49 protein-coding genes (2 of these 49 running past the window's edge) are annotated in these 57,671 nt (G+C 63.1%); 21 read left to right on the forward strand and 28 right to left on the reverse strand.

Annotated elements, in window-relative coordinates; genetic code table 11:
* Both B5527_RS35465 and B5527_RS35470 read left to right on the forward strand, forming a co-directional pair.
* Positions 1–397, forward strand: the 3' portion of a protein-coding gene (locus B5527_RS35465; RefSeq protein WP_079605635.1) for a leucyl aminopeptidase family protein. Its footprint begins 986 nt before the window's first position; the window shows 397 of its 1,383 coding nt (coding positions 987–1,383); its start codon lies beyond the left edge, outside the window; the stop codon is at positions 395–397.
* A complete protein-coding gene (locus B5527_RS35470) occupies positions 390–1,235 on the forward strand; it encodes an NlpC/P60 family protein (protein ID WP_079605636.1) in 846 nt (281 codons plus the stop codon). The genes B5527_RS35465 and B5527_RS35470 overlap by 8 nt, the downstream gene beginning before the upstream one ends.
* Positions 1,236–1,394: 159 nt before the next feature.
* Here B5527_RS35470 and B5527_RS35475 read toward each other — a convergent pair whose 3' ends face one another.
* From B5527_RS35475 to B5527_RS35510, 8 genes are all read right to left on the reverse strand, one after another.
* Positions 1,395–3,032: an ABC transporter ATP-binding protein gene (locus B5527_RS35475; protein WP_079605637.1), complete on the reverse strand. Its 1,638-nt coding sequence runs from the start codon at positions 3,030–3,032 to the stop codon at positions 1,395–1,397.
* Positions 3,032–3,514, reverse strand: a complete 483-nt coding sequence (locus B5527_RS35480; RefSeq protein ID WP_172842760.1) for a type II toxin-antitoxin system VapC family toxin — start codon at positions 3,512–3,514, stop codon at positions 3,032–3,034. Before B5527_RS35480 ends, B5527_RS35475 begins: the two co-directional genes overlap by 1 nt.
* On the reverse strand, positions 3,507–3,734 hold the full coding sequence (locus tag B5527_RS35485; protein WP_079605639.1) for a hypothetical protein: 228 nt from the start codon (positions 3,732–3,734) through the stop codon (positions 3,507–3,509). Before B5527_RS35485 ends, B5527_RS35480 begins: the two co-directional genes overlap by 8 nt.
* Positions 3,735–3,770: 36 nt before the next feature.
* Positions 3,771–4,949 (reverse strand): ABC transporter permease, encoded by a 1,179-nt coding sequence (locus tag B5527_RS35490; protein WP_079605640.1) that lies wholly within the window; start codon positions 4,947–4,949, stop codon positions 3,771–3,773.
* Complete coding sequence (locus B5527_RS35495; RefSeq protein ID WP_079605641.1) at positions 4,949–6,055, reverse strand: microcin C ABC transporter permease YejB; 1,107 nt, start codon at positions 6,053–6,055, stop codon at positions 4,949–4,951. The genes B5527_RS35490 and B5527_RS35495 overlap by 1 nt, the downstream gene beginning before the upstream one ends.
* Before the next feature lie 3 nt (positions 6,056–6,058).
* Positions 6,059–7,927: an extracellular solute-binding protein gene (locus B5527_RS35500; RefSeq protein WP_210199319.1), complete on the reverse strand. Its 1,869-nt coding sequence runs from the start codon at positions 7,925–7,927 to the stop codon at positions 6,059–6,061.
* Positions 7,928–7,941: 14 nt separating this feature from the next.
* A complete protein-coding gene (locus B5527_RS35505; protein ID WP_172842761.1) occupies positions 7,942–9,834 on the reverse strand; it encodes an extracellular solute-binding protein in 1,893 nt (630 codons plus the stop codon).
* 214 nt (positions 9,835–10,048) lie between these two features.
* Complete coding sequence (locus B5527_RS35510) at positions 10,049–10,600, reverse strand: c-type cytochrome (RefSeq protein ID WP_079605643.1); 552 nt, start codon at positions 10,598–10,600, stop codon at positions 10,049–10,051.
* Between the two features lie 210 nt (positions 10,601–10,810).
* On the opposite strand from B5527_RS35510, the gene B5527_RS35515 reads away from it, so the two are divergent.
* Both B5527_RS35515 and B5527_RS35520 read left to right on the forward strand, forming a co-directional pair.
* Positions 10,811–11,551, forward strand: coding sequence for a 3-deoxy-manno-octulosonate cytidylyltransferase (locus tag B5527_RS35515; protein ID WP_079605644.1), 741 nt, complete (start codon positions 10,811–10,813; stop codon positions 11,549–11,551).
* 19 nt (positions 11,552–11,570) lie between these two features.
* Positions 11,571–12,431 (forward strand): prephenate dehydratase, encoded by an 861-nt coding sequence (locus tag B5527_RS35520; RefSeq protein ID WP_079605645.1) that lies wholly within the window; start codon positions 11,571–11,573, stop codon positions 12,429–12,431.
* A 100-nt stretch (positions 12,432–12,531) separates the two neighbouring features.
* Here B5527_RS35520 and B5527_RS35525 read toward each other — a convergent pair whose 3' ends face one another.
* On the reverse strand, positions 12,532–13,551 hold the full coding sequence (locus B5527_RS35525) for an LLM class flavin-dependent oxidoreductase (RefSeq protein WP_079605646.1): 1,020 nt from the start codon (positions 13,549–13,551) through the stop codon (positions 12,532–12,534).
* Positions 13,552–13,962: 411 nt separating this feature from the next.
* Here B5527_RS35525 and metF point away from each other — a divergent pair, with 411 nt between their 5' ends.
* Entirely contained in the window at positions 13,963–14,877 is a 915-nt protein-coding gene (gene metF, locus B5527_RS35530; RefSeq protein ID WP_079605647.1) for a methylenetetrahydrofolate reductase [NAD(P)H], read from the forward strand.
* Positions 14,878–14,881: 4 nt separating this feature from the next.
* On the forward strand, positions 14,882–18,775 hold the full coding sequence (gene metH, locus B5527_RS35535) for a methionine synthase (protein WP_079607762.1): 3,894 nt from the start codon (positions 14,882–14,884) through the stop codon (positions 18,773–18,775).
* Between the two features lie 1,285 nt (positions 18,776–20,060).
* On the opposite strand, the gene B5527_RS35540 is transcribed toward metH, so the two are convergent.
* Positions 20,061–20,399 carry a hypothetical protein gene (locus B5527_RS35540; RefSeq protein WP_079605648.1) on the reverse strand — a complete coding sequence of 113 codons (339 nt, stop codon included), beginning with the start codon at positions 20,397–20,399 and terminating at the stop codon, positions 20,061–20,063.
* 180 nt (positions 20,400–20,579) lie between these two features.
* Here B5527_RS35540 and B5527_RS35545 point away from each other — a divergent pair, with 180 nt between their 5' ends.
* Together B5527_RS35545 and B5527_RS47225 are read left to right on the forward strand one after the other, a co-directional pair.
* A complete protein-coding gene (locus B5527_RS35545; RefSeq protein WP_079605649.1) occupies positions 20,580–20,933 on the forward strand; it encodes a hypothetical protein in 354 nt (117 codons plus the stop codon).
* 725 nt (positions 20,934–21,658) lie between these two features.
* Entirely contained in the window at positions 21,659–21,784 is a 126-nt protein-coding gene (locus B5527_RS47225) for a hypothetical protein (protein WP_276329293.1), read from the forward strand.
* Positions 21,785–21,919: 135 nt separating this feature from the next.
* Here B5527_RS47225 and glpK read toward each other — a convergent pair whose 3' ends face one another.
* The 7 genes from glpK to B5527_RS35580 form a co-directional block, all read right to left on the reverse strand.
* On the reverse strand, positions 21,920–23,428 hold the full coding sequence (gene glpK, locus B5527_RS35550; protein WP_079605650.1) for a glycerol kinase GlpK: 1,509 nt from the start codon (positions 23,426–23,428) through the stop codon (positions 21,920–21,922).
* A gap of 319 nt (positions 23,429–23,747) precedes the next feature.
* A complete protein-coding gene (locus B5527_RS35555; RefSeq protein ID WP_079605651.1) occupies positions 23,748–24,521 on the reverse strand; it encodes an SDR family NAD(P)-dependent oxidoreductase in 774 nt (257 codons plus the stop codon).
* A 243-nt stretch (positions 24,522–24,764) separates the two neighbouring features.
* Positions 24,765–25,907: a pimeloyl-CoA dehydrogenase small subunit gene (gene pimD, locus B5527_RS35560; RefSeq protein ID WP_079605652.1), complete on the reverse strand. Its 1,143-nt coding sequence runs from the start codon at positions 25,905–25,907 to the stop codon at positions 24,765–24,767.
* Between the two features lie 147 nt (positions 25,908–26,054).
* A complete protein-coding gene (pimC, locus tag B5527_RS35565; RefSeq protein ID WP_079605653.1) occupies positions 26,055–27,245 on the reverse strand; it encodes a pimeloyl-CoA dehydrogenase large subunit in 1,191 nt (396 codons plus the stop codon).
* Positions 27,246–27,436: 191 nt separating this feature from the next.
* The gene (locus B5527_RS35570) at positions 27,437–28,624 is read right to left on the reverse strand and encodes an acetyl-CoA C-acyltransferase (RefSeq protein WP_079605654.1); all 1,188 of its coding nucleotides are present in this window, start codon (positions 28,622–28,624) and stop codon (positions 27,437–27,439) included.
* A complete protein-coding gene (gene pimA, locus B5527_RS35575; RefSeq protein ID WP_079605655.1) occupies positions 28,621–30,312 on the reverse strand; it encodes a dicarboxylate--CoA ligase PimA in 1,692 nt (563 codons plus the stop codon). Before pimA ends, B5527_RS35570 begins: the two co-directional genes overlap by 4 nt.
* A gap of 175 nt (positions 30,313–30,487) precedes the next feature.
* On the reverse strand, positions 30,488–32,584 hold the full coding sequence (locus B5527_RS35580) for a 3-hydroxyacyl-CoA dehydrogenase NAD-binding domain-containing protein (RefSeq protein ID WP_079605656.1): 2,097 nt from the start codon (positions 32,582–32,584) through the stop codon (positions 30,488–30,490).
* Positions 32,585–32,708: 124 nt separating this feature from the next.
* Between B5527_RS35580 and B5527_RS35585 the strand changes: the two genes are divergently transcribed.
* From B5527_RS35585 to B5527_RS35620, 8 genes are all read left to right on the forward strand, one after another.
* Complete coding sequence (locus B5527_RS35585) at positions 32,709–33,575, forward strand: IclR family transcriptional regulator (RefSeq protein ID WP_079605657.1); 867 nt, start codon at positions 32,709–32,711, stop codon at positions 33,573–33,575.
* 69 nt (positions 33,576–33,644) lie between these two features.
* Positions 33,645–34,442 carry an ABC transporter ATP-binding protein gene (locus B5527_RS35590; protein WP_079605658.1) on the forward strand — a complete coding sequence of 266 codons (798 nt, stop codon included), beginning with the start codon at positions 33,645–33,647 and terminating at the stop codon, positions 34,440–34,442.
* The gene (locus B5527_RS35595) at positions 34,439–35,152 is read left to right on the forward strand and encodes an ABC transporter ATP-binding protein (protein WP_079605659.1); all 714 of its coding nucleotides are present in this window, start codon (positions 34,439–34,441) and stop codon (positions 35,150–35,152) included. The genes B5527_RS35590 and B5527_RS35595 overlap by 4 nt, the downstream gene beginning before the upstream one ends.
* An 11-nt stretch (positions 35,153–35,163) precedes the next feature.
* Entirely contained in the window at positions 35,164–36,042 is an 879-nt protein-coding gene (locus B5527_RS35600; protein WP_079605660.1) for a branched-chain amino acid ABC transporter permease, read from the forward strand.
* Between the two features lie 2 nt (positions 36,043–36,044).
* On the forward strand, positions 36,045–37,079 hold the full coding sequence (locus B5527_RS35605; protein ID WP_079605661.1) for a branched-chain amino acid ABC transporter permease: 1,035 nt from the start codon (positions 36,045–36,047) through the stop codon (positions 37,077–37,079).
* A gap of 9 nt (positions 37,080–37,088) precedes the next feature.
* The gene (locus B5527_RS35610; protein ID WP_079605662.1) at positions 37,089–38,321 is read left to right on the forward strand and encodes an ABC transporter substrate-binding protein; all 1,233 of its coding nucleotides are present in this window, start codon (positions 37,089–37,091) and stop codon (positions 38,319–38,321) included.
* A 306-nt stretch (positions 38,322–38,627) separates the two neighbouring features.
* A complete protein-coding gene (locus B5527_RS35615; RefSeq protein ID WP_079605663.1) occupies positions 38,628–39,857 on the forward strand; it encodes an ABC transporter substrate-binding protein in 1,230 nt (409 codons plus the stop codon).
* 111 nt (positions 39,858–39,968) lie between these two features.
* Complete coding sequence (locus B5527_RS35620) at positions 39,969–41,261, forward strand: glycerate kinase type-2 family protein (protein ID WP_079605664.1); 1,293 nt, start codon at positions 39,969–39,971, stop codon at positions 41,259–41,261.
* 91 nt (positions 41,262–41,352) lie between these two features.
* Here B5527_RS35620 and B5527_RS35625 read toward each other — a convergent pair whose 3' ends face one another.
* Positions 41,353–41,871 carry a MarR family winged helix-turn-helix transcriptional regulator gene (locus B5527_RS35625; RefSeq protein ID WP_079605665.1) on the reverse strand — a complete coding sequence of 173 codons (519 nt, stop codon included), beginning with the start codon at positions 41,869–41,871 and terminating at the stop codon, positions 41,353–41,355.
* 187 nt (positions 41,872–42,058) lie between these two features.
* On the opposite strand from B5527_RS35625, the gene B5527_RS35630 reads away from it, so the two are divergent.
* Genes B5527_RS35630 through B5527_RS35640 form a run of 3 tightly spaced genes read left to right on the forward strand, consistent with a single transcriptional unit; the run spans position 42,059 to position 45,602 of the window.
* Positions 42,059–43,099: a branched-chain amino acid ABC transporter permease gene (locus tag B5527_RS35630; RefSeq protein WP_079605666.1), complete on the forward strand. Its 1,041-nt coding sequence runs from the start codon at positions 42,059–42,061 to the stop codon at positions 43,097–43,099.
* Between the two features lie 5 nt (positions 43,100–43,104).
* Entirely contained in the window at positions 43,105–44,874 is a 1,770-nt protein-coding gene (locus B5527_RS35635; RefSeq protein WP_079605667.1) for an ABC transporter permease subunit, read from the forward strand.
* On the forward strand, positions 44,871–45,602 hold the full coding sequence (locus B5527_RS35640) for an ABC transporter ATP-binding protein (protein ID WP_079605668.1): 732 nt from the start codon (positions 44,871–44,873) through the stop codon (positions 45,600–45,602). The genes B5527_RS35635 and B5527_RS35640 overlap by 4 nt, the downstream gene beginning before the upstream one ends.
* A gap of 130 nt (positions 45,603–45,732) precedes the next feature.
* On the opposite strand, the gene B5527_RS35645 is transcribed toward B5527_RS35640, so the two are convergent.
* From B5527_RS35645 to B5527_RS35685, 9 genes are all read right to left on the reverse strand, one after another.
* Complete coding sequence (locus B5527_RS35645; RefSeq protein WP_079605669.1) at positions 45,733–46,884, reverse strand: ABC transporter substrate-binding protein; 1,152 nt, start codon at positions 46,882–46,884, stop codon at positions 45,733–45,735.
* Between the two features lie 103 nt (positions 46,885–46,987).
* Positions 46,988–47,407 carry an acyl-CoA thioesterase gene (locus tag B5527_RS35650; RefSeq protein ID WP_079605670.1) on the reverse strand — a complete coding sequence of 140 codons (420 nt, stop codon included), beginning with the start codon at positions 47,405–47,407 and terminating at the stop codon, positions 46,988–46,990.
* A gap of 196 nt (positions 47,408–47,603) precedes the next feature.
* Positions 47,604–48,365, reverse strand: coding sequence for an SDR family NAD(P)-dependent oxidoreductase (locus tag B5527_RS35655; protein ID WP_079605671.1), 762 nt, complete (start codon positions 48,363–48,365; stop codon positions 47,604–47,606).
* 34 nt (positions 48,366–48,399) lie between these two features.
* Positions 48,400–50,277: a feruloyl-CoA synthase gene (locus B5527_RS35660; protein WP_079605672.1), complete on the reverse strand. Its 1,878-nt coding sequence runs from the start codon at positions 50,275–50,277 to the stop codon at positions 48,400–48,402.
* 1 nt (position 50,278) lies between these two features.
* Positions 50,279–51,082 carry a crotonase/enoyl-CoA hydratase family protein gene (locus B5527_RS35665; RefSeq protein WP_079605673.1) on the reverse strand — a complete coding sequence of 268 codons (804 nt, stop codon included), beginning with the start codon at positions 51,080–51,082 and terminating at the stop codon, positions 50,279–50,281.
* A 288-nt stretch (positions 51,083–51,370) separates the two neighbouring features.
* Entirely contained in the window at positions 51,371–51,832 is a 462-nt protein-coding gene (locus tag B5527_RS35670) for a DUF3237 domain-containing protein (protein WP_079605674.1), read from the reverse strand.
* Between the two features lie 11 nt (positions 51,833–51,843).
* On the reverse strand, positions 51,844–53,160 hold the full coding sequence (locus B5527_RS35675) for a TRAP transporter large permease (protein ID WP_079605675.1): 1,317 nt from the start codon (positions 53,158–53,160) through the stop codon (positions 51,844–51,846).
* A gap of 1 nt (position 53,161) precedes the next feature.
* On the reverse strand, positions 53,162–53,671 hold the full coding sequence (locus B5527_RS35680; RefSeq protein WP_079605676.1) for a TRAP transporter small permease: 510 nt from the start codon (positions 53,669–53,671) through the stop codon (positions 53,162–53,164).
* Between the two features lie 80 nt (positions 53,672–53,751).
* On the reverse strand, positions 53,752–54,768 hold the full coding sequence (locus tag B5527_RS35685) for a TRAP transporter substrate-binding protein (RefSeq protein WP_079607763.1): 1,017 nt from the start codon (positions 54,766–54,768) through the stop codon (positions 53,752–53,754).
* Between the two features lie 138 nt (positions 54,769–54,906).
* Here B5527_RS35685 and pobA point away from each other — a divergent pair, with 138 nt between their 5' ends.
* A complete protein-coding gene (gene pobA, locus B5527_RS35690; protein WP_079605677.1) occupies positions 54,907–56,076 on the forward strand; it encodes a 4-hydroxybenzoate 3-monooxygenase in 1,170 nt (389 codons plus the stop codon).
* Between the two features lie 254 nt (positions 56,077–56,330).
* Complete coding sequence (locus B5527_RS35695; RefSeq protein ID WP_079605678.1) at positions 56,331–56,750, forward strand: PaaI family thioesterase; 420 nt, start codon at positions 56,331–56,333, stop codon at positions 56,748–56,750.
* Positions 56,751–56,864: 114 nt separating this feature from the next.
* Here the strand turns inward: B5527_RS35695 and B5527_RS35700 are convergent, their stop codons facing one another.
* On the reverse strand, positions 56,865–57,671 hold the 3' portion of the coding sequence (locus B5527_RS35700; RefSeq protein WP_079605679.1) for a LysR family transcriptional regulator. It continues 90 nt past the right edge of the window; 807 of the gene's 897 nt are visible here — the last part of the coding sequence; its start codon lies beyond the right edge, outside the window; the stop codon is at positions 56,865–56,867.

Here is a 57,671-nt window from a genome sequence, read left to right on the forward strand (position 1 = left end):
CGACCTGCTGATCGATCTGGGCACCCTGACCGGCGCGGCGCGGGTGGCGCTGGGGCCGGATTTGCCGCCCTTTTACACCAATGATGAAACGCTGGCGCTGGACGTCGCACGCTGCGCCAATGAGGAGAACGATCCGTTGTGGCGGTTGCCGCTGTGGCCGCCCTACGATTCGTGGCTGGACTCGAAAGTCGCCAACCTCAACAACGCGCCGTCGGGCGGCTTTGCCGGCTCCATCACCTGTGCACTGTTCCTGCAGCGTTTCGTCGAGGACACCACACGCTGGCTGCATGTCGATATCTACGGCTGGACGCCGTCGGCGAAACCGGCGCGTCCGGAAGGCGGCGAATGCCAGGCCGCGCGTGCGATCTACAAGCTGTTGAGCGAACGCTATGGATGACCCGCGCCTGACGCCGGCCCGGCCCGACCTCGCCGCGCAATATCTCGAAGGCAGAATCAAGGCCGAGCGCTTCGTCACCGGCGAGCGGTTCGAGATATCGGATGCGATCGCGCCATTGCGTGGCGAGCCGTCCTCCGATGCGACGCTGTTGACGCAGGCGCTGAAAGGCGAGCGCGTCACCATCTATGACCGCAATGGCGAAGGATTTGCCTGGGGTCAATTGAATAGCGACGGCTATGTCGGCTGGCTTCCCGATCGCGCGCTTGCCAAGCCTGCAACCCTGCCGACGCACAAGGTCACCGCGCTCAGAACGTTCGCGTTTCCGGGTCCCTCCATCAAACTGCCGCCCGTCGACACGCTGCCGATGGCGGCAACGGTTACGGTGGTGCGCGACGAAGGCCCCTTCGCCGTGACGCGCGAGGGCTGGTACCTGCCGCTTCAGCACCTCAGCAGCATTGACTTCTATGAGAAGGATTTCGTCGCGGTGGCCGAGCGGTTCGCCGGCACCCCCTATCTGTGGGGCGGCAAGACCAGCCTCGGCATCGACTGTTCCGGCCTCGTCCAGCTATCCCTGAATGCCGCCGGCACCGGCTGCCCGCGCGATAGCGATATGCAGCAGGACAGCCTCGGCGGGGCCCTGGGTCCGGCGGAAACCAAAACATTGCAGCGCGGCGATCTGATCTTCTGGAACGGCCACGTGGCGATCGTGCGGGATGCACAAACCATCGTACACGCCAATGCGCATCACATGGCGACGGCGATCGAAAACACCCGCGACGCCATCGCGCGCATCAAGGCCGCGGGCAGCGAGATCACCGCGATCAAGCGGCTGGACTAATAGGTCATTCTCAGGTCGGTGGCTTCATCCTTCGAGACGCGCGCAACAGCGCGCTCCTCAGGATGAGGTCCCAGACCCTCATGGTGAGAAGCGCGGTGCGCGCGTCTCGAACCACGAGGCCACGATGGGCAATCATGATTCGGATCATGCCTTGACGCGCTAATCCGCGACAGCCCCGCCCGGCGCGGTTTCCAGCCGGAACGCCGCGGCGAACAGCGCGCGGGTGTAGTCGGTCTTCGGATTCTTGAACAGTTCCGACGCCGGGCCCTCCTCGACCACCTTGCCGAGACGCATCACGATCAGATGGCTCGCGAGTGAGGCGACGACCCGCAGATCATGCGAAATGAACATATAGGTCAGGTCGCGCTTGCGCTGCAGTTCGCGCAACAGATCGACCATCTGCGCCTGGAACAGCATATCGAGCGCGCTGGTCGGCTCGTCCAGCACGACGAAATTCGGCTCCAGCACCACCGCGCGGGCGATGCTGATGCGCTGGCGCTGGCCGCCGGAGAATTCATGCGGATAGCGGAATCGCGTCGCCGGATCCATGCCGACGTCCCGCAACGCCTTGATCACGCGTGCCTCGCGCTCAGTTTGCGACAGCGAGCTCTGGTGCACGCTGAGGCCTTCGGCGATGATGTCGCCGACCGACATGCGCGGGCTCAGCGCGCCGAACGGATCCTGAAACACGATCTGCATGTCGCGTCGGAACGGCCGCATCGCCTTGAACCGCAGGCCCTGGATGTTGCTGCCGAGAAACACGATCGGGCCATCCGACGAAATCAGCCGCAGCAGCGCGAGTCCAAGCGTGGTCTTGCCGGAGCCGGACTCGCCGACGACGCCGAGCGTCTCGCCCTTGCGCACCGCCAGGCTGACGCCGTCGACCGCCTTGATATGCCCGACGGTCGAGCGCAGCAGACCGCGCTTGACCGGAAACCAGACCTTCAGATCGTCGGCCGAGATCACCACCGGCGACTCCGGCCGCGGCGGCGCGGGATCCGGCTTCGGCTCGGCGGCAAGCAATGCGCGGGTATACGGATGTTTCGGCGCGGTGAAGACCTGCTCCACCAGGCCCTGCTCGACGATCTTGCCGCCGTTCATGACGCAGACCACGTCGGCGATGCGGCGAACGATGCCGAGATCGTGGGTGATGAACAAAAGGCTCATGCCGAGCCGCGCACGGATTTCCGCCAGCAGGGTCAGGATCTGCGCCTGCACGGTGACATCGAGCGCGGTGGTCGGCTCGTCCGCGATCAACAGATCGGGCTCGTTGGCGAGCGCCATCGCGATCATCACGCGCTGGCGCTGGCCGCCCGACAGCTGATGCGGATAGCTCGCGAGCCGGGTTTCCGGTTCGGGAATGCCGACCTGCATAAGCAGTTCCAGCGTCCGCGCCAGTGCCACCGACCCGCTGACACCGCTGTGCAGCTGCATAATCTCGACGATCTGTGACTCGATGGTGTGCAGCGGATTGAGCGAGGTCATCGGCTCCTGGAAGATGATCGAAATGTCGTTGCCGCGAATGCCGCGTATCTCGCGCTCCGACAGATCGAGCAATTCCCGGCCCTTGAAGCGAATGCTGCCGGAGGGATGGGAAGCGGTCGGGTACGGCAGCAGTTTCAGGATCGACAGCGCGCTGACGGATTTTCCCGAACCGGATTCGCCGACCAGCGCCACGCATTCGCCGCGCTTGATCTCATAGGAAATGTGGTCGACCGCAACCGACGCACCGCTCGGCTGGTGAAACGCCACCGACAGATCGCGGACATCGAGCAGAGGCTGGTTGATGGCATCCATTACGACATTTCTTCGATCAACCGAGGCAGCCCATCGCGAGTCACGCGGTGCAAGCCTTCCGGCAATTTTAGCGCCCGATCGAACGACAACATCCTCCTGCACCCGGCGCGAACTGCCGTCACCACATGAATGGCATCGGGAAGTTTAGGCATAGAGGCATGGGGTTTGGAGATATCTGGCTCAAGCGCGCTAACGATTCGCCGATAGTTGGCGGTTTCCATCAAGATGTCGCGCGTCACCGGGTGAAGATCGAACAAGCCACTATGCAATATCAGCTCCAAATAGTTTCGACGCCGTATGGGATTCGCCTTTGGCAGCACTTCCGCGAGCGTTAACTCACTCGTGACAGCCAAATTGACGGCTCTGTTCAGCAACTCGAATAGTGTTCGAAGGCGACCCGCTATGTCGTCGCTACCCTCGACGGCATAGATAAATACATTGGCATCAAAATACAGTTTGGACGAAGCGCTTGCGTCAGTCATCCCACTCATCCCGCTGACGGCGCAAATCTTCGTCAATCTCTTCCGCAGTTCGGAAGGGAGGGCGACGAAGAGCAAAAATCTCCTCTAGGCTCATCACCTTTTCCGGTCTTTTTTCCTCTTCGACAATCGTAACCGTGACAGTCGAAGAAGGATCGACGCCTGCCCTGAGATCCTCAGGAAGCCTCGACGCCGGATAGTGCTCGCGAATGATCCTGTTCATGTGTCACCTCTGTATCGGGGGCAAACTACCACAAATTCACCTGAACGTCTTGCGCGGATCGAACGCGTCGCGCACGGCTTCCCCGATGAAGATCAACAACGACAGCATGATCGCGACCGCAAAAAAGCCGGTGAAGCCGAGCCACGGCGCCTGCACGTTGGCCTTGCCCTGCGACAGCAGTTCGCCGAGCGAGGGCGAGCCCGGCGGCAACCCGAAGCCGAGAAAGTCGAGCGCGGTCAGCGTCATCACCGACGACGACACGATGAAGGGCAGGAAGGTCATGGTCGCGACCATGGCGTTGGGCAACAGGTGCCGAAACATGATCTTGGCATTGGACACGCCGAGCGCGCGGGCCGCCATGATGTATTCGAAATTGCGTCCGCGCAGAAATTCCGCGCGCACCAGGCCGACCAGCGACACCCATGAGAACAGCAGGAGAATGCCGAGCAGCACAAAGAAGCCGGGCACCAGCACCGACGACAGGATCAAGAGCAGATAGAGCGAGGGAATGGCGCTCCAGATTTCGATGAACCGCTGAAATCCGAGATCGAGCCAGCCGCCGAAATAGCCCTGCACGCCGCCGGCGGCGACCCCGATGATCGAGGAGATGATGGTCAGGGCAAGGCCGAACAGCACCGAGATGCGAAAGCCGTAGATCAGGCGCGCCACCACGTCGCGGCCCTGGTCGTCGGTGCCGAGCCAGTTGTATTCGAGGTCGCGGCAGCTCTTGAGGCCTTTCCGCTGCACCACGTCCTTGCATTCGGCTTCCGTCAGCATCCAGGTCGGCTTCGACGGCGCCGGCGTCGGCAAATCGAGATTATGGGTGTCGTAGGAATAGCGGATCAGCGGCCAGACGATGGTGCCGCCCTTGTCCTTGATCAGCTTCTGCAGGTAAGGATCGCGATAGTCGGCCGCGGTCTCGAAGTCGCCGCCGAAGGTGGTCTCGGAATAGCTGACGAAGGCAGGAAAATACAGATGGCCGTCGAACTTGATCAGGAACGGACGGTCGTTGGCGATCAGTTCGGCGAACAGGGAGACGAAGAACAGGATCAGAAAGATCCAAAACGACCAGTAACCCCGGCGGTTCGATTTGAAATTCTGCCAGCGGCGGCGATTGAGCGGCGACGGGCTGAACCGATGCCGCGTCATCGGCACGGCGTCACCGAGCGGCGCCTGCGTGGTGGTCTCGATCGGCGGCGGCGCGATGATCGTCATCAGACCTCCCGCGCCTCGAAATCGATCCGCGGATCAATCCACATGTAAGCGAGGTCGGAAATCAGATTGACCACCAGGCCGACCAGCGAGAAGATGAACAGCGTTCCGAACACCACGGGATAGTCACGGTTCAGCACGCTCTCGAAGCCGAGCAGGCCGAGCCCGTCCAGCGAAAAGATGGTTTCGATCAAGAGCGAGCCCGAGAAGAAGGCGTGAATGAAGGCGCCCGGGAAACCGGCAATCACGATCAGCATGGCGTTGCGGAAGACGTGATTGTAGAGCACCTGGCGTTCGCTGCAGCCCTTGGCGCGCGCGGTCATCACATATTGCTTGCGGATCTCATCGAGGAACGAATTCTTGGTCAGCAGCGTCATGGTGGCGAAGGCGCCAAGCACCATCGAGATCAGCGGCAAGGTGATGTGCCAGAAATAGTCGAGGATCTTCCAGTACCAGGGAAATTGCGACCAGCCGTCCGAGGTGAGGCCTCGCAGCGGGAAGATGTTGAAGAACGAGCCGCCGGCGAACAGGATGATCAGGAGGATCGCGAACAGAAATCCCGGGATCGCAAATCCGACGATGATGACCGCCGAAGTCCATGTGTCGAACTTCGAGCCGTCCTGCACCGCCTTGCGAATGCCGAGCGGGATCGAGATCAGATAGGTCAGCAGCGTCATCCAGATCCCGAGCGACATCGAGACCGGCAGCTTTTCCTTGATCAGCTGCAGCACGCTGACATCGCGGAAATAGCTCTTGCCGAAATCGAACCGCGAGAAATTCCACACCATCAGCGCGAAGCGTTCCGGCGCCGGCTTGTCGAAGCCGAACTGCTTTTCCAGGCTCTTGATGAAATCGGGATCGAGCCCCTGTGCGCCGCGATATTTCGATCCGACCGCGTCGCCGGAGGCGCCGACCTGGCCACGCGGGCCGAAATCACCCCCGCCACCCGAAATCCGCGACGTGCCGCCGGTGTCGGCGCCACTGAGCTGTGCGATGACGCGCTCCACCGGCCCACCCGGCGCGAATTGCACCACGACAAACGACACGAACAGGATCCCCAATAGCGTGGGGATCATCAGGAGAATGCGGCGGGCGATGTAGGCGCTCATGAATTACTTCGCCTGCTCGGCCTTGGCCGCCTTGTTTTGGTCGGTCCACCAGTTTTCCGGCGCGCCGACGCCTTGCGCATAACGCGGCGGCTTTTCGGGGTGTGCGAACTGATCCCAATAGGCGATCGGGTGCGTCGTCCGGTACCATTGCGGCACCCAATAACGGCCGGCGCGAAACACCCGGTCGAAGGCGCGGCACGCCACCGTCAGGTCGGTGCGATTGTCGGCGCCGATGATCTTTTCGATCAGCACGTCGATCGCCGGACTGGCTATCCCTGCGAGGTTGTACGACCCCTTGGTCGCGGCCGCCTGCGAGGAGAAGAACGGCCGCATGGCGTCACCGGGGGTCGCCGACATGCTGAAACGCTCGATGGTCATGTCGAAGTCGAAATCCTCCACCCGGGCGCGGTACTGCACGGGGTCGACCAGCCGCAGGCTTGCCTCGATCCCGAGCGTGCCGAGATTCTTGATATAGGGCGCATGATGCGGTTCCAGCGATGGCTCGTCGACCAGGAATTCGATTTTGAAGACTTCGCCGTTCGGCAGCACCCGCTTGCCATCCTTGATGGCGAGGCCGGCATCCAGCAACAGTTGCGACGCCTTGCGCAGCAGCGTCCGGTCCTGCCCCGACCCATCCGACACCGGCGGCACGAACGGCGAACCGAACACCTCGTCGGGTACCTGACCGCGAAACGGTTCGAGCAGCTTGAGTTCTTCCGGCGACGGCGGTCCCTTCGCCATCATGTCCGAATTCTGGAACGGCGAATGGGTGCGCGCATACGCGCCATACATGATGGTCTTGTTGGTCCATTCGAAATCGAACGCCTGGATCAGCGCCTCGCGAACCCGCGGATCCCCAAACTTTTCGCGACGGGTATTGATGAACCAGCCCTGCGCGCCCGACGGCGTTTCGTCCGGCAGGGTTTCCAGCTTGACCCGGCCATCCTTCACCGCCGGGAAGTCATAGCGCGTCGCCCAGACCCGCGCGGTGAACTCCTCGCGGAACAGATAGTTCTTGGCGGTGAACCCCTCGAACGCGACGTCGCGGTCGCGGTAGAATTCGTAGCGCACAATGTCGAAATTGTAGCTGCCGCGCGCGACCGCAAGATCCGCGGCCCACCAATCCTTCACCCGTTCGAACTCGATGTAGCGATTGACCTCGAATTTTCCGACCTTATACGGTCCCGACCCCAGGGGTCTATCGAGCGTGGATTCATCGAAGGCGCGCGCCGCGTAATAGGCTTTCGAAAAGATCGGCAGGCCCGCGACGTAGAGCGGCACGTCGCGCGCGCGCTTTTCCGCGAAAGTGACGACCAGCGTCGCGTCGTCGGGCGCTTCCGCCTTCACCATGTCGCGCATCTGCTGCACGATCAGCGGGTGGCCTTTGGTCTTGAGCGCGGTCAGCGAGAACGCGGCATCCTGGGCCGTCAGTTTCGAGCCGTCGTGAAACCGCGCCTCGGGGCGCAGCGTGAAACGGTAAATCAATTTATTGGGCGAAATCTGCACCGATTTCGCCACGAGCCCGTACATCGCATCGGGCTCGTCATTGGCGCGCACCATCAGCGGCGCAAAGGTCATGTCCATGCCCTGCGCGCCTTCACCCTTGAGGATGTAGGCATTGAGCGAGTTGAAGGTCTGGAACGACTGATTATAGGCGCGCACCGAGGGGATCAGCGAAAACACACCACCCTTCGGCGCGGAGGGATTGACGTAGTCGAAATGCGGGAAGTCGGCCGGATATTTGAGGTCGCCGAACACCGAAATCCCATGGGCCTCGCGGCCCGCATCCGTTGCGCGCGCAGCCCCCATCAATGGTGCGCTCAGCACACCGACGCCGAGACCGAGCAGATGCCGGCGGGAGAGCAGTGTGATGCGGGGAAAATCCCTCAAGACCGCTTGCCGATCCTGGCGGCCTTGTCGGCATCGTACCACCACAATGACGGCAGACCGGAATGGCCGTATTTCGGCAGCGGCTCGGCATGGCTGAAGCGGTCCCAGCGCGCATAGCGCGAAAAGCCATAGGTGAATTGCGGCACGACATAAAAATTCCACAGCAGCACGCGATCGAGCGCCTTGGTAGCGGCCACCAGGCCAGCGCGATCCTTGGCGAAGATCACCTTGTCGATCAGTGTGTCGACCGCCGGATTCTTGATGCCGATGGTGTTTCTCGAGCCAGGCTGGTCGGCGGTCTGCGACCCCCAGAATTCGCGCTGCTCGTTGCCGGGCGACAGCGACTCCGGAAAGACATCGATGATCATATCGAAATCGAAGCTGCGCAGCCGGTTCTGGTATTGCGCATCATCGACGATGCGGATCGAGGCGTTGACGCCGATGCGTTCCAGCGACGGCTTGTAAAACAGCGCGATGCGCTCCCCGGAGGGATCCTGCACCAGAATCTCGAGGCTAACCGGCTTGCCGGCGGCGTCCGTGAGCTTGCGGTCGCGTACGTCGTATCCGGCCTCCTTCAGGAGCCTCATGCTCTCGCGCAAATTGGCGCGCACGGCTTCCGGATTGCCGCCGACCGGATTGGTATAGGGCGTGGTGAAGACTTCCGCCGGCACCTTGTCGCGCACGGTTTCGAGAAGCTGCAGTTCCTGCCCCTCCGGCAGACCGGAAGAGGCCAACTCGGTTCCGTCGAAATAGCTGTCGATGCGCTTGTACTGCCCATAGAACAGCTGCTTGTTCATCTCCTCGAAATCGTAGGCGAAATTGAAGGCGCGGCGCAGCCGGGCGTCCTTGAACTGGTCGCGGCGAAGGTTGAACACGAAGCCCTGCATCCGGCCGGAATCGTTGATCGGGAATTCTTCCTTGACCACGCGCTTTTCGGCGACCGCCGGAAAATCATACTGGGTGGCCCATTGCTTGGCCGAATTCTCGCTGATCCAGTCGGCCTGATCGGCCTTGAACGCTTCGAGCGCAACCGTATTGTCGCGAAAAAACTCGAAGCGCATTTCGTCGAAATTATTCTGGCCGATCTGCGCCGGCAGGTTGGCGCCCCAATAATCCTTCACCCGCTCCAGCCTGACCGATCGCGCGGCGACGAATTCCTTGATGCGGTAGGGGCCGGAACCGAGCGGCGGTTCCAGCGTCGTTGCCGAGATGTCGCGCGGGTGGCCCTGGCTGTCGGTGCCTTCCCAGTAATGTTTCGGCAGCACCTGCAATTCACCGACAATGGTCGGCAGTTCGCGATTGCCGGGAGCGTCGAAGCTGAATTTGATGTCGCGCTCGCCGGTCTTTTCGGTCTTCACGACGTGACGATAGTAGGAGGCGTACATCGGGCTGTATTTCTTCAGCACCTCGAGCGAGAAAATAACGTCCTCCGGCGTCACCGGTTTGCCGTCATGCCAGCGGGCTTCCTTGCGAAGCCGATAGGTCACCCAGGCAAAATCGTCGGGATGGGAGGCTGATTCCGCCAGCAAGCCATATTCCGTGACGACCTCGTCCTGCGACCGCGTCATCAGCGTTTCGTTGATCAGCGCGGCGGCTGGCGCGATCGTGCCTTTGACGCCGGCAACCGCGATGTTGAAATTGTCGAAGGTGCCGATCGCTATCATGCGGGCGACGCCGCCTTTGGGGGCATCCGGATTGACGTAGTCGAAGCGCTTGAAGTCGGCGGGGTATTTGATGTCGCCGAACAGCGACAGAGCGTGCCGCCAGACCGGCTCGCCGGCTGCCGTTTGCGCTTGCGCCGGGCTGACTGCCGGCAGGCCGGATGCGAGAGCCGGGGCGACTGCGGCGAAGGCGCCGCTTTGCAGCAGATGTCGTCGGGTAATTGCCAAATGAACCATTCCTGTAGCTTTACGGAAACACCAACTAGGGACGCAATATAAGGCAAGGTTTCGACCGATTATGTTGCTTTTTCCTCATGATACTAGCTTGTGAATGACCCGGCTGCGGCGAAACGTCCCGATCAGGCGTCGGGGACCGCCACAGCAAAACGGCCGGGCAATGGCCCGGCCGTTTGTGACGAAATTCATTGGGGGCCGAGGGCCGTTACTTCGCCGCCGTCGGCAGCGGAACCGGATTATCCGACAGCGTGTGCAGATAATCGATCACGTCAGCGCGCTCGCTGTCCTTCGGAATGCCGGCAAAACCCATCGCCGTGCCTGGGATAAAACCCTTGGGATTGGCGATGAACTTGTTGAGGTCGTCATAGGTCCAGTTGCCGCCCTTGGCCTTCATGGCCGCCGAGAAATTGAACCCGCCGCGATCCACGCCTCTGGCGTCGCCGACGATCCCGTAAAGATTCGGACCGACGCGGTTGGGGCCGCCCTTCTCGAAGGTGTGGCAGGCGGCGCATTTCTTGGCCGCGGCAGCGCCCTTCTCGACGGAAGCGGTCTGCAACAGCTTCTCGATCGGCTCCGACGGCGGGGCAGCGGCTTCCTTGGCGCCGCCTTCGGGTGCTTCCTTGACGGCGATTTCAAAACCCGGCTTTTCCGGCATCTTCGGTGCGAAAAGCGCGTTGGCGGTGAAGCTCGTCACGAGCAGAACAAGGCAGGTGCCGAGGATGGCACCGAGAATTTTATTGAGTTCGAAGGAGTCCATTTTTGGATCAGGCTCCAGGCCGGAAGGTCGACGTTCAGGCCGGAGAGAAACGGCCGCGGATAAGCATCAGGAATCAGGCTTTCGCACCGCACCCGAGCCAGGATGAGATATCGGTTTGCCCGTGCTCTGGCAACCCGTATAAATGCGCCAACTATCCGCCGATCCCCGTCATTTCCGGCTCGTCGGCTGCCGGGTCCAGACCTCATTCCGATGACCGAAACCCGCACTCTTGTGCTGATTCCCGCCCGCATGGCGGCGACCCGCCTGCCCGGCAAACCGCTGCTGGATATTGCCGGGCTGCCGATGATCGTCCATGTGCTGCGCCGGGCCGAGGCCGCGCAAATCGGCCGCGTGGCGGTCGCCACCGACACGCCGGAGATCGCCGCGGCGGTGACCGCCCATGGCGGGGAAGCCGTCATGACCTGCTCCGACCATCCGTCCGGGTCGGACCGGGTTTACGAGGCACTCGGCAAGCTCGATCCAGGGGGCGACGCCGAATTCGTGGTCAATCTGCAGGGCGATTTTCCGACCATCCTGCCCGACAATATCCGCAGCGTGCTCGGCCCGCTGGCCGACCCCACGGTCGATATCGCAACGCTGGCCGCCGAAATCCACAGCGCGGAGGAGGACACCAATCCGAATGTGGTGAAGATGGTCGGCTCGATTGTGAGCGCGCAGCGGCTGCGGGCACTTTACTTCACCCGCGCCACCGCCCCCTGGGGCGACGGGCCGCGCTACCATCATATCGGGCTCTATGCCTATCGCCGCGCGGCGCTGGAGCGTTTCGTGGCGCTGCCCCCCTCGCCGCTGGAACGGCAGGAAAAGCTCGAACAGTTGCGGGCGCTCGAGGCCGGGATGCGGATCGATGTGACCATCGTGGACACCGTGCCGCGCGGCGTCGATACGCCGGCCGATCTTGAGACCGCCCGGCGCATACTGGCCAAAACCTGAGCGGCTGATACAAGGCGCCATGACAAAAGCCATGAAAATCGCATTCCAGGGCGAGCCGGGCGCGAATTCCCACATCGCCATTGCCGAAGCCTATCCCGACGCCGAGCCGCTGCCCTGCCCGACCTTCGAGGACGCGCTGGCCGCGATCGCTTCGGGCGAGGCGGATCTCGGCATGATCCCGATCGAAAACTCGGTCGCCGGCCGCGTCGCCGACATCCATCATCTCTTGCCGCAATCCGGCCTGTTCATCGTCGGCGAATGGTTCTTGCCGATCCGCCATCAGCTGATGGCGCCGCGCGGCGCCAAGCTGGCCGATATCAAGACGGTGGAGAGCCACGTCCATGCGCTCGGGCAGTGCCGCCGCATCATCCGCAAGCTCGGCATCCACCCGGTCGTCGCCGCCGATACCGCGGGATCCGCGCGCGTCGTCGCCGAGCGCGGCGACAAGAGCCGCGCCGCGATCGCCTCGCGGCTCGCCGCCGATATCTACGGCCTCGATATCCTGGCCGAGGACGTCGAGGACGAGGCCCACAACACCACGCGTTTCGTGGTGCTGGCGCGCCAGGCGAAATGGGCGGTCCAGGGATCCGGGCCGCTGGTCACCACTTTTGTCTTCCGGGTGCGCAATCTGCCGGCCGCGCTCTACAAGGCGATGGGCGGCTTTGCCACCAACGGCGTCAACATGACCAAGCTCGAAAGCTACATGGTCGACGGCAATTTCTTCGCCACCCAATTCTACGCCGACGTCGATGGTCATCCCGAGGACAGGAACCTCGCCTTTGCGCTGGAGGAGCTGAAATTCTTCTCGCGCGAGTTTCGGATTGTGGGCGTGTATCCCGGGCATCCGTTCCGCGCGACGTTCAGCGAGAAGCAGGAGTAATTTCGAAACCGTCATTCCGGGGCGACGCATAGCGTCGAACCCGGAATCTCGAGATTCCGGGTTCAGCCCTGCGGGCTGCCCCGGAATGACGGCGTATAATTTACGCCGCCGCTTTCTTCCCCAGCCCGAACGCATCCGCCAGCAATTGATAGGATTTCTTCCGCGCCTCGTGATCGTAGACCGCGGTGATGATCATCAGTTCGTCGGCTTGGCTTGCCGTGATCATCGGCTGCAGCTTCGCCATCACCGTCGCGGGGCTGCCGACGAACAGCCGCGAGCGGTTGCGGGCGATCGAGGCGCGCTCGCTGTCGGTGTAGGGATAGGCCAGCGCCTCCTCGACGCTGGGCAGCGGCAGGTACTGGCCGCGGTCCCGGCGCAGGCGGTTGAGGTCCATCGAGGATGCCAGACGCTCGGCTTCCGCGTCGGTCTCGGCGGCAATTGCGGCGACGGCGAGAATGCCGTGCGGCGTCGCGCGCCAGCCCGATGGCGTGAAATGCGCGCGGTAATTGGTCAACGCCGCGATCGCATCATACGAAGCAAAATGATGCGCGAAGGCGAAACCCATCCCGACCTGGGCCGCCAGTTCCGAGCTGTAGTCGCTGGAGCCGAGCAGCCAGATCGGCGGCAGCGGCACGTCGTCGGGCATCGCCACCACGTTGTTGTAGGGATGGCCGGGCGGAAAGCCGCGGGTCTCCCACAGGATCAACTCCTGCAGCCGCTCGAGAAAGTCATCGCCCTCGCGGCGATCGAGCCGGCTGCGCAGCGCGTGCGCGGTGGCGCCGTCCGTGCCCGGCGCGCGGCCGAGGCCGAGATCGATCCGGCCGGGGAATAGCGCCTCCAGCATCTTGAAGCGTTCCGCCACCATCAGCGGCGCATGGTTCGGCAGCATCACGCCGCCGGAGCCGACCCGGATCCGGCTCGTCACCGCGGCGATCTGCCCGATCATGAGATCGGGCGCCGGGCTCGCCACGGAAGCTAGGTTGTGATGTTCGGCCAGCCAGTAGCGGACATAGCCCAGCGCGTCGGCGTGGCGCGCCAGATCGATGCTGTTGCGCAGTGCCGCGGCGGGCTTGGTGCCGGTGGTGACCACCGAGAGGTCGAGGATGGAGAGAGGAATCATGGGTTTAACCTAATGCCCCATGGCCGGCCCACAAAGGCCCGGCCGCGCACATCACCCGCCCTGGCTGGGCGAGGCGCCGCCGGTTCAGCGACCGAAGGGTGGGTGGGACGGAAACAGCATTTTCCCGGGTATAAGTATGCTACCCACAGCCGCATTCGGAGGCGCCCGGTCCAACCGTCATCTGCATAAAATTCAACATTTATTGGGTTATCTCTCGACATCGACACCTGAAACAAGCCCTTCAAACCGCTGCCCACCCGCTCAATAAACGGCCGAATATTATAGATTTCATACATATATTGGGCAATTTCCCATCCTCAATGGGCTGTTTTGGCAGCCACGTTTGACCTATTTTAGCGCATTGCAGCTAAGCCGGACGTCCGTACGACCCGAAGTGGAGTTTGTGGTGCCATGACCGAGGTTACGCCCCCCGCGTCCGATAGCCACCGCGCGCTCAAGGCGCCGGCGATCTCCTTCGAGTTCTTCCCGCCGAAGACCGAGGAGATGGAGCGCAATCTTTGGGAGACCATCAAGCGCCTCGCGCCGCTCGCGCCCAACTTCGTCTCGGTAACCTATGGCGCCGGCGGTTCGACCCGCGAGCGCACCCATTCCACCATTGCCCGCATCCTTACCGAGACCAGGCTGACCCCGGCCGCGCATCTCACCTGCGTCGACGCGCCCTGCGCCGACGTCGATGACGTGGTCGCGCACTATCACGAGGTCGGCGTCCGCCATATCGTGGCGTTGCGCGGCGATCCCACCAGCGGACTCGGCGGCGTCTACGCGCCGCACCCGCAGGGCTATCGCAGTTCGGCCGATCTCGTCGCCGCGATCAGGCGCCGCCACGGCGATATCGAGGTGACGGTTTCGGCCTATCCGGAAAAGCACCCGGAGAGCCCGAGTTTCGATGCCGATATCGACATGCTCGAGGCCAAGGTCGATGCCGGCGCCACCCGGGCGATCACGCAATTCTTCTTCGATAACGATCTCTACTTCCGTTACCTCGACCGGGTGCGGGCGCGCGGCATCGGGATTCCGATCGTGCCGGGGATTCTGCCGGTGCAGAATTTCAAGCAGGCCGCCAATTTCGCCAAGCGTACCGGCGCCAGCATGCCGGACTGGCTCGCCGAAAAATTCGACGGCCTCGACGACGATCCCGAAACCCGCAAGCTGGTGGCGGCCGCCGTCGCGGCCGGCCAGGTGCAAAAACTCGCCAAGCACGGCGTCGATACCTTTCATTTCTACACCATGAACCGCGCCGACCTGGTGTTCGCCATCAGCCATCTGCTCGGCCTACGGCCGCATGGCGCACAGAAAGCCGCCTGATCCGATGACTGTTGCTGTTTCTCCCAAACGAACCGCCCTGATTGCGGCTGCGCGTGAGCGCATCCTGGTGCTCGACGGCGCCATGGGCACCATGATCCAGGGGCTGGAATACGACGAGGCGGCGTTTCGCGGCGAGCGCTTCAGGGATTTCAACCGCGACCTGCGCGGCAACAACGACCTCTTGATCCTGACCCAGCCAAAGGCGATCGAGAACATCCACGCCGCCTATTTGCGCGCCGGCGCCGACATCGTCGCCACCAATACGTTTTCCTCGACCTCGATCGCGCAGGCCGACTACGATCTCTCCGGCATTGCCTATGAGATGAATCTGGAAGGCGCGCGACTTGCCCGCGCCGCCGCCGAACGGGTCACGGCCGAGGACGGCAAACCGCGATTCGTCGCCGGCGCCATCGGCCCGACCAACCGCACCGCGTCGATCTCGCCGGATGTTTCCAGCCCCGGTTTCCGCGCCGTCACCTTCGACGATCTGCGCACGGCCTATGGCGAGCAGATCAAGGGCCTGCTCGACGGCGGCGCCGACCTGCTGCTGGTCGAGACCATCTTCGATACCCTCAACGCCAAGGCGGCGCTCTACACCATCTCGGAGATATGCGAGGCGCGCGGCATCGACGTGCCCGTGATGATCTCGGGCACCATCACCGACAAGTCCGGGCGCCTGCTGTCGGGGCAATTGCCGGAAGCGTTCTGGAATTCGGTGCGGCATGCCAAGCCGATCACCATCGGCTTCAACTGCGCGCTGGGCGCCGAGGATCTGCGCGCCCACATCGCCGATATCGGCCGCGTCGCCGACACGCTGGTGTGCGCCTATCCGAATGCCGGACTGCCCAACGAATTCGGCCAGTACGACGAGAGCCCGGAATATATGGCGCGCCTGATCGGCGAATTCGCCCAAGCCGGCCTGGTCAACGTGGTCGGCGGCTGCTGCGGCACCACGCCTGATCATATCGCCGCGATTGCCGCGGCGGTCGCGCCGCATCGGCCGCGCGCGGTCCCCGAAATCGCGCCTCGCCTGAGGCTTTCCGGCCTGGAGCCGTTCGAACTGACGCCCGCGATTCCCTTCGTCAACGTCGGCGAACGCACCAACGTCACCGGGTCGGCCAAATTCCGCAAACTGGTCACCGCCGGCGATTACACCGCGGCACTTCAGGTGGCGCGCGACCAGGTCGAGAACGGCGCCCAGATCATCGACGTCAACATGGACGAAGGGCTGCTGGATTCGGAAGCGGCGATGGTGACGTTCCTCAACCTGGTCGCCGCCGAGCCCGATATCGCCCGCGTCCCTGTCATGGTGGATTCCTCGAAATTCGCCGTGATCGAAGCCGGCCTGAAATGCGTTCAGGGCAAGCCGGTGGTGAACTCGATCTCGATGAAGGAAGGCGAGAAAAAATTCATCCACGAGGCCACCATCGCGCGGCGTCACGGCGCCGCCGTGGTGGTGATGGCGTTCGACGAACAAGGCCAGGCCGACACGTTTGCGCGCAAGACCGAGATCTGCAAGCGCGCCTACGACATCCTGGTCGGGCAACTGAATTTTCCGCCCGAAGACATCATCTTCGATCCCAATATCTTTGCGATCGCGACCGGACTCGAGGAGCACAACAATTACGGCGTCGACTTCATCGAGGCGACGCGCTGGATCCGCCAGAACCTGCCGCACGCCCATATCTCCGGCGGCGTCTCCAACCTGTCGTTCTCGTTCCGCGGCAACGAGCCGGTGCGCGAGGCCATGCATTCGGTGTTCCTGTATCATGCGATTCATGCCGGCATGGACATGGGCATCGTCAATGCCGGGCAGATGATCGTCTATGACGACATCGATCCCGAGCTGCGCCAGACCTGCGAGGACGTCATCCTCAACCGTGATCCCGGCGCCTCCGAACGGCTGCTGGCGCTGGCGGAAAAATTCCGCGGCAAGGAGAAGCAGACCAAGGAGCAGGATCTGGCCTGGCGCGAATGGCCGGTCGAGAAGCGGCTGTCCCACGCGCTGGTGCACGGCATCACCGAATTCATCGAGGCCGATACCGAGGCCGCCCGACAGCTGGTCGAGCGCCCGCTCAACGTGATCGAAGGCCCGCTGATGGCCGGCATGAACATCGTCGGCGACCTCTTCGGCGACGGCAAAATGTTTTTGCCGCAGGTGGTGAAATCCGCCCGCGTCATGAAGCAGGCCGTCGCCTATCTGATGCCGTTCATGGAACAGGAAAAGGCGCGCAACCTCGCCAACGGGATCGCCGGCGATGGCCGCAGCTCCGCCGGCAAGATCGTGCTCGCCACCGTCAAGGGCGACGTCCACGACATCGGCAAGAACATCGTCGGCATCGTGCTGCAATGTAACAACTTTGAAGTCATCGACCTCGGCGTCATGGTGCCGGCGGCAAAAATCATCGAGACCGCGAAAGCCGAGGGCGCCGATATCATCGGACTGTCCGGCCTGATCACGCCGTCGCTCGACGAGATGAGTTTTCTCGCCAGCGAACTGGAACGCCAGGGCATGACGGTGCCGCTCTTGATCGGCGGCGCCACCACCAGCCGGGTCCATACCGCCGTCAAGATCGACCCGAACTATCGCGGCGGACCGGTGGTGCATGTCAATGACGCCAGCCGCGCCGTCGGCGTCGCCTCGTCGCTGCTGTCGCCGGAGCGGCGCGAGGCCTATGCCGCCGAGGTGCGCGCCGACTACGCCAAAATTTCCGCGGCGCATTTCCGCGCCCAAGCCGACAAGAGGCGGCTCAGGCTCGCTGACGCCCGCGCCAACGCGGTTGTCATTGATTTTGCCAAGGCGCCGCCGAAGCGGCCGGCGTTTCTCGGCATAAGGAGTTTTGCCGACTACAATCTCGCCGAACTCGCCGAATACATCGACTGGACGCCGTTCTTCCAGACCTGGGAATTGACCGGGCGTTTCCCCGCCATTCTCGACGACGAGAAGGTCGGCGAGGTCGCGCGCGCGCTGTACGACGACGCCCGCAAGATGCTCGATCTCATTGTCAAGGAGAACTGGTTCAAGGCGCAGGCCACCATCGGCTTCTGGCCGGCCAACGCCGACGGCGACGACATCGTGGTCTATGCCGACGACAGCCGCCGACAACAGATCGCGACGTTTCATACGCTGCGCCAGCAACTGGAAAAGCGCGAAGGCCGCTTCAATGCCGCGCTGTCGGATTTCATCGCGCCCGTGTCGTCCGGCGTGCCCGACTATATCGGCGCCTTCGTGGTCACCGCCGGGATCGGCGAGGACGTGATCGCCGACCGTTTCAAGAATGCCAATGACGATTACTCCTCGATCCTGTGCAAGGCGCTGGCGGATCGTCTGGCGGAAGCCTTTGCCGAGCGGATGCATGCGCGCGTGCGCCGCGAATTCTGGGGCTATGCGCCGGATGAAGCGCTGACGCCCGATCAGCTGATCCTCGAACAATACGCCGGCATTCGCCCCGCGCCCGGCTATCCCGCGCAGCCCGATCACACCGAGAAGGGCACGCTGTTTGCCCTGCTCGATGCGGAAAAGACCGCCGGCGTCACGCTGACCGAGAGCTATGCGATGTGGCCGGGCTCGTCGGTATCCGGACTCTACTTCAGCCATCCCGAGAGTTTCTATTTCGGCGTCGGCAAGATCGAGCGCGACCAGGTCGAGGATTACGCCGCGCGCAAAGGCTGGAGCGTGGCGGAAGCCGAGCGCTGGCTGGCGCCGGTTTTGAACTATATTCCGACGCAGGATCAGTCCGCGCAGGATCGCCGCGTCAAGGAGGCGATGCCGACACTGGCGCCGATATCGGCGGTGCCGGCGAACGATGTCGCCTCGAAAGAAATGGCCGCGCACCCGCCGGGGTGCAATTGCGCGGTGCATCTGGCATATCGCAAGAAGGCCGCGAGGGCCGGGTAGGCTCGAACCTTCTTCCCTCTCCCCTTGTGGGAGAGGGTGGCTCGAATGAGCGAAGCGAATTCGAGACGGGTGAGGGGTCCTCTTCGCGGATGCAGACCCCTCATCCGGCACGGACTTCGCGTAGCCGGCGCAAAGCACCGGCGTACCCACGAAGAACGGCGGCCGAGGGCCGCCTGTGGCCACCTTCTCCCACAAGGGGAGAAGGAAAAATGCCGCGACATCCAATACCATCATCGCGAGCCAACGGCTCGCGCGAATGCGCGCCCGATGATAGGCTCCGCGATGCAATCCATGACTGAAACACCCAGTGTTCCGGCAACGGCGGTGAGCTCCCTCTGCCCCTTGTGGGATCGAGACGAGCGAAGCTCGCTCTCTAGGGTTGGGGTGAGGGGTTGCGGTCTATCGATAGTCCGTAACCCCTCACCCGGATCGCATCTGACGATGCGATCCGACCTCTCCCACAAGGGGAGAGGTGAAGGCCGCCCGGCTTTTGGCACCGCCGATATCGGATTCAATTTTTCAAACAGCCAAGGCGCAAAAATGATTGTAAGACCGTCATTGCGAGCGAAGCGAAGCAATCCATAGTACAGCAAGAAAGAAAGAGTGGATTGCTTCGCTTCGCTCGCAATGACGGCGAATGCGAACACACCTTCGCGATCTCGCGGCGCGACGCGCCCGAGGTTTGCAATTAATCTCCGCCCTCTTGACCAGAGGGCGTGGGGAATGCCGGGCGCCCGATGCACCCGCAGCCTCGTGTGCGCATGGGGTAGTAAGTATGCACACGAGTATTCACAGCGAGCCATCGGAAAACACCCGACATTCCCGCACGCAATGGTTTACGGCTTATACCGTGCTCTCCCCGGTGATCGGCTTTCTTGCCACCGTCGTTACGCGGATTAATCCGCAAAACTTGACACCAGCGTCGGGGTGTCAGGACCACACGTCTTCGCCGTCCGCTGCAAGCAACGCCCGTCAAGCGCGCCGCCGCGTCCACCGCATCCCGCCCCGCGTCCGTGACGTCGCGAGCCGCCCCTCTGAGTGGGACGGGACGGCCAGAGATATACAACTGATTTGGGTCTTCGGAAAATCCGAATATTTTTCAAAAGGGGCTGGACACGAAATCGCGGAGCAAGCCTGACGGGCAAATCAGTTCGCTCCCTTTACCTCTCCACGCAAGCGGGGTGAGGTGAAGAGCGGCACTCTCTGGTCTCATTCGCCGCCTGCCAAACGGCGCGAATGAGCCAAAACGGAAATGAACGAGGTCGTGCGGTACGACCATCAGCCCTCAGGCTAGCTGCACGGGCCCGTGATCGTCGCAATGACCACCGTGCGGATGGTGCAGCCGGCCGTCCACAAGATAGTCAATATGGTCGCCATGCGGCACCTGTTGATGTCCGCAGTTTGGACCGTGGGCGTGTGAGCAGTGCACTTCAGGCGTGCACTGCGCGGGATTTGTTGAGTTCACCGCGATGACATGCTCGTCCACGTGATCCCCGTGCATGTGGTGGAGATGGCCGTCGTGAAGATAATCCACATGGCCATCGTGGCGGATCGCGGTGTGTCCGCAATGCGGCCCATGGTTGTGCGTGTGGTTGGCGTGGTGTTTCTCGGTACATGTGGCCATTGGTGCCGCTCCTTGCGAACGCTCGGTCGCCCGTCGAGCCCATCATTCCAGCCTTTAAAATGAGATAGGGAGCCTGCCTGCGATGCCCAAGACGATCAAACAAAGCTGATTGATCTGTCCGGATGGTATGTTATAACATAACATCTTCCTGATTTAGGCCTTCGAGCCCGGGGGTTCGAGATGGCAGTTCTTTTCTTCCCAAAAGCGCCGAACCACCGATGGAACGCGGTGCTTCAACTGAGAGAGCATGCCCGGATCGCCATCGGCGCCGATGATGAAACGATCGTCACGATCAGCGAACGCGATGGCGGCGATTCCGGTTGCGGAAGCGCCCGGACCATCGTGCTCATCATGCATCCGAGAAGGCCAACCGCGGCCGTCGGAATCGGCAAGCCGCTCGAGCAGATCACTCAGACAGACCTTTCCGATGCACTTGCGCCATTGGCCGCACGAACCGGCCGGTCCGGCGCCTCCGTCGAAACCGAAATGACCATCGGTCCCGCCCGCGCATCGACGCTGGTTGAGCCGCACTAATTTCAACTTCAGCAAACGGACAATCCCATGCAGGCGGCTCCGAACCAACCTCCCGTCACGGTGATCACCAATCCCACATTGAGGGTGCTAAAGCGCCCGCCCCTAGCCCCCAAAGGAAAACGGCCCCAGCTCGGGGGCTCTGGGACCGTCTCACTGAGATATGCCGGGGGCGGCCCGGCACGAGTCTGGATGTAGGTTCGTAAAACGCCGATCCCACTAAATTCTATTTTAGAAATCAGCAGTGGCTTTTTAATCTGCGAGTGGCCGACCTTTAATCTGCGAGTGGCCGATCTCAAGACCAGAAAAAACCGCCCGGGCGCGACGCCGGGCGGCTTTCCATGCGACTGCCGGCAGTGCTCCGGTTCCGTCGCATCTGTAGCTGAACTTTAGAAGCCCCGGGAGAAATGGGGCGGCCATGATTTCCGATGTGGGTTCGCTGTTCGCCGAGGCCATTAAATTCGGCTTTAGAGGCCGCCTTGGTTGGCCGGCCTCTTTCATTTTACCGGACCTGCCGCATCCGCCAGATGGGGCCGTCCCGTTCGATTCCAGGGGTGGTCCTTTTTGGACCCGGCCCGTTTCACACCTCAGTGTGACTGGGTTGAGCCAGTCAACGGCCTGATTTGATCGAATGGTCTCGGAACCAGATACATAGGTATGGTTTCGGACATTTCCTCGGAACGAATGCCCATCTTGTGCTTGATATGACAAATGTACGGAGAAGGGTCGTGTTCGGAAGAAAAGCCAAATTCGAGTCCGAGGAGCTGATGGCCGGCGTTTTTCTCGGCATCATGATCGCTGGCGTAAATACACTGATCGTTTTGGGAGCGGCTTTCGCGTTCGCGGTGATTTGAAGACCGCCTCAATTGACGGCGCCTTTCACTTGTGGCTGCTCAACAGGTTGTGAACGCCGCTCCCCAGAGTCATCTAGGCGATTTGATCCTCTTCGCCTCCCCTTGTTCTGGCCCCTGGGAACAGAAGTGAGGTAGCTAAAGCGCCTCCCCCTCATCGCTGGCCAGCAGCCCCTTCACCGCCCGCGCCCATCCCTTAAGTTTCCGCTCGCGCGTCGCCTGGCTCATGTTGGGCTTGAAGCGATGCTCCAGCCGCCAGTTGTCGGCGAATTTTGATGGCTCCGGATAGACGCCGGCCGCGAGCCCGGCGAGATAGGCGGCGCCGAGCGCGGTGGTTTCCTGGATCATCGGGCGATCGACCGGCGCGTCGAGCAGATCCGCGAGCCGCTGCATGGTCCAGTCCGACACGGTCATGCCGCCGTCGACGCGCAGCACGATGTTGGCGGCTTCCGCCTCCGGCCAGTCGGCGCGCATCGCCGCCCACAGATCGCAGGTCTGGTAGCAGACGCTCTCGAGCACGGCATGGGCGATCTCGGCAGGTCCGGTGTTGCGGGTCAGCCCGAACAGCGCGCCGCGCACCCGCGGATTCCAGTGCGGCGCGCCCATGCCGACAAAGGCCGGGACCAGATAGACCGACTGCGTCGAGTCGGACTGGTCGGCGAGCGGGCCGGTCTCGGCGGCGTTCTTGATGAGGCCGATGCCGTCGCGCAACCACTGCACCGCGGAGCCGGCGACGAAGATCGAACCTTCGAGCGCGTAGGTGCGCTGGCCGTTGAGCTGATAGGCGATGGTGGTCAGGAGCTTGTTCGTCGAGTTGACCGGCGTGGTGCCGGTGTTGAGCAGGGCAAAGCAGCCGGTGCCGTAGGTCGACTTGATCATCCCCGGCGAAAAGCAAGCCTGGCCGATGGTGGCGGCCTGCTGGTCGCCGGCGATGCCGCGGATCGCGATCGCGCCGCCGAACCATTCAGGCCGGCTCTCGCCGAAATCGGCGGACGAGTCCTTCACCTCGGGGAGCATCGAGCGCGGCACCCGCAGGATCTTCAGCAACTCATCGTCCCACCCGCCGGTGTGGATGTTGAACAGCAGCGTGCGCGAGGCGTTGGTGGCGTCGGTCGCATGCACCTTGCCGCCGGTCAGCCGCCACAGCAGATAGCAGTCTACGGTGCCGAACATCAGCTCGCCGCGCTCGGCGCGGGCGCGCGCGCCGGGGATCGAATCGAGAATCCAGGCGACCTTGGTGCCGGAGAAATAGGGATCGATGATCAGGCCGGTTTTGGCCGAGATCGCGGGCTCGTGGCCTTCGCTCTTTAATCTCGCGCAGATGTCGGCGGTGCGGCGATCCTGCCAGACGATGGCGCGATGCACCGCCTGGCCGGTGACGCGATCCCACACCACGGTGGTCTCGCGCTGGTTGGTGATGCCGATCGCGGCGATGTCCCGGGCGTCGAGGCCGGCTTTCTTCAGCGCCTCGCGGCAGGTGGCGATGGTCGAGGTCCAGATGTCCTCCGGCTCGTGCTCGACCCAGCCCGACGCCGGAAAATGCTGCGGGAATTCAGCTTGTGCAGTCGCGGCGATGGAGATGTCGCTCCGAAACACAATGGCGCGCGAGGACGTGGTGCCCTGATCGATGGCCAGCACATGAGACATGATATTTTTCCTGGCGTTGCTTCCCGGGATTTGTTTGCGGTGTTGCGGTAAGGCAAGCGGATTGGGAAGGGAAGGTCAATATGATGACGCGATGCTCCCCTCCCCCGCGCAGCGGTGGGGTCGAGACGAGCGAAGCTCGCTCTTAAGGGGTCGGGGTGGGGGGCGTATCAGCGAGCGCCGCTAGCAGCGAGTTTGCTGAAGCACCCCCCACCCCCGACCCCTCCCCACCACGCGCGATGCGCGTGGGAGGAGGGGAGCGCTTTGTGCATGGCGCTTCATCTTGCCAATCCTCCCGCACAAAACGCAGGAAGAGGAAGAATCACACCGACGCTGTCGTCACGCCGCCGTCGACGACGATGGTCTGGCCGGTCATGAAGCTCGAGGCATCGCTGCCGAGATAGGCCACCGCGCCGGCGATTTCGTCGGGCTCGCCGATCCGCCGCAGCGGCGTGGTGGCGGAGCGGCGCTTTAGGCGCTCTTCGTCCTCCCACAGCGCACGGGCGAAATCGGTCTTGACTAGGCCCGGCGCGACGCAATTGACGCGGACGCCCTTCGGGCCCCATTCGCCGGCGAGGCTGCGGCACAGCGCGAAATCCGCCGCCTTGGAAATTCCGTAGGCGCCGATCACAGTCGAGCCGCGCAAGCCGCCGATCGAGGAGATGATCACCACCGAGCCGCCGCCGCGTTCGGCCATTTGCGGGATCGCCAGCGCGCACAGCCAGATGTTGCTCTTAACGTTGGAGCCCATGATCTTGTCGAAGGCCTCGTCTGATATGTCGAGCAGCGGGCCGTAATAGGGATTGACCGCGGCGTTGCAGACGAGGATGTCGATCTTGCCGTAGTGTTTGATTGAGCCCGAAATCAGCGCCTCGACCTCCGTGCGGCGCGAGATGTTGCAGGCGATGACATGGGCGTCGCCGCCTTCCTTGCGGATGCCGCTGGCGACTTCCTCGCAGGCGTCGGCCTTGCGGCTGGAGATCACGACCTTGGCGCCAAGCCGCGCCAGCAATTCGGCCGAGGAGCGGCCGATGCCGCGGCTGGAGCCGGTGATGACGGCGACTCGGCCTGTGAGATCGAACGGGGTGGATTTCACGGCGCGTACTCCCTTTCGTTTCTGTCGATGTTCGTTTCGCTATCCCGCCCGTCATGCCCGGCCTTGTGCCGGGCATCCACGTCTTGCCTAGCTCAAGACGTGGATGGCCGGGTCAAGCCCGGCCATGACGATGATTGAGTCATTCCGGGATGGTCCGAAGGACCAGACCCGGAATCTCGAGATTCCCCGATGCGCAGTTGCGCATCTGAGGTTCGCGCTACGCGCGCCCCGGAATGACGACGGCTACATCAACCCGCCGCTGTCGGTGACGCGGCGCAGGTGGTAGTCGGTGTCGCCCAGCGTATTCTCGATCATGGTCAGCCGCTTGAAGTAGTGGCCGATCCGGGCCTCCTGGGTCATGCCGATGCCGCCATGGAGCTGGATCGACTGCTGGCCGACGAACTTTGCGGATTTGCCGATCTGGACCTTCGCCGCGGCGACCGCGGTGGCGCGCTCCTTGGCGTCGTCGAAATCGGCGGCCATGGTCGCGAACATCGACATGCTGCGGGCCTGCTCGACGGCGACGAACATGTCGGCGGCGCGGTGCTGCAGGGTCTGGAAGCTGCCGATCGGCACGCCAAATTGCGTGCGGGTCTTGAGGTACTCGACGGTGGATTTGAGCGATTCGTCCATCGCGCCGACGGCCTCCGCGCACAGCGCGGTGCGGGCATCGTCGACCACGCGCTCGATCAGCGGCAACCCGTTCTCGGGGTCGCCGATCGCGGCATCCGCGCCGACCTCGACGCCGGTAAACGTGATGTCGGCCGCATGCAGGCCGTCCTGGGTCGGATAGCCCTTTTTCGCGACGCCCTTGGCGTTGGCGGGCACGAGAAAGACGCCGATGCCGCCGGCGTCGCGCTGGCCGCCTTTGGTGCGGGCGGTGACGATCAGCATGTCGGCGCGCTCGCCGTTGAGCACGACGAATTTCTCGCCGTCGATGACCCAACCGTCGCCCTTTTTCTTGGCCGAGGTCGAGACATCCTGCAGGTCGTAGCGCGAGTTTTTCTCGAGCTGCGCAAAGGCAAAGGTCTTGCTGCCGTCGATGATCGAGGGAATGTGCGCCGCCTTCTGTTCGGCGGACCCGCCGCGGCGCAGGAAGCCGCCGCCGATCACCACGGTCGGCAGATAAGGCTCCAGCACCAGCGCCTTGCCGAGCGCCTCCATCACGATCATGGTCTCGACCGCGCCGGCGCCGAAGCCGCCGTCGTCCTCGGAGAACGGCAGGCCGAGCAGACCCTGCTCGGCGAGCTTGTTCCAGACGGCTTTGCTCCAGCCGCCCTTCTCCGCCATGTATTTCTTGCGCGCCTCGAAGTCGTAGGAATTGCCCAGCAGGCCGTCGACGCTTTCCTTGAGAAGCCGCTGCTCCTCGGACAAATCAAAATCCATTTTTATTTTCCTATATGCGAAGGCAAATCACGGCCCGACAAACCCACTCTCGTCATTCCGGGACACGCGACTTCGCGTGGACCCGGAATCCCGAGATTATTCGCACGAGATTCCGGGTTCGCGCTGATGCGCGCCCCGGAATGACGGCTACAGCCCCAGCACCGCCTTGGTGATGATGTTGCGCTGGATCTCGTTGGAGCCGCCGTAGATCGAGACCTTGCGGTTGTTGAAATAGCTCGGCGCTATCTGCGCGGTCCAGTCCATCGCCTCGTTGCTGCCGTCGTCGCCGTGCTCGTCGTAGGGCGCGGCGAACGGGCCGATCACTTCCATCAGGAGTTCGGTGGTGGCCTGCTGGATTTCCGAGCCCTTGATCTTCAGCACCGAGGACGCCGGATTGGGCTTGCCCTTGCCGTGCTTGCCTTCGTCGGCGACGACGCGCAGCTGCGTCAGTTCGAGCGCCTTCAGCTCGATCTCGACCTCGGCGAGCTTTTCGCGGAATTTCTGATCTTCCATGATCGGCCTGCCGCCGGACTCGACCTGCGACGCCAGATCCTTGATGCGGCGAATCCGCTCCTTGGAGACGCCGACCCGGGCGATGCCGGTGCGCTCGTTGCCGAGCAGGAATTTGGCGTAATCCCAGCCCTTGTTTTCCTCGCCGACGAGATTCTCGACCGGCACCTTGACGTCATCGAAGAACACCTCGTTGACCTCAAAGCCGCCGTCGATGGTCTGGATCGGACGCACCGTGATGCCCTTCGACTTCATGTCGATCAGGATGAACGAGATGCCCGACTGTTTTTTCGCGGCGGGATCGGTGCGGCAAAGACAAAAAATCCAGTCGGCGTGCTGCGCCAGCGTGGTCCAGGTCTTCTGGCCGTTGACGATGTAGACGTCGCCCTTGCGTTCGGCCTTGGTCTTGAGCGAGGCGAGATCGGAGCCTGAGCCCGGCTCGGAAAAGCCCTGGCACCACCAGTCGTCGACATTGGCGATGCGCGGCAAATAGTGCTTCTTCTGCGCCTCGTTGCCGAAGGTGTAGATGACTGGGCCGACCATGCTGACGCCGAAGGCGAGCGGCGATGGCGCCGGCGCCATCTGCAGTTCCTCGTTGAAGATGTAATGCTGCACCGAACTCCAGCCGGTGCCGCCATATTCCTTCGGCCAGTGCGACACGCCCCAGCCCTTCTTGTTCAGGATCCGCCACCACGCGACCATCTCGTCCTTGCCGAGATGACGGCCCTCCTGCAGTTTCTGCCGCGTCGAGGCCGGCACGTTGTCCTTGAAGAAGGTCCGCACCTCGTCCCGAAACGCCACTTCTTCCTTGCTGAAGCTGAGATCCATCGGATCCTCCTGTGAGCGAATGAATTAGCTCGATCTATTTATTTGCGTCGTCCCCGCAAACGCGGGGACCCATACTCCGCGGCGGCCGCGATTAGAAAAAGGTCTCTGCCACCAAGCCTAACAACGAAACCTCGCGGTATGGGTCCCGGCGTTCGCCGGGACGACGAGGTTAATGGGGACGGCCGCTGCAATTACTGCAGAATCTCGAACAAACCCGCGGCACCCATGCCGCCGCCGACGCACATGGTCACGACTGCATATTTGGCCTTGCGGCGGCGGCCTTCGATCAAAGCGTGGCCGGTGAGACGGGCGCCGGACATGCCGTAGGGATGGCCGACCGCGATCGCGCCGCCGTCGACGTTGAGCTTTTCCGGATCGATGCCGAGCTTGTCGCGGCAATAGATCACCTGCACCGCGAAGGCCTCGTTCAATTCCCAGAGGTCGATGTCGTCGACCTTCAGGCCGTGGCGCTTCAACAGGCGCGGCACCGCGAACACCGGACCGATGCCCATTTCATCGGGCTCGCAGCCGGCGGCGACGAAGCCGCGGAAGATGGCGAGCGGTTTCAGGCCGCGCTTCGAGGCTTCCGTGTCGCTCATGATCACGGTCGCGCTGGCGCCGTCCGACAACTGGCTGGCATTCCCGGCGGTGATGGTAAAACCTTCGCCGCGCACCGGCTTGAGCGCGGCAAGGCCTTCCGCCGAGGTGTCGGGGCGCGGGCCCTCGTCCTTCGACAGCGTGATGTCCATGAAGGAGATTTCGCCGGTGGCCTTGTCGGCGACGCCCATTTTCGTCGTGATCGGCGCGATTTCGTCGTTGAACTTGCCGCCCTGCTGCGCGGCCGCGGTGCGGCGCTGGCTCTCCAGCGAATACTCGTCCTGGCGCTCGCGCGAGATGCCGTAGCGCTTGGCCACGACTTCGGCGGTGTCGATCATGGGCATGTAGACTTCGCCCTTGATCTTGAGCAGCGCCGGATCCTGGGTGTGAAACTTGTTGGCGTGATCGTTCTGCACCAGGCTGATCGATTCGCCGCCGCCGCCGACCGCGATCTCGACGCCGTCGAAAATCACCGAGCGCGCGGCGAGCGCAATCGCCTGCAGGCCGGAGGCGCATTGCCGGTCGATGGTGGTGCCGCCGACGGTCACCGGCAGCCCCGCGCGCAGCAGCGCCTTGCGGGCGATGTTGCCGCCGGTCGAACCCTGCTGCAGGGCGGCGCCCATCACCACGTCCTCGACGTCCTTCGGATCGACCTTGGCGCGGGCGACCGCCTCGCCGATGGCGTGACCGAGCAGGGTCGCGCCCTCGGTGGCGTTGAGCGCGCCGCGATAGGCCTTGCCGATCGGCGTGCGGGCGGTGGAGACGATAACGGCGTCGGTCATGAACGACCTCCTGTTGCGAGTTGCTGTTGTTTGGGGGGCGCGGGTTGTTGCAAAGGCTGCTGGCTGCGCAATTCGTGGCGCGACAGCTTGCCGACGGGCGTGCGCGGCAGTTCATCGACGAAATCGAGCGCCGCGGGAATTTCGTGCTTGCCGAGCTTGCCCGCGAGGAACGTCTTCAGATCGTCCAGCGTGAACGGGTTGGCGCCGGCTCGCAGTTTGACAAAGGCCTTCGCCGCCTCGCCGCGGTAATCGTCGGATATTCCGATCACGATCACCTCCTGCACCGCGGGATGCTCGTAGATCGCCTGCTCGATCATCTGCGGATAGACGTTGAAGCCGCCGGAGATGATCATGTCCTTCTTGCGATCGACCAGATAGAAATAGCCGTCGGCGTCCATGTAGCCGATATCGCCGGTCAGGAAGCGGTCGCCGACGAAGGCCTCGGCGGTTTCCTGCGGCCTGTTCCAGTAGCCTTTGGTGACGTTCGGCCCGCGAATGCGGATTTCGCCGACCTCGCCCGGGGGCAGGATTTTGCTGGAATCGGCCAGCGCGACCACATCCATTTCGATGCCGGGCAGCATCAGCCCGATCGAACCCGGCTTTTCCGGTCCCACCTGGGGATGGCCGGTGCCGGGCGAGCAGGTCTCGGTCATGCCCCAGCCGCTCTTCAGCTTCATGTTGGTCTTGCGCTCGAAAATGCGGGCGACCTCGACCGGCAGCGGCGCGCCGCCCGATCCGCAACTGACCAGCGACGACAGATCGCGGCTTTCGAGATCCGGCAAACTCGCAATCGCGATCCACATCGTGGGCACGCCGGGGAATACCGTCGCCCGCTTGACCTCGATGTCGCGCATCGCGGCGGTGACGTCGAAGCGCTGATGCAGCGAGATCAGATCGCCGCGCTCGAGACTGCGCAACAGGATCACCGTCAGCGCGTAGATATGAAACAGCGGCAGCACGCAGATCACGCGCTCGACGGCGTTGCGTTCGGCCTGCGCTTTCTTGCCCCAGACGTCATAGATCGACACTGCCGACGTCAGGTTGCCATGGCTGAGCATGGCGCCCTTGGGCAGTCCGGTGGTGCCGCCGGTATATTGCAACAGCGCCACGTCATCGGCCGAAATCGGCGGCCACTGCTCAGGCTTCGTTGCGCCCTCGACGAAGGTCCTGAAGGTGACGATTGCAGGATTGTCGGGGATCGGCGTATGCGGATTTCCGACCGCGCCCCAATCGTCGTCCTCGCAGACGATCAGCCGGTCGAGCAGGCCCTTGTCGAGGAATTTCAGCGCCATCGGCAACAGCGCCGCGAGATCGCTGGTGACGAGGACACGCGCGCCGCTGTCGCTCAGTTTATGCGACAGCGCGCGCTCGCCGTCGAGCGGGGAAAGATGCACGACGCGGGCGCCGGCTTTTAGGGCGCCGAAGAAATTTACCGGATGATCCGGCGAATTGCCGAGAAACAGCGCCACCGAGGTGTTCTGGCCGTAGCCGGCGCGCAGGAACGCCGACGCCGCAACCTCGACCTTGCCTTCCAGCTCGGCATAGCTGATCGGGCGGTCGCGGAATTCGATCGCCGGCCGCGCGGCAAAGTCCGTGGCTGCCTTCGACAGCAGATCAGGCAGCGTCCCGCGCGCGATCGGATCGTCCCAGTGGATGCCTTCGGGATAGAATTGTTCGCCGGGGTGCATGCTCTAGCGTCTCAGGGTTCGGTGCGCCCCCTCTCCCATGGGGAGAGGGCGGGGGTGAGGGGGTACGGTCTATCGAGATGCCTTAACCCCTCACCCGGATTTCTCGCCAAGCGAGAAATCCGACCTCTCCCGATGGGAGAGGTAAGATCGAGCGCGGGGACCGGCATCGTTTTCATCACGCCGCTTTCGCCGTCTGCGCCAGCGACGCGAAGGTCTTGCCTTCGGCGGCGAGGCGCTTGAGCAGCGGCGCCGGTTCGAGCGAGGGATCGTTGGTTTCCCTGGCGTAGAATGACAGCCGGTCGGCGATGTGCTTCAGCCCGACCTGATCGGCGTAGAACATCGGGCCGCCGCGATAGATCGGCCAGCCATAGCCATAGAGCCAGATCACATCGATATCGCTCGGCCGCGCCGCGATATGTTCCTCGAGGATCCGGGCGCCCTCGTTGATCATCGGGTACATCATGCGCTCGAGAATTTCGTCGTCGCTGACGACGCGGCGCTTGCGCCCGAGACGCTGCAGGGTCTCGTCGATCAGTTTTTCCACTTCCGGATCGGGCAACGGCGCGCGCGAGCCAGCCTCGTATTTGTAATAGCCCTTGCCGGTCTTCTGGCCGAAGCGGCCGGCTTCGCACAGTGCATCGGCGATTTCCGACTTGATGCCGCGATCCTTGCGCGAGCGCCAGCCGATATCGAGGCCCGCGAGATCGCCCATCGCGAACGGACCCATCGGCATGCCGAATTTTGTCACGACAGCGTCGACCTGCTGCGGCAGCGCGCCCTCGAACAGCAATTTCTCCGCCTGCTTGCCGCGCTGCGCCAGCATCCGGTTGCCGACGAAACCGTCGCAGACGCCGACCACCGCCGGCACCTTGGCGATGCGGCGCGCCACCGCGACCGCGGTGGTCAGCGCGTCCGGCGCGGTCTTTTCCGCGCGCACGATCTCGCACAGCTTCATCACATTGGCCGGCGAGAAAAAGTGCATGCCGAGCACGTCCTGCGGACGGTTCGTCACCTTGGCGATCTCGTCGATGTTGAGATAGGAGGTGTTGGAAGCCAGCACCGCGCCCGGCTTGGCGAATTTGTCGAGCGCCGTGAAAACTTCCTTCTTGATCGCCATGGTCTCGAACACGGCCTCGATAATCAGGTCGGCGTCTTTGACGTTCTCCAGTCCGACCACGCCGTTGATCAGGCCCATGCGCTTGGCGGGTGCGTCGGCGGGGATGCCGCCGCGCGCCGCGGTCGCCTCGTAATTCTTCTGCATCACGCCCATGCCGCGCTTGAGCTGCTCCTCGCCGGTTTCGATCAGCGTCACCGGGATACCGGCATTGGCGAACGACATCGCGATGCCGCCGCCCATGGTACCGGCGCCGATGATGGCGACGCGCTCGACCTTGCGCGGCTTGGTGCCGTCGGGAACGCCGGCGACCTTGGCCGCCTCGCGCTCGGCGAAGAAGGCGTAGCGCTGCGCCTTCGACTGGTCACTGGCTACCAGCTTGAGGAAGCCCTCGCGTTCTTTCTTCAATCCCTCGTCGAACGGCAGGTCGATCGCGGCGCCGACCGCATCGGCCGCGGCAAACGGCGCCTCCAGCCCACGCGCCTTCTTGGTCAATGCCGCGACCGCGCTGGTGAAGATCGAGCGGTCGGCCCTGGCGGCGACAAGCTTGCTGTCGTCGTCGCGCAGCTTGCGCAGCGGACGCCTCTCCGCCAGCACCTTGCGGGCAAACGCCTCGCCGTCGGTCGCGGGATCCTCGACGATTTCCTCGATCAGGCCGTTCTTGAGCGCTTCCGGCGCGCCGATCGGATCGCCGCCGACAATCATCTTGACCGCGAGCTCGGGACCGACCGCGCGCGGCAGGCGCTGGGTACCGCCGGCGCCCGGCAGCAGGCCGAGCTTCACCTCGGGCAGGCCGAGTTTCGAGTCTTTCGTTGCAACGCGAAAGTGGCAGGCGAGCGCGACCTCGAGGCCGCCGCCGAGCGCGGTTCCATGAATCGCGGCAACGATCGGCTTCGGCGAGTTCTCCATCGCGGTCAGCACCTCATGGAGGCCCGGCGGCTTCGGCGGCTTGCCGAATTCGGTGATGTCGGCGCCGGCAATAAAGGTGCGGCCGGCGCAGGTCAGCACGATCGCCTTCACTTCGGGATCGGCGATCGCGCTGTTCATGCAATCGAGAATACCGCCGCGGACCGCGGCGCTCAGCGCATTCACCGGAGGGCTGTTGACGGTGACGATGGCGACCACGTCGCGGCGCTCGAGTTTGACCACTTCGTTCACGCTGATCTCCCTGGATATCTCGTTCTCTGCTGATTTCGCACTGCGGAATTTAATTCCACATCTTGACACGGAGGGTTATTTTGAAGCACGTCGGTTGTCAACGAGGTCCGCACAGCAGCAGGCAATGAAGCGTCCAGCCAAGAAAGTGGCGACCGATCGCAGCTTCGTCGTCGCGCTTGCCCGCGGCCTTGATGTGTTGCGCGCATTCCGTCCCAACGACGGGCTTCTTGGCAATCAAGAGATCGCGGCCCGTACCAACTTGCCAAAGCCAACCGTCTCACGGCTGACCTATACTTTGACCAAGCTGGGCTACCTTACACCCGTTCCGCGGTTCGAGAAATATCAGCTGGCACCCTCAGCCATGGCGCTTGGGTATGCCGCCCTTGCGAACCTCGGCGTCCGGCATTTGTCCGAGGCCTATCGCGAGGAAGTCATGCGCGAAACCGGCGGCGCGGTCGCGGTCGGCGGCCGCGATCGTCTCAGCATGATTTACTTCGGTCAAAGCCGCAGCGGCCTTGCCCTCGGCGTTCAACTGGACGTCGGCTCGCGAATCCCGATCGCGACCACCGCGATGGGGCGCGCCTATCTCTGGGCACTGGCTGACGACGAGCGTGCCTCATTGTTGCGTGAACTGCGCGAACATTACGGCAGCCGCTGGCCGCGGATGCGCGACGGCATCGAACGCGCGGGCGAAACGGTAGAGAGACTTGGCTTCACAATCTCGGCGGGCGAGTGGCAGGACGATGTGCATGCGGTCGGCGTAGCACTAAAGCTTAATGACGGAACCGGCCCTTATGCGTTTAATTGTGGTGCGCCGGCATTCCGTTTCACGGAAGATCGGCTGCGCAGCGATATTGGACCTCGTCTCGTGGCGATGGTAAGGAACATCGAGACGGCGCTCGGCGGAGCCGCGCCGCAATCAAAAAAACAAGAAAATAAAAAATTGAAAGCAGGAGGGAAAGTTGCACGTGTGGTCGAGGGGATCGGATAGCCTTCATCGTTGCGACCGGCGGATACGTTCGCATGGTCACCGCCCAACGAGTCAGTTGGGCGCAGCCAAATGACGCAGGCACAGCTCGCGCAGGGACAATCTCCCCTGCTTGCGGTTCGCGACGTCAGCGTCGTGTTCGGCGGCATCATTGCGTTGAATGGTGTGTCGTTCGACATGGATCAGGGCCAGATCCTCGGACTGATCGGACCCAACGGCGCTGGCAAGACCACGCTCTTCAACTGTCTCAGCCGGCTCTACCAGCCGAGCTCGGGCGACATCCTGATGGAAGGCCAGAGCATCCTGAAGCGCCCGCCGCACCGGATCGCCGAAATCGGCATCGGCCGCACCTTCCAGAACGTCGCGCTGTTTCCCAATCTTTCGGTGCTCGACAACGTTCGGGTCGGCACCCATTCCCGTACCAACAGCGACATCATCAGCGACTCCCTGAGACTTCCCTGGGTGCGCCGCGGCGAGGCCGAACTCAACACGCATGTCCACGATATTCTCGGCTATCTCGACCTCGACGACGTCGCCCATGTCACGGTTTCCGGCCTGCCGTTCGGCACCCAGAAACGCATCGAGCTGGCGCGCGCGCTGGCTTCCGATCCGAAGATCCTGCTGCTCGACGAACCCGCCGGCGGCCTCAACCACGAGGAAGTCCACGTGCTCGGCGATTTGATCCGCCGAATTCGCGACGAGCGCAACGTGACGGTCCTGCTGGTCGAACATCACATGGGCCTGGTGATGTCGATCGCCGACCATGTGGTGGCGCTGAATTTCGGCCGCAAGCTTGCCGACGGAACCCCGGCCGCGGTGCAATCCGACCCGGATGTCATCAAGGCCTATCTGGGGAGCAAGGACCAATGACCGCGATGCTCAACGTCAGGGATTTGCGCGCCTATTACGGCCAGGTCCAGGCGCTTCACGGTCTCGAGTTCGGTCTCAACGAAGGCAGCCTGACCACGCTGCTCGGCGCCAACGGCGCCGGCAAGACCACGACCTTGCGGGCGATCTGCAACATGGTGCGCACCACCGGCTCGATCGAGTTCGAAGGCGCCCTCCTGACCGGCCGCTCGACCGAAAACATCGTTCGCCTCGGCATCGCCCACGTGCCGCAAGGCCGCGGCACGTTCACGACCATGACCGTGGAAGAAAACCTGCAGCTCGGCGCCATCACGCGCAAGGACAAGGCCGGCGTGGTTTCCGACATCGAGCGCATGTACGATCACTTTCCAGTCCTGAAGCAGCGATATACGCAGCAGGCGGGTACGCTTTCGGGCGGCGAACAGCAGATGCTCGCGGTCGCCCGCGCGCTGATGCTGCGTCCGAGACTGATGCTGCTGGACGAACCTTCGTTCGGCCTGGCGCCGCTGATCGTGCGCGACCTGTTCAAGATTCTCGGCAAGATCAATCGCGAGGACAAGGTCACCATTCTGGTGGTGGAGCAGAATGCGCAGCTGGCGCTGGAACTCGCCGACAAGGCCTATGTGATCGAAACCGGGCGCATCGTCATGTCCGGAAATGCCACCGAGATCGCTAATAACGAAGACGTCCGTAAATCCTACCTGGGTTATTGAGGAGCGCGGCCATGGAGCTTTTGACCAATCAAATCCTGGCCGGTATCGCCACCGGCGCGATCTATGCCTGCATGGCGCTTGCCGTGGTCATGATCTACCAGGCGATCGATCATCTCAATTTCGCCCAGGGCGAGATGGCGATGTTCTCGACCTTCGTCGCCTGGCAGCTGATGCAGTGGGGTGTGCCTTACTGGGGCGCGTTCCTGCTCACCCTGGTATTTTCGTTCGCCGGCGGCATTGCGATCGAGCGACTGCTGTTCAAGCCGCTGGCGAAGGCGCCGATTCTGACCAACGTCGCCGGCTTCATCGCGCTGTACGCGATCATCAACAGCGTCGCCGGCCTGATCTGGGACTTCACGATCAAGCAATTTCCGACGCCGTTCGGATCGTCGCCGTTTCTCGGAAGCCAGCTGATCTCCACCCATCAGGCCGGCATGATCGGCGTCACGTTGGTATTGCTGCTGCTGCTTTTCTTCTTCTTCCGGTTCACGCGCATGGGCCTCGCGATGCGCGCCGCCGCGTCGTTGCCGGAATCGGCCCGGCTGGTCGGTATCAACACCAGCTGGATGATCGCGCTCGGCTGGGGCATGGCGGCCGCGATCGGCTCCATTGCCGGCATGATGATCGCGCCGGTGGTATTCCTGGAGCCGAACATGATGCTGGGCGTGCTGATCTACGGATTCGCCGCCGCGGTGCTCGGCGGCCTGACCAGTCCGTTCGGGGCGGTCATCGGCGGCTTCCTGGTCGGCATCTTCGAAAATCTGGCCGGCACCTATATCCCCGGCGTCGGCAATGAACTGAAACTGCCGATCGCGCTGGCGCTGATCATCACCGTCCTGGTCGTCAAACCCGCCGGCCTGTTTGGCCGGCCCATCGTGAAGCGAGTTTGATCATGAGCGCCATTCAGGAAGCCGTCACCGATGCACCCGCCGTTGAGGCCGTTCCGAAGCGGGCCATGACACTCAGCTACGGCACCTCATTGATCATGCTGGCGGTGCTGATCGCAGCACCCCTGTTCGTGAAGAATTTCATCATCTTCCAGCTGACGATGCTGCTGATCTATGCGCTGGCCGTACTGGCACTTAACATCCTGACCGGCGGCAGCGGCCAGTTTTCGCTGGGCCAGAGCGCGTTTTACGCCGTCGGCGCCTACACCTCGGCGATCCTGATGGAACATGCCGGCGTCAACTACGCGCTGACGCTGCCCGTCGCCGGCGTCGTCTGCTTTGGCTTCGGATTCCTGTTCGGCCAGCCGGCGCTGCGCTTGAGCGGCGTCTATCTCGCGCTCGCGACCTTTGCGCTGGCGACCGCCATGCCGCAGTTGTTGAAGCTCGGCTATTTCGAGCACTGGACCGGCGGCGTGCAGGGCCTTGTGGTGACCAAGCCCGATGCGCCGTTCGGCCTGCCGATGTCGCAGGACATGTGGCTTTACTATTTCACGCTCGCGGTCTCGATCGCGATCTACATCTCCTCAGTCAATCTCCTGAGGTCACGTTCGGGACGCGCCTTCATGGCGATCCGCGACAACGAGATCGCGGCGTCCGCCATGGGCATCGACGTCGCGCTGTACAAGACGCTGGCATTCGGCGTCAGCGCCGGCATCACCGGCGTCGCCGGCGCGCTCGGCGCCATCGCCGTGCAATTCGTGGCGCCCGACAGCTACACCATCACGCTGGCGATCTCGCTGTTTCTCGGCATGGTGGTCGGCGGCGTGGGGTGGTTGCCCGGATCGATCGTGGGTTCGGCCTTCATCATCTTCGTGCCGAACATCGCGGAGGGAATTTCAAAGGGCCTCTCCGGCGCCGTGTTCGGCGTACTTCTGTTCCTCGTGATCTTCCTGGTGCCGCACGGCGCGAGGCAAGTGGCCATGGTTGCCCAGCAACTGATCGGCAAACTCAAGAAAAACCAACCGGCAAACCGCAACTAAGGAGAAAATATGCTTTCTGGAAAAAAACCAAGAATCGCCGCGCTCTCGACGGTGGTCATCGCCTTCGCGGCCATGAGCGGCAGCGCACTCGCCCAAAAGAAGTACGACACCGGCGCGACCGACACCGAAATCAAGATCGGCAACATCATGCCGTATAGCGGCCCGGCGTCGGCCTATGGCGTGATCGGCAAGATTGAAGACGCCTACTTCAAGATGATCAACGAGCAGGGCGGCATCAACGGACGCAAGATCAATTTCATCAGCTATGACGATGGCTACAGCCCGCCGAAGGCAGTCGAGCAGGCCCGCAAGCTGGTCGAGAGCGACGAGGTCCTTTTGGTGTTCAGCCCGCTCGGAACGCCGTCGAACTCGGCGATTCAGAAATATCTGAACTCCAAGAAGGTGCCGCAGCTCTTCGTCGCGACCGGCGCCACCAAATTCGGCGACTCCAAGGATTTCCCCTGGACCATGGGATGGCAGCCTCCGTACCAGAGCGAAGGCAAGATCTACGCGAAGTATCTCCTGAAGGAAAAGCCGGACGCCAAGATCGCGATCATGTATCAGAACGACGATTTCGGCAAAGACCTGCTGAAGGGTCTCAAGGACGGTCTCGGCGACAAGGCGTCGTCCATGATCGTGGCCGAGGAAAGCTACGAGGTGTCCGAACCGACCATCGACTCGCACATCGTCAAGCTTAAATCCTCCGGAGCGGACGTTTTCTTCAGCATGACCACGCCGAAATTCTCCGCCCAGAGCATCAAGAAAGTCGCCGAGATCGGCTGGAAGCCGATGTACTTCCAGAGCAACGTCGGCGCGTCGGTCGGCGCGGTGCTGCAGCCCGCGGGCTTCGATAACGCCCAGGGCATTCTGTCGGCGGCCTATGCCAAGGACGGCGCCGATGCGCAGTGGGACAATGACGAGGGCATGAAGAAGTTCTACGCCTTCCTCGCCAAATACGCGCCGGACGCCAATAAGGCTGACGGATCGGTCGTGTTCGGCTACGGCCAGGCCCAGACCATGGTGCAGGTATTGAAGCAGGCCGGCGACAACCTGACCCGCGAGAACATCATGAAGCAGGCGGCAAGCCTCAAGAACTTTGCACCGGACACGTTGCTTCCCGGCGTGACCATCAACACCAGTGCAACCGACTTCTATCCGATCGAACAGCTTCAGATGATGCAGTTCAAAGGCCAGAAGTGGGACCTGTTCGGGCCCATCATCAGCGGCGAAGTCGGCGGCTAGGTTTCCGCCAGACCGGCCCGACAAGGACCCTGTCCGATTGAGATGACGCCCCTGCGACTTCGTCGCAGGGGCTTTTCTTGATGGATATCATTGACCGATCCAAGCGCCGGGAAGCGCTGCCCTGATCCGTCGCCGAACCGCCAGCTCGTCGGTCCTGCTGACTACTAAAGAAGCAGCCCCTGCGCCTTTGCCGCAGGGGCTTTTTCTTGATGGGCCTCTTTGGAGGGTATTTAATGCGCTCCAGGAGCCGGCAAGTGCTCCCATTCCAAAAATATTGACGCATTCACAGAGATCAGGGAGATCAAAATGCCTGCTATGCAATTGCGCGTGGGAGCTTTTTCGGCTGCCCTCGCGGTACTCGCCGCAACCAGCAGCGGCGCGCTCGCCCAGAAAAAATACGACACCGGTGCCACCGACACCGAGATCAAGATCGGCAATATCATGCCCTACAGCGGCCCCGCTTCCGCCTACGGCACGATCGGCCGGACCGAGGCCGCCTATTTCAAGAAGATCAACGCTGCCGGCGGCATCAACGGCCGCAAGATCAACTTCATCAGCTATGACGACGCCTACAGCCCGCCGAAGGCCGTCGAGCAGGCCCGCAAGCTGGTCGAGAGCGACGAAGTGCTGTTCATTTTCAATGCGCTGGGAACGCCGTCGAATTCGGCGATCCACAAATACATGAATGCGAAGAAGGTGCCGCAACTGTTCGTCGCCACCGGCGCCACCAAATGGAACGACCCCAAGGAATTCCCGTGGACCATGGGATGGCAGCCCAACTACCAGAGCGAAACCCAGATCTATGCGAAGTACCTGCTGAAGAACAAGCCCGACGCCAAGATCGCGGTGCTGTACCAGAACGACGACTACGGCAAGGATTATCTGAAAGGCCTGAAGGACGGCCTCGGCGCCAAGGCGGCCTCGATGATCGTCGCCGAGGAAAGCTTCGAGACCACGGAGCCCACCATCGACAGCCACATCGTCAAGCTCAAATCGAGCGGCGCCGACGTGTTCGTCGATATCGCGACCCCGAAATTCGCAGCCCAGGCGATCAAGAAGGTCGCCGAGATCGAGTGGAAGCCGCTGCACTTCCTCAACAACGTTTCGGCGTCGGTCGGCAGCGTGATCAAGCCGGCCGGCTTCCAGAATGCACAGGACATCATTTCGGCTGCCTATCTGAAGGACGCTTCCGATCCGCAGTGGGATAACGATCCCGGCATGAAGGAATTCTATGCGTTCCTGGCAAAGGACTTTCCGGAAGGCGACAAGCTCGACCAGAGCACCGTGGTCGGTTACGGCGTCTCGCAGACGCTGGTTCAGGTGTTGAAACAGTGCGGCGACAACCTCACGCGCGAAAACATCATGAAGCAGGCGGCAAACCTGCAGGACTTCCGCACCGAAGTCATGCTGCCCGGCATCAAGATCAACACCGGCCCGGATGATTTCGCCCCGATCAGCCAGCTTCAGCTGATGCGGTTCAAGGGCGAGCGGTGGAACCTGTTCGGCGACGTCATCAGCGCCGATGTCGGGGGCTGACGCCTCACCCGCCCCCACACAAGGCCCCCGCAGCAGCTGCGGGGGTTTTCTTTTGCCGGAAACGGATGGATAACCGGCGTCCCATGTTTCCATCGCAAATTTCGTGAAGCCATGACCGACAGACGCCCTCTCTTGCGTGCGATCTTCGACGCCGCCGTCGCCGCCGCGCATCCCGACGTCGTGCTCGCGGCGCATCTGCGCCCGGTGCCGAAAGGCCGGGTGATCTGCCTTGCCGCCGGCAAGGCCGCGGCCGCGATGGCCGCGGCGGCGGAGCGGCATTACCTTGATGCGCTCGAAATGGAACCATCGCGGCTATCGGGCATCGCGACCACCCGCCACGGCCATGGCGTGCCGACGCGGCGGATCAAGGTGATCGAAGCCGGTCATCCCGTTCCCGACGAGGCCGGATTGAAGGGGGCCGAGCAAAGCCTGCATCTCGCTGGGACCGCCGAGGCCGACGACCTGCTGCTGGTGCTGCTGTCGGGCGGCGGCTCCGCCAACTGGATCGCGCCGGCGCAAGGCGTTTCGTTCGCGCAGAAGCAACAGCTGACGCGGGCGCTGTTGCGCTCGGGCGCGCCGATCGGCGAGGTCAACACCGTTCGAAAACATTTGTCGCGGATCAAGGGCGGCCGGCTCGCGCGCGCGGGCCAGCGCGCCGAGGTCGTGACGCTGGCGATATCGGACGTCCCGCATGACGACGCTTCCGCGATCGCCTCGGGACCGACGGTGCCGGATCCGACCACGCTTGCCGACGCGCGCGCCATCGTTGCGAAATATGGCTTTGCGGTCGACGACGCCATCCGCCGCGCGCTCGACGAGCCCGGCAACGAGAGCTGCAAGCCCGGCGATCCCGCTTTCGCCCGCGCACAATTCGAACTGATCGCGCGGCCGAAGGCCTCGCTCGACGCCGCGATCAGGGTGGCTCGCGACGCGGGCTACGCCATCGTCGATCTCGGCGCCGACCTCGAAGGCGAGGCCCGGAGCGTCGCTGCCGACCACGCCCAGCTGGCGCTGCAGGCGCGCGCGAAGGGCCAGCGCGTGGCGATCCTGTCGGGCGGCGAACTCACCGTCACCGTGCGCGGCAACGGGCGCGGCGGCCCCAACCAGGAATATGCGCTGGCGCTGGCCGCGCTTCTTAAGGACACGCCGGGCATTTCGGCATTGGCGGCGGATACCGACGGCGCCGACGGCGGCGCCGGCAGCGCGACCGATCCCGCCGGGGCGATGATCGATCAAACCACCTTTGCAAAGATGGCCTCACTGGGCCTCGACCCGTCAGCCTATCTCGACAACAACGACGCCACGACCTTTTTCGAGGCGACCGGCGATCTCGCGCTGACCGGGCCGACGCTGACCAACGTCAACGATGTCAGGGTGATCCTGGTGGATGGGGAAGACGCATAAACAACCGCCGTCATTCCGGGGCGGCGCGAAGCGACGAACCCGGAATCTCGAGATTCCGGGTTCGCTTCGCGCCCCGGAATGACGAAGCCGCTCAAAACTCCCGTGCAATCGTCGCCAGCATCGCCAGCAGCGCGGCGCGGTTGGCGGGGCCGAGCAATTCATTGAGGCGCGCCTCGTGCTTGACGGCGACCAGCTTCTTGGCGCGCGCCAGCACGGCGCGGCCCTTGTCGGTCAGGACCAAAATGTGGGAGCGGCGATCGTTGGTCGAACGCATCCGCGCGCATAGATCGCGGCTCTCCAGATTGTCGAGCATCGCCACGAAATTGGGCCGGAGGATGCCGAGCGTGGTGGCGATTTCGGTCTGGTTGCGTCCGGGATTCCTGTCGAGCAGCAGCAGAACCGAGAACTGCGCCGGGGTCAGCTGCAGGGGTGCGACGCAGCGCAGGAAATCCTCGAAGATTTTCAGCTGCGCGCGCTTCAGCGAATAACCCAGCAATTCCGACAATTCGCCCATCTGCAGCGCGGTGCTCTCCGTCGCTGCGTCGGTCTCCTTGCGGGCGGGGCGGGTCGCCTTGGCGGCATCGGCCAGGGCGGTCTTGGAAACAGTCATCGCTCGATGCTCGCAATCCCGGTAGGCTGAAAGCGGTCGCCCGGAACAAGGCGGCCTTGAGATTATATTTGATAATTGTTATCCACCATATCAAATACCGGCGGGATTTTTCAACTGCCGTTATCGGACGGTCGCGCGGCACCCGGAGGTCGCGAACGGCCAGACGCCTGAGGGGGAGCGCCCGGTCTTGAACACGACGATTATGCTGTTCCTGGTACAGGACGGCATTACCAATGGCGCGATCTATGCGTTGCTGGGCCTGGCGCTGGTGCTGGTGTTCGCCGTCACCCGTGTGATCCTGATTCCGCAAGGGGAATTCGTCACCTACGGTGCGCTGACCTATGCCTCGCTGTCCGCAGGCCAGATGCCGGGCACCGCGCGGCTGGCGGTGGCGATGGGTATCGTGGCGTTCGGCCTCGACCTGTTCGTTGCCCGCAGGGCGCTGCATTGGCGGCGGGTCGGCCGCGCCTTCGCGGTCGATGTCGTGCTGCCGGCGGCGATCTTCGCGCTGACGTTCTGGCGCGCCGGCCAGCACAGCCCGATCGCGATCAATATCGCGCTGTCGCTGTTGATCGTCGCGGCGATCGGACTGTTTCTTTATCGCATCGCGTTTCAGCCGATCGCGCACACCTCGGTGCTGGTGCTGCTGATCGCCTCGGTGGGCTGCCATCTCGCGATGCAGGGTTTCGGCCTGGTCTTCTTCGGCGCCGAAGGCCAGCGCGGTCCGACCGTATCGGATGCAGCCTTCACCGTAGGCGCGCTCCGCTTTACCGGCCAGAGCATCGCCGTCTACGCCATCACCATCGCGCTCATTGCCGGACTATGGCTGTTGTTCGGCTTCACGCTGTATGGCAAGGCGCTGCGCGCCACCGCGGTCAATCGGCTGGGCGCGCGGCTGGTCGGCATCAGGACCACGCTGTCCGGACAGATCGCCTTCCTGCTGGCCTCCCTGATCGGGGCGATCTCGGGCATCCTGATCGTGCCGATCACGACGCTGTATTACGACACCGGCTTCCTGATCGGCCTGAAAGGCTTTGTTGCCGCCATCATCGGCGGTCTCGTGAGCTATCCGCTCACCGCGCTGGCGGCGCTGCTGGTCGGCACGGTCGAGGCGTTTTCCTCGTTCTATGCCAGCAATTTCAAGGAAGTTATCGTGTTCTTCCTGATCCTCCCCGTGCTCGTGCTGCGGTCGCTGGCGGCGCCCGCGGTCGAGGAAGAGAAGGATTGATCGCGATGGCGCAGCGGCTGCCGATCATCATCTTCGCGATCATCATGGCGGCGATTCCGTTCATTCCGGGGATGCCGCCGTTCTGGATCGTGCTGCTGGACAATATCGGCCTGTCGGCACTGGTGGCGATGGGGCTCGTGCTGCTGACCGGCGTCGGCGGCCTCACCTCGTTCGGCCAGGCGGCGTTCTGCGGCTTCGGCGCCTATACCACGGCGGTACTGACGACGGCCTACGGCCTGTCGCCTTGGCTGACGCTGCCGGCCTCGCTCATGGTCAGCGGCGCCGCCGCTGTCGTGCTCGGCCTCGTCACGGTGCGGCTGTCGGGGCACTACCTGCCGCTCGGCACCATCGCCTGGGGCATCGGCCTGTTCTATCTATTCAGCAAGCTCGAATTCCTCGGCCGCAATGACGGCATCTCCGGCATCCCGCCGCTCGAGATCGGCGGCATCAGGATGATCGACCCCGGCACGATCTATTTCGCGATCTGGATCGCGGTGCTCGTCTCGGCGCTGCTCACCATGAACCTGCTGGATTCGCGCACCGGCCGCGCGATCCGCGCGCTGCGGCGCGGACACATCGCCGCCGAGGCCTTTGGCGTGCAGACGCCGCGCGCAAAACTTCTGGTTTTCATCTATGCCGCGGTGCTGGCCGGACTGTCCGGCTGGCTCTACGCGCATTTCGAGCGCGCGGTCAATCCGACCCCATTCGGCGCGCAGGCCGGCATCGAATATCTCTTCATCGCGGTGGTCGGCGGCGCCGGTTACGTCTGGGGCGGCGTGCTCGGCGCCGCCATCGTCGTGATCCTGAAGGAAATCCTGCAGAGCTATCTGCCGTATCTGTTTCACGGCGAAGGCCAGCTCGAGACCATCGTGTTCGGCATCCTGCTGGTGGTGCTATTGCAACTGGCGCCGACCGGCGTCTGGCCCTGGCTGGTGGCGCGATTGCCGTTCAGGCCAGGCCGCAAGCGGCCCGACACATCGCTTGCGTTGCCCGCGCGCGTCAGACCGGCAGCCACTCCCGCCGTGCTGCTGCAGATCGACAGCGCGCGCAAGCAGTTCGGCGGGGTGATCGCGGTCAACAACGTCTCTTTCGGCGTCCAGGCGCGCGAGATCGTGGGCCTGATCGGGCCCAACGGCGCCGGCAAGAGCACGACCTTCAACCTGATCACCGGCGTGCTGACGTCGTCGGGCGGCACCATTTCCGTGCTCGGCAAAAAAATCAACAACGCGCCGCCGCAGGAGATCGCCAGGCTCGGCGTCTCCAGAACGTTCCAGCATGTCAAACTGGTGCCTGACATGACCGTGCTGGAAAACGTCGCGATCGGCGCGCATCTGCGCGGCCATGCCGGCGCCATTTCCAGCATGTTCCGGCTCGACCGGTCGGATGAAGCGAAACTGCTGGCGGAAGCGGCGCGCCAGATCGAGCGCGTCGGCCTCGCCGACCAGATCGATGAGCTTGCCGGCAGCCTGTCGCTCGGCCAGCAGCGCATCGTCGAGATCGCGCGCGCGCTGTGCGTCGACCCGATGCTGCTGCTGCTCGACGAGCCGGCGGCCGGATTGCGCCATATGGAAAAGCAACGGCTCGCCGGCCTGCTGCGCCAGTTGCGCGACGGCGGCATGTCGGTGCTGCTGGTGGAGCACGACATGGGATTCGTGATGGATCTGGCCGACCGCATCGTGGTGCTCGACTTCGGCACCAAGATCGCCGAGGGCACGCCGCAAGCGATCAAGACCAATCCCGATGTGATCAAGGCCTATCTCGGAGCGGCGGCATGAGCGCGCTGTTGTCGGTCTCCGATGCCCATGTTGCCTACGGCAAGGTCGAGGCGGTCCGCGCGGTGTCGCTCGATGTCGGCGGCAACGAGATCGTCACCATCATCGGCGCCAATGGCGCCGGCAAGACCACGCTGTTGAATGCGATCATGGGGATTCTGCCGCTGAAGGGCCGCGTCGTCTTTGCCGGCGAGGACATGGCGCCGCTCGAGATCGAGGACCGGGTGGCCGCGGGCCTCAGCCTGGTGCCGGAGCATCGCGAACTCTTCACCACCATGAACGTCGAAGACAATCTGCAGCTCGGCGCGTTCCGGATCGCGAAAGCGGCCGCGGCCGTCGCCTTCGAGCGCGTCTACACGCTGTTTCCGCGGCTGAAGGAGCGGCGCAAGCAACTGGCCGGGACGTTGTCGGGCGGCGAGCAGCAGATGCTGGCGATGGGCCGCGCGTTGATGGGCGCGCCGAAACTGTTGATGCTGGACGAGCCGAGCCTTGGCCTCGCGCCGATCATCGTCGCCGATATCTTCAGGACCATCGGCGAGCTCCGCGCGAGCGGCGTGTCGGTGCTGCTGGTCGAACAGAACGCGCAGGCGGCACTGCAAATCGCCGACCGCGCCTATGTGATGGAGCTCGGCGAATTCATCCTGAACGGCCCGGCGAAAGATATCGCCAGCAACGCGCGCGTCGCCGCGAGCTATCTCGGCTTCGTGCACGAGGGTGAGAGCGCGATTTAGGGAAATACCCCGACGTCATGCCCGCGCTTGTCGCGGGCATCCACGTCTTGCTTTTTTCTGGAGACAGCGAAGACGTGGATGGCCGGGACAAGCCCGGCCATGACGGATGAGAGATCGAACCTCACTCCCCTCACTTCGCCGGAACGTATTTTCCGTCCTTCACCGTCAGGAGCATGCGTGAGCGGTCGTCGAGGCCGGAGCGATCCTTTTCGGTGAAATTGTAGACGCCCTGGCTCGCGGCGATGTCGTGTTCGGTCATGAAGGCCTGGCGAATCGCTTCGCGGAATTCCGGCGTGCCGGGCTTTGCCGTCTTCAGCGCAACCGGGACGACGCGTTGGAGAACCAGAAACGCATCGTAGGAATGCCCGGCGAACTGGCTGCGGCTGTTGGGGCCGTATTTGGCCTCATAGGCCTTGTCCAGCGCCAGTCCCGGCTTTTTGGTCAGCGCGCTGTCGGGCTGATCCTCGGGATCCATCACCGGACCCGACGCCATGATGACGCCCTCGGCCGCGGGACCTGCGATGCGGATGAAGTCCATGCTGGCGGCGCCATGGGTCTGATAGATCAGGCCCTTGTAACCGCGTTCACGCAGCGCCGTCTGCGGCAACGCTGCCGCGGTGCCGGAGGCGCCCACCAGGATCGCGTCCGGATTGGCGGCGACCAGCTTCAGCACCTGACCCGCGACCGACGTATCCGGCCGCGCGAAGCGCTCCTCGTCGACCACCTGCAAGCCCATCGGTTCGCCCTGTTTTTTCAGGTCGTTGAACCAGAGATCGCCGTAGGAATCGGAGTAGCCGATGTAGCCGACGGTCTTGATGTTGTGCGCCTTCATGTGCTCGTACAGCACCTTGCCCATGATCGGCACCGGCTGCGGCATATCGACCGACCACTTGGTCCGCTCCGGCGTGATCGGAAACGGCGACAGACCGAGATGAGGAATGCCGGCCTCGTTGGCGACGTTGGACACCGCGATGGTCGGCGGCGTGGTCGAGGAGCCCATGATGATGTCTGCCTTGGACTCCGTGACGAAGCGCCGCGCATTTGTCGTGGCGTTGGTCGGATCGCCGCCGTCGTCCAGCACGATCACCTTGAGCGGCACGCCGCCGATCTCCTTCGGCACGAATTCCAGCGCGTTGCGCTCGGGAATGCCGAGCGCCGCGGCGGGGCCGGTGGTGGAGATCGAGATGCCGATGGTGATTTCATTGGTTTGCGCCATCGCCGGCAATCCCGGCAGCGCAACCGACGCCGCGATGACGGCGGCGGACAGTAAGAACCTTTTCATTCATTCCTCCCGTGGGTGTTATTGTTGGTCTAAATCGAATTCGATAGGCAATTCAGCCCCTTCTTTAGGCGATGTAGCTCATCAGGTCATGCTATTTACCGATTTAGCCCCGCATGAACCGGGCAATGATCTCCTCCGGCATGGGCGCCGATTTCAGCCGTGCGGGATCGTCGGGGTGGCGGCCGACCAGCACGCGGGTCTCGAACGCCTCGATCGCCAGCGCCTCGCCCTTGAACACCCTGTGGGTCACCTCGAAACTCGAACGCTTGAAGCTTTCGACCCGGCTCTCGATGGTGATCCAGTCGCCATGGGTCGAGGCGATATAGAATTTCGCCCGCGTGTCCACCATCGGGATGCCGACCAGGCCATAGCGCCTGACGATGTCCTGCTTGGAGAAGCCGGCGGCCTCGAACAAGATCGATGTCGAATCGTCGAACATCTCGAAGTAGCGCGGGTAATAGACGATGTTGGCGGGGTCGCAGTCGCCCCACTGGATCTGGACATCCCGGCGGTGGACGAACATGGCTTCACCGAGCCCCGATAGAGCGGCAACGACAGTGAGCCCCCTCTCCCATCGGGAGAGGGTTGGGGTGAGGGGTTACGGTGCACATTGTAGACCGTAACCCCTCACCCGGTCCGCTGCGCGGACCGACCTCTCCCGATGGGAGAGGTAATGCCGAGTTCGCTGCATGCTGCGTTTTCATCATCGCGCGTCGAAGTTAGCGCGGCGCCATGCGCAGCGAGGCGTCGAGCCGCACGACTTCGCCGTTCAGATAGGGATTGTCGATCATGTGCATCGCCAGCGAGGCGAACTCGTCGGCATGCCCGAGCCGGCGCGGGAACGGGATCGCAGCCGCGAGGCTGTCCTGCGCCTCCTGCGGCAAATTGGCCAATAGCGGGGTCAGGAACAATCCTGGTGCGATGGTCAGCACGCGAATGCCGAACTGCGCCAGTTCGCGCGCGATCGGCAGCGTCATCGCGACGATGCCGCCCTTCGAGGCCGAATAGGCCGATTGTCCGATCTGGCCGTCATAGGCGGCGACCGAGGCGGTCGAGATCACGACGCCGCGCTCGCCGCTCGACAGCGGCTCCAGCTTCGACATTTCCGTGGTCGCCAGCCGCAGCATGTTGAAGGATCCGATCAGATTGACTTTGATCACCTTCTCGAAATCGGCCAGCGGCATCGGACCGTCGCGGCCGATCACCCGCTTGGCGACGCCGATCCCGGCGCAATTGATCAGTACCCGCGCCGGGCCATGGGCCTTGGACGCCGCGACGACGGCGGCTTCGGCGGACGCGGCATCCGACACATCGCAGACAACCGCGACACCGCCAATTTCGGCGGCCACGGTTTCAGCAAGCTTGGCATTGAGGTCGCACACGGCAACTTTGGCGCCCTGGGCGGCCAACCGGCGCGCGGTCGCGGCGCCCAATCCCGATGCACCCCCGGTGACGATGGCGGCCTGATCCTTCAACTGCATGGTATCCTCCCTGGCGAACTAATTTCGGCGTCGGCTAAAGCATTATCACGTGGGCGCCCGGTGTCGGCGAATAAAGCTCGTCGATGGCGCCGCTGCGATGATCCAGCACCGCGCGCTGATTGATCGAGCCCTTGTCGGTGACTTCGCCGCGGTCGATCGACAGCGGACTGTCGAGCAGGATCGCGCGCGTGATCCGTGTCGACGATCCCGTCGAGGTCGCCAGAAATCTTGTAAAGCGCTCGCGAAACGCATCACGAACCAGGCGATCGGCCGCCGCGGCCGCGAGGTCATCGGGCGGAAGCGCCGGATTGATCAGGCGGCAGCCGTCGAGATCGAGAATCACGATGGCCGATACCTCGTCGCGGTTGATGCCTGCTATCACCACGTCGCGCACCAGCGGCGCGTGGCCTGCGATAAATCGCGCGCGCAACGGACCGACGCTGACCCAGGTGCCGCTGGCGAGCTTGAAATCCTCGGCGATGCGGCCGTCGAAATCGAAGCCGGCGTGTAGATCGTCGGCATCGACGGGCTTGAGCGCGTCGCCGAATTTGTAGAAGCCTTCCTCGTCGAACGCTTTTGCCGTCAGTTCCGGCTGACGCCAATAGCCCGGCGTGACGTTCGGCCCTTTGGCACGGACCTCCAGCTTGCCGTTATTGGGGACGAGCTTGGCATCGTTGCCGGAGACGGGAAGCCCGACATGGCCGGAGCGGCTGGTGAGCGGATTGACCGACATGAAGAACGGCGCGGTTTCGGTGGCGCCGAGGCCGGTGAGCATGGGCACGCGATAGCCGGTTTCCAGTACCGAAAGTTCGTCGAGGCTGTTCCAGACATAGGGCGACAGCGCAGCACCCGAGAAGAACATGGCATGCAGCCGATGGAAGAATTTCGCGCGCAACGCCGTGTCGTCACGCAAGTGAGGCAGCAGCGATTCATAGCCCTTCGGCACGTTGAAATAGACCGTCGGCGAAATCTCGCGGAGATTGCGCACGCTCTCCTCGATGCCGCCGGGCATCGGCTTGCCCGCATCGAGATACATCGAGCCACCGTTAAACAGCGTCAGCCCTATATTGTGATTGCCGCCAAAGGTGTGATTCCACGGCAGCCAGTCGACGATGACGGGCGGCTCGTCCTTCAGGAACGACAAGGTTTCGCGGATCATCACCTGATTGGCAGAGATCATGCGCTGGGTGTTGATGACGGCCTTGGGATTGCCGGTCGAGCCCGAGGTGAGCAGGAATTTGGCGATGGTATCCGGGCCGATCGCGTCATGCGCCGCATCGAGGCCGGGATGCTCCGGCGTGGCCAGCAAATCGGCAAGCATCGTCACCTGGCGGCCGGGCACCGCGTCCCGCGAGACGACGATCTCGGTTTCACCGGACACATTGGCGGCGAGTGCATCGGCGAATTTGGCGGCATCGTCGGCGAATACCAGCCCCGGAGTGAGCAGGCCCATCAGATAGCGAAGCTTGCCGTAATCCTTTGACACCAGCGAATAGGCCGGCGACACCGGGCAGAACGGAATCCCCGCATAGAGCGCGCCGAACGCCATCAAGGCGTGGTCGATCGAATTGCCGGAGAGAATAACCACCGGCCGCTCGGCCGTTAGACCGCGCGCGAGCAGGCCCGAGGCAATGCGCCGGCTCGAGGTCAGCAATTGCGCGTAGGTGATCTGCCGCCAGCCACCGCTTTTATCGCGCTCCGCCATGAAGATGCGATGCGGTTCAACGCTCGCCCAATGGTGCAGACGATCGGTGAGACGAACCGGATAGTCGCCGAGCGCAACTTTCGGCCGGAGATAAACGGTGCCGTCGTCGCGACGATCGATGATGACGGCAGGATCGCCGAACGAAATTGGACGCAACGGCGCGCCGCTGCCTGCTGTCGGGACCGATATGTCGGGTTTTGCGCTCATGTCAGGCGGGCTTCACCTTGGCGGTCTTGCGATCGAGGAACGCGCGGATCCGCAGTTTGGCTTCCTTGTCGCTCTGCGCCACCGTTGCCATCAGCGATTCCATCAAAAGGCCGGTTTGCGGATTGGCCTCCGCGATCATCGGCAGCGCCTGCAGCACCGCGAAATTCGTCAGCGGCGCATTGTTCGCGACCTTGGCGGCGAGTTCCATCGCCTTTGCGAACGCGTGGCCTTCCTCGGTGAGGTATTGCGCAAAACCGTAGGACGCCCCCTCGGTCGCGGAATAGACCCGCCCCGTCAGCATCATATCGGTCATCCTGCTAACGCCGATCAGGCGCGGCAACCGCACCGATCCGCCGCCGCCGACGAAGATACCGCGCTGGCCCTCGGGCAGCGCGAAATACGCGCTCGGCTCGGCGACGCGAATATGCGCCGCACAGGCGAGTTCCAGCCCGCCGCCGATTACCGCGCCCTTGAGCGCGGCGATCACCGGCACACGGCTATATTGAATGCGGTCGAACACCCGGTGCCACATCTGCGAATGCCGCAGCCCGTCGGTGGCGTCGTGCTCGGTCAGTTCGGAGAGGTCGAGCCCGGAAGAAAAATGATCGCCGATGCCGTGAATCACCACGGCGCCTATGCCGTCGGGGATATCCGAGAAGCAATCCTGGATCGCCAGAATAATGCCGTCGTTGAGCGCGTTGCGCTTGGCCGGGCGGTTGAGGCCGACGGTCAGCACCGAGCCAATTTGCTCGATCTTGAGCAGCGCGGGTTGACCGGTGGTCGCGGCGGGTTCGGCGTTTCCCATGGGATCATTATGTCCTGATCAGAATAGTTATGTTTTATAACGAATTCAGGGGGAGTCAATAAGCGAGGTATCTGAGCGGGCTCGGTTTCTTACCCTCCCCTGGAGGGGGAGGGTCGGCTCGGCATCGCGCGAAGCAAGATGCGAGACGGGGTGGGGGTGACAGTTTCTCCCCTCGCGCACTGTTCGCGGGGAGAGACCGTCACCCCACCCCGCCGCGCGTTACACGCGCGTCGACCCAGAGAGCGAGCTTCGCTCGTCTCGACCCCTCCAGGGGAGGGTAAGAAAGAATCACAGCACCTGGTGCACGTCGACGACGACGCGGTCGGCGTGGCGGGCGGCCGATCCGATGAACAGGCTTTCCATCAGCCAGCGGTATTTTTCCGCACCGGTTTCGAATTTCGGCACGGTGCGGAAATAGATCAGCCTGGGATCGACCGGCTCGCCGCGCTTGAGCTGCAGCAATAGTTCGATCGGGCCGAAGCGAAGGCCCTTGTTCTCGACGTAGATCACCGCGCCGTCGTCGGTCTCGATCGCATATTTGGCTTCGAGCTCGATCAGCTCGTTAGGCCGGATGATCTGAAAGTCCGCGCCGAACGGGCACACCTTGCCATTCAGGTTCTCGCCGCGGACGTCGCCACCGGTAATCGGAATGATCCGGCGCACGCCAAAGCCGACGTCGCCGGCCGACGTCACGGCGCCGATATGGGCGGTGATGGTGAAGACATATCTGGTCGCAAGCTGCGGCGTCATGGGCAAAGGCTCTATCTCAGCATGTGCTGCGGCAGCCAGGTCGCCAGCAGCGGAAATGCGATCAGGATCACCAGGCGAATGAGATCGGTCACCACGAACGGGATCACGCCCTTGAAGATCGTGGCAAACGACACGTCCTTGACGACGCTTTTGATGACGAAGACATTCATTCCGACCGGCGGATGAATCAAGCCCAGTTCCACCGTCATCACGATGATCACGCCGAACCAGATCGGGTCGAAGCCGAGATGGGAGATCACCGGAAAGACGATCGGCACCGTCAGGATGATCATGGCCATCGCGTCCATCAGGCAGCCGAGCACCAGATACATCAGCATGATGAGGGCGAGCACGCCGTAGCTGCCGAGGCCGAGGCCGGTGAGAAATTCCGTCACCTTTTGCGGGGTCTGCGTCACCGTGAGGAAATATCCGAAGATCAAGGCGCCGATCAGCACCGTGAACACGGCGGCGGCGGTGCGGGTCGCCTGCAGCAGCGAGGCCAGGATCTTTTCCTTGTCCAGCCGTCCGGTGACCACACCGATCAGGAACGCGCCGCTCGCGCCGACGCCGCCGGCTTCGGTCGGGGTGAAGCGCGGCAGGAACGGCAGGCCGTAAAGTCCGCCAATGACGAACACGAACAGCAGCACCGGCGCCCAGATATCCTTGAGCCCGGCGAACCGCTCGCGCCACGTGGTGTACTGGCCTTTCGGCAGGAAGCCCGGCCGGAAATAACCGATCAGCGTGATCGTGATCATGTACATGGTCATGGCGAGAATGCCGGGAATGATGCCGGCCATGAACAGCTTGCCGATGTCCTGCTCGGTGATAATGCCGTACACCGCCAGCACCGTGGATGGCGGCAGCATCGCGCCCAGCGTCCCGCCGGCGGCGATCACGCCGGTGGCGAAGGATTGCGGATAGCCGAAGCGGCGCATTTCCGGATAGGCCACCGCCGAAAACGTCGCGGCGGTCGCCACCGACGAGCCGCAGATCGCGGCAAAGCCGCCGCAGGCGGCGACGGTGGCAATGCCCAGCCCGCCGCGCAGATGCCCGACGAAGCCGTTGGCGGCACGAAACAGTTCGCGGCTCATGCCGGAATTGCTGACGAAGGTCCCCATCAGCAGGAACATCGGAATCACGCCGAAGGTATAGTCGGTGACCGTGCGCATCGAGGTCTGGCCGACCAGTTTGAGCGCCGGCGAAAAGCCGACCAGATAACCGAAGCCGGAGACGCCGACGAGGCCCATCGCCATGCCCACCGGCACACGCAGCAGCATCAGCGCAAACAGCGCGATGAATCCGAGGACAGCGACGGCGTCGGTGCTCATTCTATTCCGTGCCCTTGACCTTGGGGTCGTGCATCAAATCCGGATCAAAAATCAGGCGGTAGGTGCGGATCGCGATCAAGAGCACCGCGGAGACGTCGCCGGCCCACGCGACCGCGAAAAACGGCCAGGTCGGCATATGCATGTCGAAGGTGAGAACATTGTCGTTATAGGTGCCGCGGACCTTGTCGAACAAAGTCCAGGTCTGCACCGTCACCACGAACAGCAGCACCAGCGTCGCAAACACGTCGATCATGCGCTGGTATTTCGGACCGACATTGGCCCAGACCAGATCGACGGTGATGTGGGTGCCGCGATAGCTGGTGGCGGCGATGCCCCAGAAGATCAGGATGCCTAGCATCATGCGCCCGATATCGAAGGAATCCGGGATCGAATAATTGAAGATATTGCGCAGGAGCACCGCGACAAAGATGTTGGCGGCGACGAGGCCGACAAATCCGGCCGCGATCCATTCGATCGTGTCGATGAAACGGTCCATATAGGCGCGCTTCATGTCCGCTCCACGGGGCCCTGGGATTGCAGGAAGACACGGCGGCAGGAATATCCCGCCGCCGTGTGGGCTGGTGTCAGGCTTTACTGCGCCAACGCGTTGTATTTGGCGAGATCGGCGCGAAGTTCGGCCATTGCCGCGTCCGGATCGACACCGGCTTTCTTGACATTGTCGGCCCAGGATTTGACCAGCGGCTCGGCGGCCTTTTTCCACAGCGCCGTCTGCTCCGGCGTCAGCTTGTAGACTTCCTGGCCCGGCTCGGCCCTCACCTTGTCGAGACCGGCGTCTTCGAACTTGCCCCAGGGCTCGCCGACGCGGCCGGCGGCCTCGGTATTGCAGTTGTCGTCAACGGCCTTTTTCTGGCGGTCGGACATCTGGTTGTAGACGTCCTTGTTCATCACAAAGGCGAAGGTGGTGACATAGAGCGGCGCGTCCATGTGATATTTCGTCACCTTGTCGACGCCGAACAGCACCAGCGATCCCGCCGGGAAGGTGACGCCGTCGGCGACGCCGCGCTCGATGATGTCGCGCACTTCCGGCGCCGAGGACTGCACGTTGGTGCCGCCGAGCAGCGTCACGAAATTCGCGATGGTGGCGTCGGCGGGACGGATCTTGAGGCCCTTGACGTCGTCGGGCACCACGATCTTCTTGGTGCGCATGTGGAACGACGACGGCGAATGGATGAAGGCGAGGCAGAACTTGACGTCCTTCATCTCCTTCTCGGCATATTTCCGGTACCAGGCGTCGAGCCCCATCGAGCCGCCCTTGGCGCTCGACATCAGGAACGGCAGCTCGCCGGCGCCGATGATCGGGAAACGGCCGGGCTGATAGCCCGGATTGATGTAGGTGACGTCGGCGATGCCGTCGCGCGCCATGTCGTAATGGTCGAACGCTTTGCCGAGCTGCTGGGCGGGATAGACCTTGTAGTGGATCGTACCGCCGGATTCCTTTTCGACCGCGGCGCCCCAGTCTTCCAGCGCCTTTTGCAGCGGATGCGACGCCGGCACCCAGTGCGACAATTTCAGATCGAAGGTCTTTTCCTGCGCGAACGCAGGCGTCACGCTGGCGGCCAGCAGCAGCGCCAAGAACGTTTTCCTCATCGACATCGTCTCCCTCCTGAAATCCGGGCTTCAATTGCCCTTTGCGGACATTGTTATATGATATAATTATCATTGCAAGCACGGGCGGCCTCGCCCGCGGCGCTTCGTTCAAGCCTATAATATCGGAGGGAGCAAGTATTGCGGACAAAAGTAGCAATCATTGGCGCGGGGCCGGCGGGGTTGCTGCTGGGACAGCTGCTTCACGCTTACGGAATCGACAACGTCATTCTGGAACGCCAGACGCCGGACTACGTGCTCGGCCGGATTCGCGCCGGCCTGCTTGAAGAGGGAACGGTGGCGCTGCTCGATGAAGTGGGCGCCGGGGCGCGTGCGCACCGCGAAGGCCTGGTCCATGACGGTATCGAGCTCGCCTTCGGCGGGGCGCGCCATCGCATCGACATGAAGGCGGCCACCGGCAAGACCATGATGATCTACGGCCAGACCGAAGTGACGCTCGACCTGATGAACGCGCGCAAGGCGACTGGTCTGACCACGGTTTATGAAGCCACTGAGGTCAAACCGCACGATTTCGATACCGATCAGCCGCGCGTGTCCTACGTCAAGGACGGCACCACTCATGAGATCGCCTGCGATTTCATCGCCGGTTGCGACGGATTCCACGGCGTCAGCCGCGCCAGCGTCAAGCCACAGGCGATCGAAACCTTCGAACGGGTCTATCCGTTCGGCTGGCTCGGGATCCTGTCGGAGACGCCGCCGGTCAGCCACGAACTGATCTACACCAACCACGCCAGGGGATTTGCGCTGTGCACCATGCGTTCGATGCACCGCAGCCGTTATTACGTGCAATGTCCGCTCGACGATCACATCGATCAATGGCCGGATGACCGGTTCTGGGATGAATTGAAGCGGCGGCTGGATCAAAAGGCGGTCGACAACCTCGTCACCGGGCCTTCGATCGAAAAAAGCATCGCGCCCTTGCGCAGTTTCGTCGCCGAGCCGATGCGGTTCGGGCGGATGTTTTTGGCGGGCGACGCCGCGCACATCGTGCCGCCGACCGGCGCCAAGGGGCTCAACCTCGCCGCCAGCGACGTGCATTTCCTCGCGCAGGCGTTGCGCGAATATTACGACGAGAAATCCTCCGCCGGGATCGACGGCTACTCCGCCAGAGCGCTGGCCCGGGTCTGGAAGGCGGTGCGGTTCTCGTGGTGGATGACCTCGATGATGCACCGGTTTCCCGACACCGAAGGTTTTGGCGGACGAATTCAGCTGGCTGAACTCAATTATCTCGTCAGTTCGCAAGCGGCGACGACATCGCTGTCGGAAAATTATGTGGGCTTGCCATATTAGCCTTACCCTCCGTCGGCCAAGGCCTTTCGTAGTCCTGCATTAGACCCTCATGGTGAGGAGGCGCTCTTGCGCCGTCTCGAACCATGAGGCCCGCGCGGCCCATCCTTCGAGACGCGCGCAAACGCGCGCTCCTCAGGATGAGGGCCGAGCCTGTTGCCACGCGTTTCAAACACCCGCGCAAATCTCGTTTAAAACTTTGTAGGCCGTGCATTTCGCAACGGAACCGCGTTCAATAGCGGCATGGAGCACCGCGCATGACCGCTACCCATATCCCCGCCGGTTTCGAGCGCCAGTCCCGGCGCAGTCCGCTGACCGATCCGTGGGAGCCGATCTACTCGAAGCAAACACCTGACGCCATCATCCTGGGACTTCGGCTGGCCACGCCGCACACCAATGCGCGCGGGTTCGTCCATGGCGGTCTGATTGCAGCGCTGGCCGATAAAGCCATGGGGCACAGCTGCGGTCACAAGATGCGCGGCGCCTATTCGCTGGTGACGGTCAGCATGTCGATCGATTTCATCAGCAGCGGCCAGATCGGGCAGTGGCTCACGGTCGAGACCGACGTGATCAAGACCGGCAGCACGATCTGCTTCGCGCAATGTGTCGTAAGGGCCGACGATGCCGTCATCGCCCGCGCCAACGCGACATTTCGGGTGGTGACGAAGAAGGAATAGCGTTCGTCATTCCGGGGCGCGAGTGAAACGAGCGAACCTCAGATGTGCAACTGCACATCGGGGAATCCTTGGATTCCGGGTTCGCCGCTGCGCGTCGCCCCGGAACGACGGCATTTATTTGCCAAAATGCCAGTCGCTGATCTCGATCACCAGATCGATGAACGCGCGCACCTTGGCCGACAACAGCCGCGATGTCGGGTAGACGATGTGGATCGGCAGCGGCGGCGGTTCGAATTTCGCCAGCACGATCTTGAGCCGGCCGGCCTTGATCGCAGCCGCTGCCTGATAGGCCAGCACCCGGGTCAGGCCGCCGTCCTGCTCGGCATATTGGATCGCGGCGTCGGCGCTGTTGGTGGTAAGCCGCGGCGTGCAGATCATGCTGACCTCGCGGCCATCCTCGACAAAACGCCAATCCGGCGACGCGGCGATGGCGCCGAACTGTATGGTTGCATGCGATGCGATCGCCTTTGGCGTCTTCGGCTCGCCGTGCTGTCTCAGGTATTCGTTGGAGGCCACCACGATCCGCCGCATCTCGCCGACATGGCGGGCCACCAGGCTGGAATCGGCGAGGTGCCCGATTCGGATTGCGAGATCGACGCCGTCCTCGACCAGGTTGATCATGCGATCCGACAACCGCAATTCGCCCGAAACCTCGGGATAGCGTTTCAAATACGCCGACATCACCGGACTGACATGCAGGCGTCCGAATCCAACAGGTGCCGAGACCGCCAGCCGCCCGCTCGGCCGCGTGCGTTCGCCCTCGGCCGAGCTTTCGGCTTCCTCGACGTCGCTGAGAATGCGCCGGACGCGCTCCAGGTAGCGCGCGCCGACATCGGTCAGCGTCACCGACCGCGTGGTTCGCTGCAACAGCCGCGCGCCGAGACGATCCTCCAGCGCCGCAATCAGCCGCGTCACCCCTGA

The sequence above is a fragment of the Bradyrhizobium erythrophlei genome, from assembly GCF_900129425.1.
Taxonomy (GTDB): domain Bacteria; phylum Pseudomonadota; class Alphaproteobacteria; order Rhizobiales; family Xanthobacteraceae; genus Bradyrhizobium; species Bradyrhizobium erythrophlei_C.

What these genes read in the sequence shown, in the direction of transcription:
- B5527_RS35470 (WP_079605636.1), top strand. Translation starts at nt 390, where the DNA reads ATGGATGACCCGCGCCTGACGCCGGCCCGGCCCGACCTCGCCGCGCAA.
- B5527_RS35475 (WP_079605637.1), bottom strand. Translation starts at nt 3,032, where the DNA reads ATGGATGCCATCAACCAGCCTCTGCTCGATGTCCGCGATCTGTCGGTG.
- B5527_RS35480 (WP_172842760.1), bottom strand. Translation starts at nt 3,514, where the DNA reads ATGACTGACGCAAGCGCTTCGTCCAAACTGTATTTTGATGCCAATGTA.
- B5527_RS35485 (WP_079605639.1), bottom strand. Translation starts at nt 3,734, where the DNA reads ATGAACAGGATCATTCGCGAGCACTATCCGGCGTCGAGGCTTCCTGAG.
- B5527_RS35490 (WP_079605640.1), bottom strand. Translation starts at nt 4,949, where the DNA reads ATGACGATCATCGCGCCGCCGCCGATCGAGACCACCACGCAGGCGCCG.
- B5527_RS35495 (WP_079605641.1), bottom strand. Translation starts at nt 6,055, where the DNA reads ATGAGCGCCTACATCGCCCGCCGCATTCTCCTGATGATCCCCACGCTA.
- B5527_RS35510 (WP_079605643.1), bottom strand. Translation starts at nt 10,600, where the DNA reads ATGGACTCCTTCGAACTCAATAAAATTCTCGGTGCCATCCTCGGCACC.
- B5527_RS35515 (WP_079605644.1), top strand. Translation starts at nt 10,811, where the DNA reads ATGACCGAAACCCGCACTCTTGTGCTGATTCCCGCCCGCATGGCGGCG.
- B5527_RS35520 (WP_079605645.1), top strand. Translation starts at nt 11,571, where the DNA reads ATGACAAAAGCCATGAAAATCGCATTCCAGGGCGAGCCGGGCGCGAAT.
- B5527_RS35525 (WP_079605646.1), bottom strand. Translation starts at nt 13,551, where the DNA reads ATGATTCCTCTCTCCATCCTCGACCTCTCGGTGGTCACCACCGGCACC.
- metF (WP_079605647.1), top strand. Translation starts at nt 13,963, where the DNA reads ATGACCGAGGTTACGCCCCCCGCGTCCGATAGCCACCGCGCGCTCAAG.
- metH (WP_079607762.1), top strand. Translation starts at nt 14,882, where the DNA reads ATGACTGTTGCTGTTTCTCCCAAACGAACCGCCCTGATTGCGGCTGCG.
- B5527_RS35540 (WP_079605648.1), bottom strand. Translation starts at nt 20,399, where the DNA reads ATGGCCACATGTACCGAGAAACACCACGCCAACCACACGCACAACCAT.
- B5527_RS35545 (WP_079605649.1), top strand. Translation starts at nt 20,580, where the DNA reads ATGGCAGTTCTTTTCTTCCCAAAAGCGCCGAACCACCGATGGAACGCG.
- glpK (WP_079605650.1), bottom strand. Translation starts at nt 23,428, where the DNA reads ATGTCTCATGTGCTGGCCATCGATCAGGGCACCACGTCCTCGCGCGCC.
- pimD (WP_079605652.1), bottom strand. Translation starts at nt 25,907, where the DNA reads ATGGATTTTGATTTGTCCGAGGAGCAGCGGCTTCTCAAGGAAAGCGTC.
- pimC (WP_079605653.1), bottom strand. Translation starts at nt 27,245, where the DNA reads ATGGATCTCAGCTTCAGCAAGGAAGAAGTGGCGTTTCGGGACGAGGTG.
- B5527_RS35570 (WP_079605654.1), bottom strand. Translation starts at nt 28,624, where the DNA reads ATGACCGACGCCGTTATCGTCTCCACCGCCCGCACGCCGATCGGCAAG.
- pimA (WP_079605655.1), bottom strand. Translation starts at nt 30,312, where the DNA reads ATGCACCCCGGCGAACAATTCTATCCCGAAGGCATCCACTGGGACGAT.
- B5527_RS35585 (WP_079605657.1), top strand. Translation starts at nt 32,709, where the DNA reads ATGAAGCGTCCAGCCAAGAAAGTGGCGACCGATCGCAGCTTCGTCGTC.
- B5527_RS35590 (WP_079605658.1), top strand. Translation starts at nt 33,645, where the DNA reads ATGACGCAGGCACAGCTCGCGCAGGGACAATCTCCCCTGCTTGCGGTT.
- B5527_RS35595 (WP_079605659.1), top strand. Translation starts at nt 34,439, where the DNA reads ATGACCGCGATGCTCAACGTCAGGGATTTGCGCGCCTATTACGGCCAG.
- B5527_RS35600 (WP_079605660.1), top strand. Translation starts at nt 35,164, where the DNA reads ATGGAGCTTTTGACCAATCAAATCCTGGCCGGTATCGCCACCGGCGCG.
- B5527_RS35605 (WP_079605661.1), top strand. Translation starts at nt 36,045, where the DNA reads ATGAGCGCCATTCAGGAAGCCGTCACCGATGCACCCGCCGTTGAGGCC.
- B5527_RS35610 (WP_079605662.1), top strand. Translation starts at nt 37,089, where the DNA reads ATGCTTTCTGGAAAAAAACCAAGAATCGCCGCGCTCTCGACGGTGGTC.
- B5527_RS35615 (WP_079605663.1), top strand. Translation starts at nt 38,628, where the DNA reads ATGCCTGCTATGCAATTGCGCGTGGGAGCTTTTTCGGCTGCCCTCGCG.
- B5527_RS35620 (WP_079605664.1), top strand. Translation starts at nt 39,969, where the DNA reads ATGACCGACAGACGCCCTCTCTTGCGTGCGATCTTCGACGCCGCCGTC.
- B5527_RS35625 (WP_079605665.1), bottom strand. Translation starts at nt 41,871, where the DNA reads ATGACTGTTTCCAAGACCGCCCTGGCCGATGCCGCCAAGGCGACCCGC.
- B5527_RS35635 (WP_079605667.1), top strand. Translation starts at nt 43,105, where the DNA reads ATGGCGCAGCGGCTGCCGATCATCATCTTCGCGATCATCATGGCGGCG.
- B5527_RS35640 (WP_079605668.1), top strand. Translation starts at nt 44,871, where the DNA reads ATGAGCGCGCTGTTGTCGGTCTCCGATGCCCATGTTGCCTACGGCAAG.
- B5527_RS35645 (WP_079605669.1), bottom strand. Translation starts at nt 46,884, where the DNA reads ATGAAAAGGTTCTTACTGTCCGCCGCCGTCATCGCGGCGTCGGTTGCG.
- B5527_RS35650 (WP_079605670.1), bottom strand. Translation starts at nt 47,407, where the DNA reads ATGTTCGTCCACCGCCGGGATGTCCAGATCCAGTGGGGCGACTGCGAC.
- B5527_RS35655 (WP_079605671.1), bottom strand. Translation starts at nt 48,365, where the DNA reads ATGCAGTTGAAGGATCAGGCCGCCATCGTCACCGGGGGTGCATCGGGA.
- B5527_RS35660 (WP_079605672.1), bottom strand. Translation starts at nt 50,277, where the DNA reads ATGAGCGCAAAACCCGACATATCGGTCCCGACAGCAGGCAGCGGCGCG.
- B5527_RS35665 (WP_079605673.1), bottom strand. Translation starts at nt 51,082, where the DNA reads ATGGGAAACGCCGAACCCGCCGCGACCACCGGTCAACCCGCGCTGCTC.
- B5527_RS35670 (WP_079605674.1), bottom strand. Translation starts at nt 51,832, where the DNA reads ATGACGCCGCAGCTTGCGACCAGATATGTCTTCACCATCACCGCCCAT.
- B5527_RS35675 (WP_079605675.1), bottom strand. Translation starts at nt 53,160, where the DNA reads ATGAGCACCGACGCCGTCGCTGTCCTCGGATTCATCGCGCTGTTTGCG.
- B5527_RS35680 (WP_079605676.1), bottom strand. Translation starts at nt 53,671, where the DNA reads ATGAAGCGCGCCTATATGGACCGTTTCATCGACACGATCGAATGGATC.
- B5527_RS35685 (WP_079607763.1), bottom strand. Translation starts at nt 54,768, where the DNA reads ATGAGGAAAACGTTCTTGGCGCTGCTGCTGGCCGCCAGCGTGACGCCT.
- B5527_RS35695 (WP_079605678.1), top strand. Translation starts at nt 56,331, where the DNA reads ATGACCGCTACCCATATCCCCGCCGGTTTCGAGCGCCAGTCCCGGCGC.